Origin of the sequence: Isoptericola sp. NPDC056134, assembly GCF_042264825.1 — a bacterium.
Lineage (GTDB): Bacteria > Actinomycetota > Actinomycetes > Actinomycetales > Cellulomonadaceae > Isoptericola > Isoptericola nanjingensis.
Window position 1 is genome coordinate 1 of the sequence record NZ_JBHJVM010000029.1, and the last position, 40,787, is coordinate 40,787.

32 protein-coding genes and 1 pseudogene are annotated in these 40,787 nt (G+C 73.5%); 13 read left to right on the top strand and 20 right to left on the bottom strand.

The window, feature by feature from the left end; translation table 11 throughout:
- From ACFCZN_RS19120 to ACFCZN_RS19130, 3 genes and pseudogenes are all read right to left on the bottom strand, one after another.
- Positions 1-125 (bottom strand): annotated as a pseudogene (locus ACFCZN_RS19120) (superoxide dismutase); the annotation flags it as partial.
- A gap of 102 nt (positions 126-227) precedes the next feature.
- Positions 228-1,550, bottom strand: a complete 1,323-nt coding sequence (locus ACFCZN_RS19125) for an enolase C-terminal domain-like protein (protein ID WP_430557804.1) — start codon at positions 1,548-1,550, stop codon at positions 228-230.
- Between the two features lie 123 nt (positions 1,551-1,673).
- On the bottom strand, positions 1,674-2,672 hold the full coding sequence (locus ACFCZN_RS19130; RefSeq protein WP_429765649.1) for a LacI family DNA-binding transcriptional regulator: 999 nt from the start codon (positions 2,670-2,672) through the stop codon (positions 1,674-1,676).
- A gap of 120 nt (positions 2,673-2,792) precedes the next feature.
- Here ACFCZN_RS19130 and ACFCZN_RS19135 point away from each other — a divergent pair, with 120 nt between their 5' ends.
- The 5 genes from ACFCZN_RS19135 (at position 2,793) to ACFCZN_RS19155 (ending at position 8,764) form a co-directional block, all read left to right on the top strand.
- Positions 2,793-3,749 (top strand): glycoside hydrolase family 43 protein, encoded by a 957-nt coding sequence (locus ACFCZN_RS19135; protein ID WP_430557805.1) that lies wholly within the window; start codon positions 2,793-2,795, stop codon positions 3,747-3,749.
- Positions 3,750-3,818: 69 nt separating this feature from the next.
- Complete coding sequence (locus ACFCZN_RS19140) at positions 3,819-5,027, top strand: endo-1,4-beta-xylanase (RefSeq protein WP_430557806.1); 1,209 nt, start codon at positions 3,819-3,821, stop codon at positions 5,025-5,027.
- A 132-nt stretch (positions 5,028-5,159) separates the two neighbouring features.
- Positions 5,160-6,827 carry an extracellular solute-binding protein gene (locus ACFCZN_RS19145; RefSeq protein WP_430557807.1) on the top strand — a complete coding sequence of 556 codons (1,668 nt, stop codon included), beginning with the start codon at positions 5,160-5,162 and terminating at the stop codon, positions 6,825-6,827.
- Positions 6,828-6,830: 3 nt separating this feature from the next.
- A complete protein-coding gene (locus ACFCZN_RS19150) occupies positions 6,831-7,835 on the top strand; it encodes an ABC transporter permease (protein WP_429765656.1) in 1,005 nt (334 codons plus the stop codon).
- Entirely contained in the window at positions 7,835-8,764 is a 930-nt protein-coding gene (locus ACFCZN_RS19155; RefSeq protein WP_430557808.1) for a carbohydrate ABC transporter permease, read from the top strand. The genes ACFCZN_RS19150 and ACFCZN_RS19155 overlap by 1 nt, the downstream gene beginning before the upstream one ends.
- Here the strand turns inward: ACFCZN_RS19155 and ACFCZN_RS19160 are convergent.
- The 4 genes from ACFCZN_RS19160 to ACFCZN_RS19175 all read right to left on the bottom strand — a co-directional run bounded on the left by ACFCZN_RS19160 (position 8,704) and on the right by ACFCZN_RS19175 (position 14,950).
- Positions 8,704-9,273 carry a hypothetical protein gene (locus ACFCZN_RS19160; RefSeq protein WP_430557809.1) on the bottom strand — a complete coding sequence of 190 codons (570 nt, stop codon included), beginning with the start codon at positions 9,271-9,273 and terminating at the stop codon, positions 8,704-8,706. The genes ACFCZN_RS19155 and ACFCZN_RS19160 overlap by 61 nt on opposite strands.
- The gene (locus tag ACFCZN_RS19165; protein ID WP_430557810.1) at positions 9,273-9,923 is read right to left on the bottom strand and encodes a TetR/AcrR family transcriptional regulator; all 651 of its coding nucleotides are present in this window, start codon (positions 9,921-9,923) and stop codon (positions 9,273-9,275) included. Before ACFCZN_RS19165 ends, ACFCZN_RS19160 begins: the two co-directional genes overlap by 1 nt.
- Positions 9,924-9,975: 52 nt before the next feature.
- Positions 9,976-11,031, bottom strand: a complete 1,056-nt coding sequence (gene zapE, locus ACFCZN_RS19170; protein WP_430557811.1) for a cell division protein ZapE — start codon at positions 11,029-11,031, stop codon at positions 9,976-9,978.
- A 106-nt stretch (positions 11,032-11,137) separates the two neighbouring features.
- Complete coding sequence (locus ACFCZN_RS19175) at positions 11,138-14,950, bottom strand: Ig-like domain-containing protein (protein ID WP_430557812.1); 3,813 nt, start codon at positions 14,948-14,950, stop codon at positions 11,138-11,140.
- A gap of 172 nt (positions 14,951-15,122) precedes the next feature.
- Here ACFCZN_RS19175 and ACFCZN_RS19180 point away from each other — a divergent pair, with 172 nt between their 5' ends.
- A complete protein-coding gene (locus ACFCZN_RS19180) occupies positions 15,123-15,779 on the top strand; it encodes an SGNH/GDSL hydrolase family protein (RefSeq protein ID WP_429765666.1) in 657 nt (218 codons plus the stop codon).
- Positions 15,776-16,438 (top strand): GntR family transcriptional regulator, encoded by a 663-nt coding sequence (locus tag ACFCZN_RS19185; RefSeq protein WP_429765668.1) that lies wholly within the window; start codon positions 15,776-15,778, stop codon positions 16,436-16,438. The genes ACFCZN_RS19180 and ACFCZN_RS19185 overlap by 4 nt, the downstream gene beginning before the upstream one ends.
- Here ACFCZN_RS19185 and ACFCZN_RS19190 read toward each other — a convergent pair.
- The 9 genes from ACFCZN_RS19190 to ACFCZN_RS19230 all read right to left on the bottom strand — a co-directional run bounded on the left by ACFCZN_RS19190 (position 16,435) and on the right by ACFCZN_RS19230 (position 25,463).
- On the bottom strand, positions 16,435-16,989 hold the full coding sequence (locus ACFCZN_RS19190; protein WP_429765670.1) for a GrpB family protein: 555 nt from the start codon (positions 16,987-16,989) through the stop codon (positions 16,435-16,437). The genes ACFCZN_RS19185 and ACFCZN_RS19190 overlap by 4 nt on opposite strands.
- Complete coding sequence (locus tag ACFCZN_RS19195) at positions 16,986-17,537, bottom strand: GNAT family N-acetyltransferase (protein ID WP_430557813.1); 552 nt, start codon at positions 17,535-17,537, stop codon at positions 16,986-16,988. The genes ACFCZN_RS19190 and ACFCZN_RS19195 overlap by 4 nt, the downstream gene beginning before the upstream one ends.
- A gap of 103 nt (positions 17,538-17,640) precedes the next feature.
- On the bottom strand, positions 17,641-18,540 hold the full coding sequence (locus ACFCZN_RS19200) for an amidohydrolase family protein (RefSeq protein WP_430557814.1): 900 nt from the start codon (positions 18,538-18,540) through the stop codon (positions 17,641-17,643).
- Positions 18,527-19,561: an aldo/keto reductase gene (locus tag ACFCZN_RS19205; RefSeq protein WP_430557815.1), complete on the bottom strand. Its 1,035-nt coding sequence runs from the start codon at positions 19,559-19,561 to the stop codon at positions 18,527-18,529. The genes ACFCZN_RS19200 and ACFCZN_RS19205 overlap by 14 nt, the downstream gene beginning before the upstream one ends.
- The gene (locus ACFCZN_RS19210; protein WP_430557816.1) at positions 19,531-20,373 is read right to left on the bottom strand and encodes a ribonuclease activity regulator RraA; all 843 of its coding nucleotides are present in this window, start codon (positions 20,371-20,373) and stop codon (positions 19,531-19,533) included. Before ACFCZN_RS19210 ends, ACFCZN_RS19205 begins: the two co-directional genes overlap by 31 nt.
- Positions 20,370-22,334 (bottom strand): hypothetical protein, encoded by a 1,965-nt coding sequence (locus tag ACFCZN_RS19215; RefSeq protein WP_430557817.1) that lies wholly within the window; start codon positions 22,332-22,334, stop codon positions 20,370-20,372. The genes ACFCZN_RS19210 and ACFCZN_RS19215 overlap by 4 nt, the downstream gene beginning before the upstream one ends.
- Before the next feature lie 11 nt (positions 22,335-22,345).
- The gene (locus ACFCZN_RS19220) at positions 22,346-23,275 is read right to left on the bottom strand and encodes a carbohydrate ABC transporter permease (protein ID WP_430557818.1); all 930 of its coding nucleotides are present in this window, start codon (positions 23,273-23,275) and stop codon (positions 22,346-22,348) included.
- Positions 23,275-24,198, bottom strand: coding sequence for a carbohydrate ABC transporter permease (locus ACFCZN_RS19225; protein WP_429765680.1), 924 nt, complete (start codon positions 24,196-24,198; stop codon positions 23,275-23,277). The genes ACFCZN_RS19220 and ACFCZN_RS19225 overlap by 1 nt, the downstream gene beginning before the upstream one ends.
- A gap of 2 nt (positions 24,199-24,200) precedes the next feature.
- Entirely contained in the window at positions 24,201-25,463 is a 1,263-nt protein-coding gene (locus ACFCZN_RS19230; RefSeq protein WP_429765682.1) for an ABC transporter substrate-binding protein, read from the bottom strand.
- 205 nt (positions 25,464-25,668) lie between these two features.
- On the opposite strand from ACFCZN_RS19230, the gene ACFCZN_RS19235 reads away from it, so the two are divergent.
- Complete coding sequence (locus ACFCZN_RS19235) at positions 25,669-27,723, top strand: cytochrome c oxidase assembly protein (protein ID WP_429765684.1); 2,055 nt, start codon at positions 25,669-25,671, stop codon at positions 27,721-27,723.
- A 58-nt stretch (positions 27,724-27,781) separates the two neighbouring features.
- Here the strand turns inward: ACFCZN_RS19235 and ACFCZN_RS19240 are convergent, their stop codons facing one another.
- Positions 27,782-28,486 carry a pyridoxamine 5'-phosphate oxidase family protein gene (locus ACFCZN_RS19240; RefSeq protein ID WP_430557819.1) on the bottom strand — a complete coding sequence of 235 codons (705 nt, stop codon included), beginning with the start codon at positions 28,484-28,486 and terminating at the stop codon, positions 27,782-27,784.
- 130 nt (positions 28,487-28,616) lie between these two features.
- On the opposite strand from ACFCZN_RS19240, the gene ACFCZN_RS19245 reads away from it, so the two are divergent.
- Entirely contained in the window at positions 28,617-29,954 is a 1,338-nt protein-coding gene (locus ACFCZN_RS19245; RefSeq protein ID WP_430557820.1) for a PLP-dependent aminotransferase family protein, read from the top strand.
- A gap of 59 nt (positions 29,955-30,013) precedes the next feature.
- On the opposite strand, the gene ACFCZN_RS19250 is transcribed toward ACFCZN_RS19245, so the two are convergent.
- Complete coding sequence (locus ACFCZN_RS19250) at positions 30,014-31,228, bottom strand: FAD-dependent oxidoreductase (protein WP_430557821.1); 1,215 nt, start codon at positions 31,226-31,228, stop codon at positions 30,014-30,016.
- Positions 31,229-31,357: 129 nt separating this feature from the next.
- On the opposite strand from ACFCZN_RS19250, the gene ACFCZN_RS19255 reads away from it, so the two are divergent.
- Entirely contained in the window at positions 31,358-33,463 is a 2,106-nt protein-coding gene (locus tag ACFCZN_RS19255; RefSeq protein ID WP_430557822.1) for a prolyl oligopeptidase family serine peptidase, read from the top strand.
- Between the two features lie 31 nt (positions 33,464-33,494).
- On the opposite strand, the gene ACFCZN_RS19260 is transcribed toward ACFCZN_RS19255, so the two are convergent.
- Positions 33,495-34,043: a TetR/AcrR family transcriptional regulator gene (locus ACFCZN_RS19260; protein ID WP_429765693.1), complete on the bottom strand. Its 549-nt coding sequence runs from the start codon at positions 34,041-34,043 to the stop codon at positions 33,495-33,497.
- A 266-nt stretch (positions 34,044-34,309) separates the two neighbouring features.
- Here ACFCZN_RS19260 and ACFCZN_RS19265 point away from each other — a divergent pair, with 266 nt between their 5' ends.
- Positions 34,310-37,189, top strand: coding sequence for an MMPL family transporter (locus ACFCZN_RS19265; RefSeq protein WP_430557823.1), 2,880 nt, complete (start codon positions 34,310-34,312; stop codon positions 37,187-37,189).
- A complete protein-coding gene (locus tag ACFCZN_RS19270) occupies positions 37,186-39,393 on the top strand; it encodes a YhgE/Pip family protein (RefSeq protein WP_430557824.1) in 2,208 nt (735 codons plus the stop codon). The genes ACFCZN_RS19265 and ACFCZN_RS19270 overlap by 4 nt, the downstream gene beginning before the upstream one ends.
- 27 nt (positions 39,394-39,420) lie before the next feature.
- Here ACFCZN_RS19270 and ACFCZN_RS19275 read toward each other — a convergent pair whose 3' ends face one another.
- Positions 39,421-39,624 carry a hypothetical protein gene (locus tag ACFCZN_RS19275; RefSeq protein WP_430557825.1) on the bottom strand — a complete coding sequence of 68 codons (204 nt, stop codon included), beginning with the start codon at positions 39,622-39,624 and terminating at the stop codon, positions 39,421-39,423.
- Positions 39,625-39,696: 72 nt separating this feature from the next.
- Between ACFCZN_RS19275 and ACFCZN_RS19280 the strand changes: the two genes are divergently transcribed.
- Positions 39,697-40,725, top strand: a complete 1,029-nt coding sequence (locus ACFCZN_RS19280; protein ID WP_430557826.1) for a hypothetical protein — start codon at positions 39,697-39,699, stop codon at positions 40,723-40,725.
- Positions 40,726-40,787 lie beyond the last annotated feature (62 nt).

Consider the following 40,787-nt stretch of genomic DNA (forward strand, 5'->3'; position numbering starts at 1 on the left):
GTGTTGGCGCCGGTGACGTAGGCCGCGTGGTGCTTGTCGTGGTGCAGCTCCATGATCTTGCCGCTGATGTGCGGCTCGAGGGCGCTGTAGTCGTACGGCAGGTCGGGCAGGGTGTAGACGGGCATCTCGTCCCCTTCGTCGTCGCGGATGTCGTTGCTGGTCACGCTACGACCTGAACCCTTGTTGAGGTCAACGTGTTCCGGGCAACGTGTCCCAGGTCACCACGGTCACGACGTCCACGCAGCGCCGCCGGGGAAGCGGAACTCCGCCACGGACTCCGGGCGCATCTGCGTGGAGTAGCCGGGCGCGGTCGGCACGACGTACGACACGCCCTCGCCGAGGTCCTCCACCAGGCACGGGTCGGTGAAGTGCTCGTGCAGGTGGTCGACGAACTCGGTGATGCGCCCGTCCAGCGACCCCGACACGGCGACGTAGTCGAGCACGGACACGTGCTGCACCATCTCGCACAGGCCGACGCCGCCGGCGTGCGGGCAGACGGGCACGCCGAACTTCGCGGCGAGCAGCAGCACCGCGACGATCTCGTTGATGCTGGCGAGGCGTCCCGTGTCGAGCTGGCAGTAGTCGGTGGCCCTCGCCTGGAAGAGCTGCTTGAACATCACGCGGTTGTGGCAGTGCTCGCCCGTCGCGACGCGCACCGGGGCGACGCCCTCGCGCACGGCGGCATGGCCGAGGACGTCGTCGGGCGACGTGGGCTCCTCGATCCACAGCGGGTCGAACCGCTGCAGGGCGCGGACCCACTCGATGGCCTCGGGCACGTCCCACACCTGGTTGGCGTCGATCATCAGCGTGAGGTCCGGGCCGAGCTCCTCGCGCGCGATGCCGAGGCGGCGGACGTCGTCCTCGAGCCGTGCCCCGACCTTGAGCTTCACGTGCCGGTAGCCGGCGTCCACGGCCTCCCGGGTGAGGCGCCGCAGCTTGGCGTCGTCGTACCCGAGCCAGCCGGCCGACGTCGTGTACGCGGGGTAGCCGCGGCGCTCCAGGTGCGCGATGCGCTCGGCCTTGCCGGGCTCGGCGGCGCGCAGGATCTCCAACGCCTCGTCGCGGGTGAGGGCGTCCGAGAGGTAGCGCAGGTCCGCGACGTCGACGAGCTGCTCGGGCGTCATGTCCGCGAGCAGCCGCCACACGGGCTTGCCGGCGCGGCGCCCGGCCAGGTCCCACGCCGCGTTGAGGACGGCGGCCAGCGACAGGTGCACGACGCCCTTCTCCGGCCCGAGCCAGCGCAGCTGGCTGTCGGCGGTGAGGTCGCGGTACGTGCCGCCCAGGTCGCCGACGACGTCGTCGACGTCCCGCCCCACCAGCCGCTCGGCCTGGTGCCGGGCCGCCAGGGCGACGACGTCCGTGCCGCGCCCGATGGTGAACGTCAGGCCGTGGCCGGCCAGCGGCTCGCCCGCGGGGTCGGTGCCGTCGGTGCGCAGGACGACGTAGACGGCCGAGTAGTCGGCGTCGGCGTTCATGGCGTCCGACCCGTCGGCCGTGCGGGAGGTGGGGAAGCGGACGTCGGTGATCTCGACGTCGGTGATGGTGGGCATGCGCACCTCTTCGTGGCGACGGGCATAAAGATCGGATGACTGAGGCCAACCTAGCGGCAACACGTCGGACACGGCAACGAGCATGCGGTACTCGCGGGGCAAGAGATCCGAGGACTGGGGGCGTCAGGCGCGGGTCGAGCCGCGCTCGACCAGGTGGACGGGGACGGTCACGTGCTCGTGCGGACCGTCCCCGCCGGCCATCCGCTGCTCGAGGAGACGGACGGCCGTGGCCGCCACGACGTCGTAGCCGGGGTCGACCGACGTGATCCCCGGCGGGACGAAGCGCGAGACCCCGAGGTTGTCGAAGCCCACCAGCTGGACGTCGTGGGGGACCCGCACGCCTCGCTCGGCGAGCGCGGCCACCGCCCCGAACGCCACGGTGTCGTTGACGGCGAAGAGGCCGTCGAACGGCATGCCGTCGTCGAGCAGCCGGGTGACGGCGTCGTACGCGGCCTCGGACGTGAAGTCCGGCACCGGCGTGACCAGGCGCTCGTCCGCGACGAGCCCGGCCGCGCGGTGCGCCTCGGCCCATCCCGCGTGCCGGTCCGACTCCATGCCGACCGACGCCTCGGCCGAGGCACCGAGGGCGAGCACCCGCCGTGCCCCGCGTTCGAGCAGGTGCGCCGTCGCCAGGCGGGCGCCCTCGACGTTGGCGAGGCGGACGTGGTCGAACTGCGGGGGCACCTCCCGCTCGCCCAGGAGGACGATCGGGGTGGACGTCGGGACCCGGTCGAGCTCGTCGCTGTGCAGGCCGGCCACCGAGAGGAGGACGCCGTCGTACATCCGCAGCCGCGGCATGCTCAGCGACTCCATCTCGCTGCGCGCGTCCGCGCTGGTGCGCTCGACCACGAGGTGGCGGCCGCCGGCCTCGACCAGGGGGGCGATCCGGTCCGCGACCTCGCCGAAGTAGTCGTGGAAGCTGGGCACGATGAGGGCCACGGTGTCCGTGCGGCCGGCGCGCAGGTGCCGGGCGGTGAGGTTAACCTCGTACCCCAGCGACTCGACCGCCGCGAGCACCCGGTCGCGGGTGGGCTCGCCCACGCGCTTGTTGCCCGTGAGCACGTTCGAGACGGTCATCATCGACACGCCCGCCTCCCGCGCGACGTCGCTCATCGTGACCATGCGCCACCTCCCGGGGTGATCCTGCCAGGCCGTGCGCGGCGGCGTCGTGCGGCCTTGACGACGCGATTCCGCCATGTCAGGGTCGGCCCGGATTAACGATAAACCGGGAAGGGCTCGACGATGCGCTCCGACGATCCGTACGGCTATCTCCTCGTGCACTTCGTGGAGGACCCGGCGGGCCACGGGGAGCGCGTCCACCTCAGCCTCAGCGAGGGTGACGACCCGCTGCGATGGCGTCCGCTCCACGGCGGCGCGCCGGTCCTCGAGACCACCGCCGGCACCACCGGCGTCCGCGACCCGCACGTCGCGCGCCGACCCGACGGCAAGGGCTTCCACCTCGTCGCCACCGACCTGCGGGTGTGGCGTCCCGCCGGTCCGGACTGGCACGAGTACGCCCGCCGCGGCAGCCGGGACGTCGTCGTCTGGGACTCGCCGGACCTCCTGACGTGGTCGGAGCCGCGCCACGTGACCGTCGCGCCGCCGCACGCGGGCATGGCCTGGGCGCCGGAGGTGTTCCACGACGCGGACACCGGTGTCCTCGTGCTGCACTTCGCGGCGGCCCTCTACGCCCCCGACGACCCGCGGCACGAGGGGCCCTGCGTACCGCGGATCATGACCGCCACCACCCGCGACCTCCGCACGTTCGCCCCCGCCGAGACGTACCTCGAGCTGCCCGGAGGGGTGATCGACATGACGGCGGTGGCCGTCGGCGACGAGGTGCACCGGTTCGCGAAGCAGGACGACGGCGCGCCGGGGTCGTGGCAGGTCTTCCACCAGGTGGGGTCGTCGTTCTTCAACCCCGCCTTCCGGACGCTCGCGACCGGGCTGGGCCAGGGTTTCGGCCCCGCGGTCGAGGGTCCGCTCGTCTTCCCGACGCACGACGGGAGCCGGTGGTACCTGTGGGTGGACCAGTACGGCCGCCCGCCGCAGGGGTACAGGGCGCTGACCACCACCGACATCTCGTCCGGACGGTGGGATCCCGTGCCGGAGGACGAGCTGCACCTGCCCCCGCACACCAAGCACGGCGCCGTGCTCCCGCTCCGGCGCGGCGAATGGAATGGCCTTGCCCGGCTCTGACCAGGACGACGCACGACGAAGGAGACGCATGAGAAGAACGCTCGTGCCGTTCACGCCGGAGGCTGCGGCGTGACCGGCCTCGACCACCGCCGCACCCGGAGCGTCGTCACGCTCACGGACGAGGAGGGCCGCCCCCTCGCGCACGAGGACGTCACGGTGCGCCAGGTGCGCCACGCGTTCGAGTTCGGCTGCGCGGCCTTCGAGGTGGCGGGCGCGGACGCCGGCTACCAGGACCTCTGGCTGGGGCTGTTCGACACGGCGACCCTGCCCGTGTACTGGGGGCGCTACGAGCCGCGGCGCGGGGAGACGGCCCTCGCCGACCTCACCGAGGTGGCGCGCTGGTTCGCCGACCGGGAGGTGCGCCTCAAGGGGCACCCGCTGGTGTGGCACACGGTCAAGGCCCCGTGGGTCGACCGCCTGCCGCTGGACGACGCGGAGCGGCTGTTGCGCGAGCGCGTGCGCCGGGAGGTGCGCGACCTCGCCGGCCTGATCGACACGTGGGACGCCATCAACGAGGTGGTGATCATGCCCCGGTTCACGAACGAGCCCGACGGCGTCCCCAACGCGATCAGTCGTCTGTGCGCACGACTCGGCCGGGTCGAGATGGTGCGGCTGGCGGTCGACGAGGCGCGCGGCCCGGGCACGTCGCCGCGCCTGCTGATCAACGACTTCGACCTGGGGCCCGAGTACGAGCGGCTGATCGAGGAGCTGCTCGAGGCGGGCGTGCGGGTCGACGCGATCGGGCTGCAGTCGCACATGCACCAGGGCTTCCGCGGCGCCGACCGGCTGCTCGAGGTCTGCGACCGGTTCGCCCGCTTCGGGCTGCCGCTCCACTGGGCCGAGACGACGCTCGTCTCGGGCGACCTCATGCCGGCCGACGTCGAGGACCTCAACGACCACCAGGTCGCCCGGTGGCCGTCCACGCCCGAGGGCGAGGCTCGCCAGGCGGCCGATGTGGTGGCGCACTACTCGGCGCTCGTCTCCCACCCGGCCGTCGAGTCCATCACGTACTGGGGTCTCGGCGACGCCGGGGCGTGGCTCGGCGCCCCGGCGGGGCTCGTGCGGGCGGACGGCACGCCCAAGCCGTCCTACGACGCCCTGCGGTCCCTGGTCCGCGACGTGTGGTGGACAGGCCCGACGCCGGGCCGCACGGACGCGGCAGGTCGGATCGAGGTGGAGGGCTTCGCCGGCAGGTACGAGGCGCGCTGCGGCGCGTCGTCGGCGACGGTCGACCTGGCGGCGGGAGAGTGCGCCGTCGAGCTGCGCCTCGCACCCTGATCCACCGGAGGGACGGGGGTTGACGGGCCCGGAGGCGGGCTCTAGTTTAACGCTAAAATCGCAGACGGACCGGGCAGTCGGACGGTCGGTCGGCTCGGGCGACGTGGCCCGGGGTTCTCGAAGGGGAGACACATGATGGGTGATCTGACACCGCGGGCGCGCCGCCCGTGGCGGGCCGTCCCGGCAGCCATCGCGGCGTCGTCGCTGCTGCTCCTCGCCGCGTGCAGCGGCGAGTCGGAGGAGGGCGGCGCGGGCCTGGACAACACCGAGGCGTCGATGACCGACTTCGCCGCCGACCAGCAGTTCAAGGCGACCGAGCCCGTCGACTTCTCGATCCTGTGGACCGACTGGCCGGAGCTGCCGATCAAGGACTCGTGGCAGCTCTTCGACGAGATCGAGAAGCGGACCAACGTCACGCTCCAGCCGACCAACATCCCGTTCAGCGACGCCACGGAGAAGCGCAGCCTGCTCATCAGTGCCGGCGACGCTCCCCAGATCATCCCGCTCGTCTACACGGGCGAGGACGCGCCCTTCGTCTCGTCGGGCGCGGTGCTCCCGATGAGCGACTACGTCGACCTCATGCCGAACTTCCAGAAGTACGTCGAGGAGTGGGACCTCGGCGACATGATCGACAACCTCCGCCAGGACGACGGGAAGTACTACATGGTTCCCGGGCTGCAGGAGGTGTCCGTCCCGGTGTTCTCGATGATCATCCGCAAGGACGTCTTCGACGAGGTCGGCGCCGAAGTGCCGGAGACCTGGGACGAGCTGCGCGTCGCCCTCGAGAAGATCAAGGCGAAGCACCCCGACTCCAAGCCGCTCGCCGACGGGTTCGAGGGGCAGTCGATGCTCAACTACGCGGCGCACGCCTACGGCACGGTCGCCGGGTGGGGCTCCGGCAACGGCACGTTCTGGGACGAGGGGGCCGGCGAGTTCACCTACGCGGCGACGTCCGACGGGTACAAGGAGATGGTCGAGTACTTCCACGGGCTCGTCGAGGACGGGCTGCTCGACCCGGAGACCCTGACCACGACCAGCGACGGCAGCGTGAACGAGCTCTCCGAGAAGGTGGCGAACAGCGCGGTGTACGCGGCCTCCGGCGCCTCCGGCACCGTGGCGGAGTTCCAGCTCGCCCTCCAGGAGGCCGACCCGGACGCCGAGTTCGAGCTCGTGCAGATCGCCCCGCCCGGCGGCCCCGCGGGCCAGGTCGTGGAGCCCCGCAACTTCTGGCACGGGTTCATGCTCAGCGCCGAGGCCAAGGACGACCCGCACTTCGTCGCCCTGGTCCAGTTCCTCGACTGGCTGTACTACAGCCCCGACGCGCGCGAGATGCTGCGCTGGGGCGTCGAGGGCGAGACGTACACGAAGGACGCCGACGGCACGATCACCATCGACCCGGACTACTCGCTCGACGCGTACAACATCAACCCCGACGCGAAGACCGACCTCGCGAAGGACCTCGGCTTCTCCACCTTCCTCGCGGAGTCCACCGAGTCGCGCGCCCTGAAGGAGTCCTACAACTCCGACCAGTTCGTCGAGTACATGGACCGCGTCCTGGAGAGCAGGACCCCGCGCGACCCGTTCCCGCCGGCGCCGCTGGACGACGCCGAGCTGGAGCAGGCGTCCCTGCTCGCCACCCCGCTCAAGGACACCGTGGACACGAACACGCTGAAGTTCATCCTCGGCGACCGTCCGCTGGCGGAGTGGGACGACTACGTCACCGAGCTCGAGGGGCAGAACCTGCAGGGCTACCTCGACCTGATCAACGGCGCGCAGCAGCGCTTCGCCGAGAAGAACTGATCCATGAGCACGACCTCGGACCGGCAGCTGTCGGCCCCGGCGCCGGTTCTCGACGGGCCCACGCCCCGCCCCCCGCGGGCGGACGTGGGCCGGTCGAGGCCGGCCCGCCGGTCGTGGCGGCTGAGCCTGCGCCGCGACTGGCAGCTGTACGCCCTCGCCGTCCTGCCCGTGGCGTTCCTGCTGGTCTTCCGCTACGTGCCGATGCTGGGGAACGTCATCGCGTTCCGGCAGTTCCGCCCCGGCGGCAGCATCTTCGGCGAGCGGTGGGTGGGCCTGCGGTACGTGGAGATGTTCATCCACGACCCGACGTTCTGGAAGGTCTTCAGCAACACGGTGATCCTCGGCGGGCTCACGCTCCTCGTCTGCTTCCCGCTGCCGATCGTGCTGGCGCTCCTGCTCAACGAGGTGCGCAAGAAGGCCTTCAAGCGCACCATCCAGTCGATCTCCTACCTGCCGCACTTCCTGTCGCTGGTGATCGTGGCGGGCATGGTCATGCAGCTGCTGTCGCTGCAGGGCACCGTCAACCAGATCATCGAGGGACTCGGCGGCGAGGCCGTCCCGTTCCTGCAGCGGGCGGAGTGGTTCCGCACGATCTACGTGGGGTCGGAGGTCTGGCAGACCGTCGGCTGGGGCACGATCCTCTATCTCGCCGCCCTCACCACCGTGGACGCGTCGCTGTACGAGGCGGCGCGCATCGACGGCGCGAACCGGTGGCAGCAGACGTGGCACGTGACGATCCCCGGGATCCGGCCCACGATGATCACGCTGCTGATCCTCAACATCGGCACGTTCCTCAACGTGGGTTTCGAGAAGGTCCTGCTGCTCTACAACCCGCTCACGTACTCCACGGCGGACGTCATCTCGACGTACCTCTACCGGGTCGGCCTGGTGTCCAACAACCTCAGCTACGCGGCCGCCATCGGGCTCTTCCAGGCCTGCATCGGGCTGGTCATGGTGCTGAGCGCCAACTTCATCTCGCGACGAGTGGTGGGAGCAAGCCTGTGGTGATGCAGCGCGCGACGTCGTCCCCGAGCGTGCGGTCCGCCGGCACGCCCGTCGGGGCGCGGGACACCCGGGGGTACCGGGCGTTCACGGTGTTCAACACGGTGGCGCTGGTGGTGGTGTCCCTGTTCATGCTCTACCCGTTCGTCACCGTGCTCGCGCAGTCGTTCAGCAGCCCCGGCGCGATCAAGGCCGGGATGGTGAGCTTCTGGCCGGTCGGGTTCAACCTGGACACCTACCGCGCCATGGCGCAGGACGGGCTGTTCTGGAGCAGCTACCGCAACACCCTCGTCTACACGCTCGTCGGCACCACCATCGCGATGGTCCTGACCACGACGTTCGCGTTCGTCATCTCCAAGCGGCACCTGCGCGGTCGCGGGGTCCTCATCGGCGTCGCCGTGTTCACGATGTTCTTCAACGGCGGGCTGGTGCCCAACTACGTGCTGATCTCGTCGCTCGGGCTGAAGAACACGATGTGGGCGATGGTGCTCCCTGGCGCCGTCTCCGTCTTCAACCTGCTGGTCATGAAGTCGTTCTTCGAGAACCTCCCGCAGGAGCTGGAGGAGGCGGCGCAGATCGACGGGCTGGGGTGGTTCGGGATCTTCGGCCGCATCGTGCTGCCGCTGTCGAAGGCCGTGCTCGCCACGATGGTGCTGTTCTACTCGGTCGCGTACTGGAACGACTGGTTCTCGGCCTTCCTGTACCTCGACAAGAACGAGCTCTTCCCCGTCACGCTGTTCATGCGGAACCTCATCGCGGGGGCGTCGTCGTCGGCGTCCGAGGGCGCCGCCGCCGTCGGCGCGACCACCCAGGCCGTCTCGGCCAACATCCAGGCGGTCACGATGATCCTCACGATCATCCCCATCGTGTGCGTCTACCCGTTCGTGCAGCGGTTCTTCGTGTCCGGCGTCATGCTCGGCTCGGTCAAGGGCTGAGGGCGGCGGGCGCGTGCGCGGCTGATCGCGTGGACGACGACGAGGTTCTGCACCAGCAGCGAGAGCCCCAGCGCCAGCAGGATGCTCCCCTCCGTGACGGCCGGGGACGCGCCGGCCCCCGCGCCCGCGTCGGCGAGCTCGAAGCGCAGCGCCACGGACACCGCCCAGAGCGCGACGGTCACCCCGGTGTAGCGGAACCGGACCGACCCGGTCGGGCCTGTGGTGACCTCGACGGTGGCCCCGCGGGCCACGCCGAGGCCCATCGTGAGGACGACGTCGACGGCCAGGACCGCGATCGTGGCGCTCGCGCCCCCGGGCGACGGCAGCGCGAGCCACGGCACCAGCAGGAACGCGCCGACGAGCATGACGGCGCCCGGGACGATCAACAGGCGCCCGGTCCGCACGGGTCGGGGGCGCAGGCGGAGGAGGACGATCGCCGTCAGGGTCACCAGGCCGACGAGGACCTGGGGCGGCACCGTGTCCAGCACGGAGCCCAGCGTGCTGTCCATCAGGCGGCCTCCTCGCCGACGAGGTACGCCGCCACCGCGGCCGAGAGCGCGGTCCGGAACGCGGTGGCGTGCTCGGGGTCGCCCGGGTCGTGACCGAGCGCCGACTGCCAGGACCGCCCGCCCAGCGCGTAGCCGTACGCGCCGGACATCCCGAGGAGCAGCACCGCCTCGATCCGGTCGCGCGACGGGACCCGGTCCGCGGGCAGCGCCGCGCGCAGGCCCGCCTCCATCACGTCCGCGATGCCGGCGAGCCCGTCGGTCGCGAGCGCGCCGTGCTCGGGGTGCAGGGCCGACCATGCCCACAGCCGCAGGTACCGCTCGTCGTCGAGCGTCGCGAACACGACGTCGAGCATCCGGGTGGCGTACGGGACGCCGGCGTCGTCCGCGACCCGGGCGCGGACGCGCTCGCGGTGGCGTGCGTCCTCTGCGCGCAGCACCTCGCGGACCAGGCCGCGGTGGGTGCCGAAGTAGTGGCTGACCAGGCCTCGGGTCACGCCGACCGCGGCGGCGACCTGGGCGATGGTGACGGCGTCGGGACCGTGCTCGGCCACCAGCGCGGTCGCGGCGTCGAGGATCTCCTGGCGGGAGCGCTCTGGGCTGAGCCGGCGGCGTCTGCCGCGGTGGCCTGCGACGACGTTATTGGCGGTCATGCCAATACTCTAGCGCAGAGGACGTCGCGAGGGGAGAGCGGGCTCGTGGGCGTCACACCCGGGGGAGGGCCGCGAGGCGGCTGGCGATCCGGTCGCGGTCGCGGACCTCGGCGTCCAGGACGTCGTCGGGCGCGCTCTCGGCGAGCATGACCAGCCGCACGTCGCGGTCCCACGCCACGTCCACGAGGTTCGCGAACCGCTGCGCCCCGTCCGGCGTCGTCGCCGAGAGCCGGGGCACCCGCCACACGACGAGGGTGCCGAACCGGTCCACGAGGTCGAGGACGTCGCCGACGGACGTGGGCGCCTCGCACAGCTCGCCGAAGTCCAGGTGCACCACGCCCTCGGGGGTGCCGGGGCCGGCCGCGGCGAGGGCGCGCAGCGTCGTCGCGGGGAGCCGCACCAGGAAGCGGTCGCCCGGGTCCGGGGTGGCCAGGCCGAGGGAGGCGACCTGCGCGGCGCTGCCCGGCACGGCCCACGCCCCGGCGCGCCAGCCCGAGCGGTCGACGAGGTCGCTGCGGCGGCGGTAGTCCTCGCCGTGCGCCACCTCGACCACGTCGCAGCACTCGACGATCGACCGCACCAGCGGGAGCACCAGGTGGTGGTGGTGCGGGCTGGGCAGCAGTCCGTCCGGCGGGTAGTTCGACGTGGCGAGCAGCGGGATGCCGTGCCCGACGGCCTCGCGGACCAGCCGCGCCAGGATCATCGCGTCGCCGGGGTCATGGGCGTGCAGCTCGTCGAGGAACAGCACCCGCGTGCCGTCGAGCAGGCTCGCGAGCGCGCGCGGCAGGGCACCGGGGCTCCCCGACTCGCGGGCGACGGCTGCGTGCAGCCGGCGGGCGGCCTCGAAGGCGTGCACCCGCAGGACGCCGTCGTCCGGCAGGGCGGCCAGGAGGGCGTCGACGAGGAAGGTCTTCCCGCGGCCCACCGGTCCGTACAGGTAGACGCCCCGGCCCCGGCGGCGGCGGGCCGAGACGCGGGCCCCGGCGGCGGCGAGTGCGTCCGCGGCGGCGCGCTGGCCGTCGTCGAGCGCCGAGCCGAGCGCGTGCGCGGCGCCGTCGAGCGCTGCCCGCACGCGCAGGGTCTCCCGGGACGTCGAGCTTGACCACACGGTCAGGACCCTAGAGGACGGGAGGAGACGAGCCCTTCGAGCACGGGATCCGTATCGCCAACCGGGCGGATGGCGACACGGATCCCGTGCTCGAAGGCGACTCCGGTCAGCTCGCGGGGGCGAGGCTCATCTCGCCCGCGGGGCCCTGGCGGTAGGCCGTGAAGTACCCGTCCGTGGCGAGCGGGTTGTCGGCCGCGTCGTCCAGGTAGCTCCAGACCGGCTCGCCGTCCACGCGCAGCACGACGCGGGTGCCGCCCTCGACGTCGACGGCGCCGAACGTGACCTCGTGGGTCGAGTTCGGCTCGATCACCGTGTTGGGGAACGTGTCGACCATGAAGACGGCGGGGCTCCACTTCTGCATCTCGATGACGTCCTCCTTGATCACCACGAGGTAGCCCGAGCTGCTGTTGGTCCACACCGGGTCGCCGGCGGTCTTCGACCGGACGGAGAACCCGAACCAGCCGCCGTTGAAGGCACCGACCGAGGTGTCGAACCGGAGCAGCTCGTCGCCGAACTTCTTCGGCGTGAAGCTCCACGCGCCGCGCGGAGCCAGGTGGGCCGCGCCGTCGGACACCGTCACGCCCTCGCCCGGGGCCCAGGCCGCCGGGTCGAGGATCTCGGCGCCGAGGTCGATCACCGGGTGCTCGGCCGCCTGCACCGTCACGGTGGACGACGCCGCGAGGCCGGGCACCACGGTCGACGTCGCCGTGATGGTGGCCGTGCCCGCCGCGACGCCGCGGACGACGCCCTTCGCGTCCACGGCCGCGACGGACCCGTCGCTCGTCGTCCACTCCAGGCCGGTGCGCGTGGCGTCCGCCGGAGTGAACGACGCCGCGAGCGGGTGGGTCTCGCCCGGCTCGATCGTCGCCTCCGACGGCGCCAGCGTGAGGCCGTCGGGGTCGACGCCCACGAGTGAGAACCGCACGTCGTCGAAGTCCAGGGACGTGAAGCCCTGCACGTAGAAGCCGACCTTGCCGGCCGCCTCGGGCGCCGGGTTGGCGCCCGCCACGACCTCCTCGCCGTCGAGCAGCACGCGGACGCCCGCGGCCGTCACCACGACGCGCACGTCGTACTCGGTGGAGGGCTTCAGCCCCTCGCCCGCGGGGAGCTTGACCTCCTTCACGGTGCCCCACGCGGAGTCGAAGATCGTCCACGTCGAGCCGGCCGCCGCGTGGCGGTAGCGCACGTAGCCGCCGGGCGTGGCGCCCGTGCGGTCGTAGACGAGCATCTGCCCGCCCTCGGGCACCTCCGCCGGCGTCGTCACCGTGAAGTCGAGCGCGTACTCCGTGAAGGAGCGGTCGAGCTGGGAGTTGGCGCCGTTCTTGATCCGGTAGACGTGGTCGCCCGTGCCGTCGTCGACGATCGCGCGGTTCGGGTCGGTGGCCCAGCCGTTGCCGCCCGTCTCGAAGTCCGTGGAGTGCAGCACGCCGTCGCCGGCCGCCACGGTCACGGTCATCTCGTCACGGATGCTCGCGTCGGCCTTCGCCTCCGCGGTCACCGTCACCTCGCCGGGCGCGACGGCGGTGAGGATCCCCGCGGCGCTGACGGTCGCGACCTCCGGGTCGCTCGAGGTGTAGGTGACGGCCTGCTGGGTGGCGTTCCACGGCACCGCCTGCGCGGCCACCGACACCTCGTCGCCGAGCGTCACCGCCAGCTGGTCCGCGGGCAGCTGGAGCGACTCCAGGGCCACGGTGTCCGGCGTCTGCGACTGGCCGACGTGCCCGTCCGTGCCGATCTCGTCGAACGGGATCGCCTCGAAGCCGGGGATCTGGTCGAAGACAGCGGCGTCGTCGCGCAGCGTGTAGTCGCCGTTCGCCGCGTCGACGAAGCCCGGGTCGGCGTCCGCCACCCAGTTGGCGTCGTCGCCGGTCCCGTAGTCGAGGAGGTCCTTCGTGTCGAGCGCGCCCTCGGCGTTGACGTCGGGGTTGCGCGTGCGGTCGGGGTTCCACACGACGTTCCTCGCGAACGTGGAGTTGTTCGGGAAGTAGTGGTTGTCCTCGAAGAAGTGGCCCAGCTCGGGGTACTTCTCCAGGTACGGCGTGCCGACGAAGTCCTTGTTGTCGGCGAACACCTTCTTCCACTTCGGCATGTACACGCGGTCGACGGTGTTGCCCTCCCCGTCGCCCATCCACTGCGTGTAGTTGTCGTAGGGCACGGTCGTGTCGACGAACACGTTGTTCGTGGCGTCGATGTAGTCGGCCGAGCCGGACTTGATCGCGTCGTTGCCCATGTCCACGAAGACGTTCTGGCTGATCTCCAGGTCCCACGTGAAGTTGTCGGCATAGATGCCCTCGACGCCGTGCTTGGTGAGGCCGACGTCGTGGAAGTAGTTCTGCCGGAACACGTGCCCGCGCTGCTGCGGCGTCTCGCCGGAGTTCATGTAGATCGCGCCGAGGTCCTGGAACGTCTTGCAGACGTCGTAGACCTCGTTCTGCTCGAACAGGTGGTCGTTGCCGTGCACGATGACGCCCGGATGCGGCGCGTCGTTGATCTCGTTGCCGCGCGCGACGTTCCCGACGCCGTCGAACATCACGCCCGGGTTGTACGCCTTGTGGTAGTACGCGAAGTCGTGGATGTGCGAGTCCTCGACGCGGTTGCGGCCGGGCTCCAGGGTCGTCTTGTCCCCGCCCTGCAGCACGACTCCGACGCCGCCGACGTGCCGGATGTCGCTGGAGACGACGGCGTGGTCGCGCCCGCCCCGGTTCACCGGGATGCCGTCGTAGGTGTACCGGCCCGGTGAGTTGATGGACACGCCGCCGTCGGAGAAGTTCTGCACGTCGCTGTGCGAGATCGTCACGTGGCTGCCGCCGAGGATGACGGCGCCCAGGGCCCGTCCGTACTCGAGGACCAGGTCGTCGAACGTCACGTACGACGCGCCTTCCGTGCGGATCATCGGCTCGTCCAGCGTCGTGACGACGGGCGCCCCGCGCTCGGCCAGGAACGACGCGTTCGGCACCAGGTAGAGCATCCCGGTGTCGCGGTCGATGTAGTACTCGCCCGGCGCGTCGAGCTCTTCGAGCAGGTTCTGCGCGAAGTGGAAGTCGGGGTACCAGGTCTTCATCAGCCCCGACATCTCGCCGTAGCGCAGCGTGATGGTGCGCGCGTCGGTGTCGATCGTCTCGATCTTGTTGTACGACCACTCCCAGCTCTGGCCGAAGATGCCGTCCATCCAGACGTCCTTCGCCTCGCCCCAGTACTGCGGGCGGTCGTAGGAGTAGCTGAACGTGCCGCCGCGCTCCTGCAGGTCGGCGTCGTCCTTGGTGGGGCCGGGGTCGACGATCTTGTTCATCTGGACGGTGTCCTTCGCGGCGCCGGCGTTGGGCCAGCGCGCGAGGGTCATGTCCTCGCCGTCCACGTACAGCTCCATCGGCGGCGTCGTGCTGACGTCGTTGGCTTTCCAGTAGCCGTGCCGGCTGAGCTGGCCGTAGTCGTCGATGCCGAGCTCGCGCAGGTCGATCTGGAGGACGTCGTCGCGCGCGGACGTCTCGATGATCCGGTCGAGCACGGCCTGGTCGGTGACGGGGGAGAAGCCGTCGTAGGGCAGCTCCTTGCCGCCCGAGATCGTCGCGGTCTCACCCGGGTAGGAGGCGTAGGTGATGGGGGCGTCCGCGGTGCCGGAGTCCTCCGGTCCGAGGAGGAACGACTCCGAGCGCTCGTACGTGCCCTCGCGGAGGTACACGGTGACGCCCTTCTTGCGCTGTCCCTTCGACAGCTCGCGGATCGCGTCGCGCGCGCCTTCGAGGGTCGCCAGGGGACGCTTCTGGGATCCCTTCGCGCCGTCGTTCCCGTCGGGGGAGACGTAGAGGACGACGCCGGCCTTGTGGGCGCCGGCGGGCGGGGGTGGTTCGGCGTGGGCCGCCGTCTGCGTCCCTGCGAGGAGCAGGGACGTCAGCAGCAGTGCTGACAGTGGTCGCTTCATTGCGAGTGCTCCGACCTCTCGTGTGGTCACGGGGTTCTCGGGGCGACGCGGGTGCGGCGCGCCCGGATCGTCAAGCACCCGCAGGTTACATTAATCGATAATCGCTGACAATGCGGCGACGGGCGCCCCGACCCGCTACGGTCGGACCCGTCCGCCACTCGAAGGAGAGCTCATGACCAGCAGTGCAGCCCCCGATCGACTCGTGTTCGTCGGGGACTCCATCACCGACGCGGGCCGCGACCGCGCGGACGAGGCGTCGCTCGGCGACGGCTACGTCTCTCTCGTCGCGGCGGACCTGCCCGACGCCGTCGTGCTCAATCTCGGCATCGGCGGCAACCGCGCCGTCGACCTCGAGGAGCGGTGGGAGCGCGACGTCGCGGCGACCGCGCCGGACGTCCTCACGGTGTACGTGGGCGTCAACGACACGTGGCGCCGCTTCGACTCCGACGACGCGACGAGCGCCGAGGCGTTCGAGGCCACCTACCGGCGCCTGCTGGCGCGCGTGCCGGGCAGCCCGCGGCTCGTGCTGGTCGAGCCGTTCCTGCTGCCCGTGCGCGACGAGCAGCACGGCTGGCTCGAGGACCTCGACGGCAAGCGGGACGTCGTCGCGCGGCTGGCCGCCGAGACCGGGGCCGCGCTGGTGCCGCTGCACGCCCTGCTGACCCGCGCCGCCCAGGACGCCGGCGCCGCGGCGCTCGCCCCCGACGGCGTGCACCCGACGCCGCCGGCGTCCCGGATGATCGCGGACGCCTGGCTGGCGGCGTACGCTGACGACCAACAAACGATTGTCGATAACGACCCGAGGAACGACGTGAGGCTGCACGGATGACGGACGCGCTCAGCTCGATCAGCGGCCTGGAGCGGGGGCTCCTGTCGGACCAGATCTACGACCTCGTGAAGTCGATGATCAAGACGTCGCAGCTCGCCCCGGGGGAGCAGCTCGTCGAGTCGCAGCTCGCCCGCCGCCTCCAGGTCAGCCAGGCGCCCGTGCGCGACGCGCTCAAGCGCCTCGCCCACGAGGGCCTGGTGACGCACGTGCGCCACCAGGGCAACTTCGTGGCGCAGTACTCCGACGAGGAGGCGCAGCAGGCCAAGCAGGCGCGCGTCGCCGTCGAGGCGCTGGCCGGCCGGCTCGCGTGCGGGCAGCTCGCGCCCGAGACGCGCTCCAGCCTCGAGAAGGTCATCGACGAGATGCACGGCGCCGTCGACTCGGCCGACCTGCCCGCCTTCCGCGAGCTCGACTTCGGCTTCCACCGCGCCGTCATCGAGGCAAGCGGCAACACCTACCTGCCGCGCATGTGGGACATCATCGAGCCCAGCCTCCGGTCCATGCACCTGCTCGGCGACCCCGAGTTCACGGGCGACTGGCACCAGGTCGCGGACTGGCACCGCAGCCTGCTCGACGTGCTCGACGACGGCGACCCGGACGCCGCGTCCGCGCTCTTCGAGGCGCACGCGGCGGGCACGCTGCTCGACGACGAGGGCTAGACCCGCCAGCCCGTGGCGGCGGCCCACGCCTCCGCCCGGGCGGTGATCTCGGCGATCAGTCCGCCCTTGGCGTCGGCGTAGTGGTTCATGCTCGGCCAGTCGCGGGAGGCGAGCTCGCGCTTGAGCGCGGCGTAGGCGGCGCGGTCGTCGGCGTCGTGCCGGAGCCGGTCGCGGAACAGCAGGTGCCGCCGCTCCCAGTCGCCGCCCGCCGGGCAGACGTGGACGTGCACGTCGCGCTCCGGCGTGCGGACCAGGCGGTGGCCGGGCTCCCGCACGCGCAGCTCGTACCCCGCGGCGAGCAGCGCGGGCAGGTACGCGTCCTCGTCCTCGACGTCGGGCACGCTGACGTCGATGTCGACGATCGGCTTGGCCGCGAGGCCCGGCACCGACGTCGACCCCACGTGGTCCACCCGCACCGCCACCCGGCCGAGGGCGGCGACGATGCGCCCACGCTCGTGCGCGAACCGCGCCGGCCACGCCGGGTCCGGCTCGACGAGGACGATCTCGCGCTTCTCGATCCCACCCACCAGCTCGACGCCGTCGTCGGTCATACCTCGGCCTCCCACTCCCGCGCGAGCACCGACCAGACCTCGATGTCCTGCCGCACCCCGCGGTGCTCGTGGTGCTCGCGCAGCACGCCGTCGCGGCGCATCCCCAGCCGGCGGGCGACCGCGATGCTCGCCGCGTTGCCCGACGCCGCCCACCACTCGACGCGGTGGATGCCGCGCTCCCGGATCGCCCAGTCGATGATGACGCGCGCCGCGCGGGTCACCAGGCCGCGCCCCGCGGCCGCCGGCTCCAGCCAGCAGCCCGCCTCGGCCGTGCCCTGCGCGACGTCCATCGTGCGGAACAGGACGCCGCCCACCAGCGTGCCGTCCAGCCAGATGCCGTAGAGACGCCCGGTGTCGGTCGCGGCCTTCTGCGCGTACGACTCGAGGAACGACCGGCTCGACGCGAGGTCCGTGATCCGGTCCGCGAGGCCGATGAACCGCCCGACGAACTCCCGGCCGCGGTCGATCGTCGCCAGCAGCTCCTCCGCGTGCCACGGCTCCAGCGGCCGCAGCTCCGCGCCATCGTCGCCCAGCGACCTCGCGAACATCAGTTCCTCCCTCGTCGCGCCGACACGTCGGGATCCTCGCACGACCTCGTCGAAGGTGACGTAGCGAATTCTCGCCGTCCTGCCGGCGCACGGGGAGAGATCGCTACGTCGACCGACGTCGATGTCCCCGAACGCCGTAGAGGCGGGTCGCCGTGCCGGACCAGACGGCCGTCGCCGCGGCGTCGTCGAGCGGGGGCAGCGCCGCGGCCGTGCGCTCGACGATCTGCGCGTACGCGGCGACGCGTGCGGACATCGGCCAGTCGCTCCCGAACAGCAGCCGCCCCGGGCCGAGCAGGTCGACGGCGGCACGGGCGGCGGCGGCGGTGCGCCCGGCGTCGTCGGGAGCCGTGGTGTGGAGGCCCGACAGCTTGGCGTGCGCCCGGGGGCGGGCGGCGACGGCGGCGAGGGCGTCGCGCCATGCCGCGTCGGGGTCGCCCGTGCCGAGGCCGAGGTGGCAGACGACCAGGTCGAGGACCGGGTGCCGCCCGGCGAGGGCGGCGACGGCGGGGAGCTGGTCGGGGCGCACGAGCGTCTCGAGCACGCGGCCCGACGCCGCGAGGCCCTCGCAGAGCGCGTCGAGGCCCGCGACGTCGGACAGGTCCGCGGCGCCGCCCGGGACGGCGAGCCGCAGGCCCGCGACGGGGACGCCGTCGTCGATCAGCGCCTGCGCCATCCCGGCCCAGGCGTGCGGGTCGTCGGGGCGGGCGTCGTACTGCAGCACGACCGGTCCGGGCAGCGGGGCGTGCGACGCGGCCTGCCGTGCGAGCCAGCGCGCCTCGCCCTCCGTGTCCGCGGCCTGCACGGCCACCGCGGCGCGGACGGGTACCGGCGACGTCGCGACGGCGCGGGCCAGGTCGTCGGGCCCGACCCGCGCGGGCAGGCCCAGGCCGTCCCGGAACCACGAGACCCGCACGGCCGCCGTGTCCCACAGGTGCACGTGCGCGTCCACGACCCCGTCAGCCCTCTCGCCGAGCAGGCGGTTGACGCCGTCATGCGGTGCCATGCGACCCGATCACGGTGTCGACCGCCTGCTCGGCAGCGTTCGCGATCGCGTCGAGCTCCGTCCACAGGCGGTCGGGGACGACGGCGTCGGCGGCGTCGGCGAACACGTCCACCTCGGCGGGGGTGCGCGCCCCCACGACGACGGCCTCCACGCCCGGCACGCGCAGCGGCCAGCGGACGGCGGCGGTGGGCAGGTCGATCCCCTCGCGGTGGCACGCGGCCGCCATCCGCAGGGCACGGTCGACCTGGTCCGGCGACGCGGGGTGGTAGTCGAAGAACGGCGCCGCGACCGGGTCGGCGAGCACGCCGGAGTTGTAGACCCCCGCCGCGACGACGCCGACGCCGCGCTCGCGGGCGGCGGGCAGCAGGTCGTCCAGGGCGGTGCGGTCGATCAGCGTCACCCGCCCGGCGGGCATGACGACGTCCAGCGCGCCGGCGGCCTCGCGGACCAGGCGCGCCACGGGGGCGTTGCGCCCTATCCCGACGCCCACGGCCCGCACCACGCCCTGGTCCCGCAGCTCCAGCATCGCGGGCAGGGCGCCCCGCAGCGCCTCGTCCACGTCCCCCGGGTCGTGCAGGTACAGCAGGTCGACGCGGTCGGTGCCGAGCCGCGCGAGGCTGCCCTCCAGCGATCGCAGCACACCGTCGCGGCTGAGGTCGCCGACCGTGGTCCCCCCGGGGCCGCCGGTGCCGCCCGAGGGCACGGGCGCGCCGGCGGCGTCGACGATCACGCGGCCCACCTTGGTGGCGATGACGACGGCGTCCCGGTCGACGTCGGCCAGGGCGTGCCCGAGCCGCAGCTCGCTGACACCCTCGCCGTAGTGCGGCGCCGTGTCGAAGAAGCGGATTCCGCGCTCGAGCGCGCGGCCGACCGTCGCCTCGGCGTCCGCCTCCGCCACGGGGGTGAAGAGGTTGCCGATCGGCGCGCAGCCGAGGCCGAACGACGACGCGGCGATGCCGCTCGGGACGGACGCGCCGCCGTCGCCCGGGGTCAGCGGGCGGAGCCCTGCGCGGAACGCCATGCCTCGAACTCCCCTCGGGTGTCGGGGGTCAGCGGGTAGTAGTCGCTGAGGCGTGCGCCCTCGTCGAGCCGGCGGCGGCTGAAGACCTCCCACTCCTCGTGGTCCTGCGCGGACGCCACCACCTGGTCGGCCATCGCGCGCGGCACGATGACGGGGCCGTCGTCGTCCGCCACGACGAGGTCGCCCGGCATGCACAGCACGCCGCCGACGGCGACGGGCACGTCGTAGGCCCAGGGGAACAGCTCGGACTGCGAGGCGTAGTGCGGGGTGACGCCGGTGGACCACACGGGCAGGCCGAGGTCGGCGATCTTGCCCGAGTCGCGGATGCGGCCGTCGACGACCATGCCCGCGCCGCCCTTGCGCTGGAAGTAGCGCGCGAGGATGTCGCCCACGCAGCCGGAGAACCGGCTCCCGTACGCCTGGACGACGAGCACGTCGCCGGGCTGCACCGCCTCGAGCACGTGCCACAGGGCCGTGTGCCGCTCCACGTACTCCTGCTCGTCGCCCGCGGCGAGGTCCTCGCGCTGCGGCATGAACTGCAGGGTGAGCGCGGAGCCCACGACGCGGTACCCGGGCCTGAGCGGCCGCGGGCCCTCGACGAACGAGTGCCGGATGCCGAGGCCGTGCAGCTTGGCGCAGGCCGTCGCCGCCGATACCTGGCCGAGCCGCTCGAGGGCCTCCGCGTCCGCCCGCTCGTACGCTCCTCCGCGCACGGGCAGGGAGATCTCGGGCCGCACGAGGCCGTCGCCGGTGGTCAGGGTGTCGACGGGCAAGGTGTCGACGGGCGACCCGTCGGTGAGAGCGTCGGTCATGGTCGGGCTCCTTCGTGGTGCTGGTGGTGACGTGGCGCGCTGCCGGCGGGTGCGGTGAGCAGCACGACGTCGGCGCGGTGGTTCGGCGGCAGCTCGACGAGCAGGTCGGGGGCGTCGAGCGGGACGGTCGCGGCGGTCCGCGTGCCGGCACGGCCGGCCGACGCCGTGGACCGGCCGGGCCAGACGCCGCCGTCCTCGCCGCGCACGACGACGCCGGTCAGGCGCTCCTCGCCGAACCGCGAGGGCCGCACGCGCACGCGCCGGGCGCGGGTGGGGGAGAGGTTGACGAGGCTGAGCTCGACGCGGCCGGAGCCGTCGGCGTCGCGGTCGAGGCCGGAGACCAGGGCGGCGACGTCGGGCGGCAGGCCGGGGCGCTGCCGGTCGGCGTCGGTGTACGCGACGGCGGCGAACGGCAGCCCGCCGTTGTACAGCGTCTGCGGCGTGCCGGTGACCAGCTGCCCCAGCACCTCCGTGACGACCGGGTTGGCGCGCTGCCAGAAGTGGAGGTGCACGGTCTCGGGGTCCACGGGCTCGGCGTCCATCACCGCCACGCGGCGGGCGAGCTGGCCGAGCGCCATCGACAGCGCGCGCTCCGGGTAGTCCGGCAGCGAGCCGTCGAGGAACGCGAGCCACGGGCCCTCGTGCCCGGCCTCCACCTTGTCGCGGAACGGCCGCACCTCGTCCGAGCCCGGGATGCCGTCGAGCACCCGGTCCAGCCGCTTGCGGTCGGCGTCGTCGCGCGTCCACCACCACAGCCAGGTGGGCAGGTCGAGCTGGAGCGGTCCGTAGTCGAACCAGCCGTCGGCGCCGAACCGGTACGGCACGAGCGTGGCGGGCTCGGCGGCGTGCGGCCCGAGCCGCTCGATCCAGCTGCCGCGCAGGCTGAACGGCGTCTCGGTGACGGGCGCGGTGATCGCGTGCTCCAGCGCCGTGTCGAGCATGGTGCGCACGAGGTCGAGCGCCCCCTCGTCGCGCGGCCCGGAGGCCCCGGAGACGAACGACGCGTTGAGCGCGCCGATCAGCGTGCTCATGCCCACCGAGTGCAGGCCGTGCGGCCACGTCCAGCCGTAGTGGCCGCCGTACCAGGCGCCGTCGTGCAGGCCGCCGACGACGCCGTCGGGCGCCACGTTGTCGGGCATGAGGCCGCCCGCCGCGGCGGCGCGCTCCCGCCAGCCGTCGACGTACCGCGCCACCCACGCGGCGGACGCGGCGTCGCCGTCGTACAGCCACCGGTTGGTGACCAGGGACGTCGCGGCGAGGTTGACGGCCGTGTCACCCGCCGCCCGGCGCTGGAGCTCGTCGCCCATGAGCCGGGCGTGGGCCGGGTCTTCCAGGTCGGACCACCGCGTGATGCCGGGCAGCCCGTGCAGCGGCAGGCCGTACGCCTCCATGTAGTCCAGGGACGCCGGGTAGGTGAGCCACTCGGTGCCCAGGCCTTCCAGAGGTCCCTGCGCGCCGTTGTGCGGCGCCGTGATCAGGTTCCGCCGAGGGTCGTAGTTGCCGTGCGCCGGGTCCGTGTACAGGGCGGCGAACCGGCGGGCGCGCTCGGCGAACCGCTCGTCGCCTGGGTCCGCCGCGCACAGGCCGTAGAAGAACAGCAGCGACTCGCCCTGGTGGAACCAGTCGTACCCGTTCTCGTACTCGCCCGTGAGCATGCCGCCCTCGGTGAGCTGCGCCGTCACGCCCTCGAAGTGGCGCTTCGCCGCGGCGAGGATCTCGTCGCTGCCGCCCAGGGCGTAGAACGCGGGCCAGTTGAAGAACGGCTCGTACAGGTCGTCCACGCCGTCGCGGTGCTCGAAGCCGCCCGCGTGCAGGATGCGGCCGTCGGGCCCGGTGTAGCGGTCGGAGAACAGCCGCCAGGCCTCCTCCGTCGCGTCGAACAGGCGGCGCTCCAGCACGGCCCAGGCCGGGACCTCGTGCAGGGGGGTGGTGGGGATGCGGGGATCGCTTGTCTCGCTCATGGTCGGCGTGCTCAGCCCTTCGTGGCGCCGGCGACGAGGCCGCCGATGATGTGCCGCTGCATGAGCACGAAGAACAGGATCGCCGGGCTCACCGCGAGCAGCAGCGTCGGGAAGACGGTCGTGTAGTCGGTGGAGAACTCGCCGACGGCCGCGTACACGCCCGTCGTGACGGTGTAGATGCCGGAGCTCGGGCCCAGGATGATCTGCGGGCTCACGAAGTCGTTCCAGACGCTGATCGAGTTCAGCACGACGATCGTCGCGACCACCGGCTTCATGATCGGGAAGATGCACGACCAGAAGGCCCGGATCTTGCCCGCGCCGTCCAGCGCGGCCGCCTCGTCGATGTCGCGCGGCACGGTGCGCAGGTAGGCGGCGAACAGGAAGATCGTCACCGGCAGCGTCGCCGCCGTCTCGAACAGGATGAAGCCCGGGATCGTGTTGATGAGCCCCAGCACCCGCAGCACGAAGACGACGGGGATCAGCGTCACCTGGCCCGGGATGAACAGGCCGGACACGAAGAGCAGCAGCAGGCCCAGGTGCCACTTCGACCGGCCGCGCGCGATGACGTACGCGACCGGCGCGGCGAGCGCGATGCCGCACACGTTGACCAGCGCGACGAACAGCAGCGTGACGCCGTACGCGCGCACCACGTTGAACTTCTCGCTGGTGAGCGCCGCCTGCAGGTACTCCAGGCTGAACGTGTCCGGGCCGATCGCCAGCGGCGAGGAGATGATCGCGTCCTGCGGCTTGAAGGCGTTGATCACCATGATGTACAGCGGCACCACCATGACCAGCGCCACCAGGCCCAGCACCACCCACTTGAGGACGGTGCCCACGCCCGGCACGCGGCGGCGCCGGGCGCGCGACGTCGGTCCCGCCGCGGGCGCCGGGGGAGCGGCCGGCGGGGTCACGGGGGTCGTCGGGTGCGTCGTCGTCGCCATCAGTCGGCCACCTTCTTCTCCGCGCCGCGTCGCGCGAACGTCACCGCGAGGCCGAGCACGGCCGTGACGATCAGCAGGATCACGGACTGCGCCGCGCCGAACCCGAGCTCGGACTGGCCGAACGAGTCCCGCAGGATCTGGTACACGATCGTCTGGGTCGAGCCGGCGGGGCCGCCGTCGGTCAGGGCCAGCACGACGTCGTAGACCTTGAGCAGGCCCACCAGCGTGAGCACGAGGTTCACCGTGAACACCGGGGCGATGAGGGGCAGCGTCACGTTGCGGAACTGCTGCCACTTCGAGGCGCCGTCGACGGTGGCGGCCTCGTAGAACTCGGTGGGCACCGACTTGATGCCCGCGAGGAACAGGATCATGTTGAAGCCGAAGTGCGCCCACACGATCGTGAGGATCACGCTGGCCTTGGCGAACGTCACCTCGGTGAGGAAGGGCAGCGGCGCGACGCCGAGGTGACCCAGCAGGCCGTTGACCGCGCCCTCGGGGGACAGCATCGCGGACCAGAGGAACCCGATGATCAGCGAGCTGATGATGTACGGGTAGAAGAAGATCGTGCGGAGCAGGGTGTTCGCGCGGCTGTTGCCGGCGATGAGCGCGGCGATGAACAGCCCGACCGCGTTGCACAGCACCGTGCCGCAGAAGGCGACGACGGCGGTGAAGATGGCCGCGTCCACGGTGCGCGGGTTGCGGAACGCCTCCGTGTAGTTGTCGAAGCCGATGAACGTGAAGTTCAGGCTGTAGCCGTTCCAGTCGGTCAGGCTCAGCACGAACGCCAGGAACATCGGCACGATGAACATCGCCAGGAAGACCAGGACGGCGGGGCCGCCCATGACGATGCCGGGCAGGCGGTCGCGCCACACGCGCGCCGCCGGGCGGCGACGCGCGCGGGCGAGGGGGACGGTGGTCGCCATCGTCAGCCGATCGTGGCGGCGAACCAGTCGTCCATCGCGGAGTCGACCTTGTCGGCCGAGGTGCCGCCGATGAGCGCCTGCGTCTGCGCGTTGATCTCGTCCGAGTAGCCGGTGGGCAGCGTGCGCTCGCCGTAGCCCTGGCCGGTCGGCGTGTACGACTCGGCGGGGGTGTCCGCGACGATCTGCAGCAGCTCCTTGCCCAGGTCGTCCATCTCGTACTCGTAGCCGTCGCGGAAGTTGCCGTCGACCTCGAGCTGGCTGGCCACCGCGTCCTGGTCCGTCACGAGGAACTCGACGAGCTTGGCGGCCGCGTCCTGGTCCTCGCTGGTCTTGAGGATCGAGTACGGGCTGGCGATGTTCGCGCCCATGGCGGGGCTGGCCACGCCGTCGACGGCGGGGGCGCGGAAGACGCCGATCTCGGCCTTCTCCTCCGCCTTCGCCTCGGTGCCGGCGAACCAGCTGCCCATCGGGTAGATCGCGCTCTTGCCGGAGAGGAACGCCTGCTCGGCGTCCGGGTACTTGATGCCCAGCGCGTCCTTGGGGACGTAGCCCTTCGCGACCCAGTCGGCGTAGGTGGCGACCGAGTCGCCGTACGTGTCGGAGAAGGTGGCCTCGCCCGAGCTCATGTGGGCGTACCACTCCGGGTCCTGGCCGACGATCGACGGGAGGCCGAGGGCCTGGAGCGAGTGGCTGGTCATCCAGTCGCCGCCGGTCTGCAGCGGCGTCCAGCCCGCGTCCTTGAGCTTGCCGAGGGCCGTGGTGAGCTCCTCGACCGTGGTCGGGGTCTCCGTGATCCCGGCCTCCTCGAACGCCGTCTTGTTGTAGAAGAAGAGGCTCTGCAGCTGGAACCCGATGCCGGCCATGTAGTACTTGCCGTCGATCGAGTACTGGTCGGCGAGCGGGCCGGACGTCGCCCAGTCGTACTGGGACAGGTCGACGAGCTCGGGGGCGAGGTCCGTGGTCGGCGGCAGCGACTGGACGACGTCGGGCGCGTCGCCCGCGGTGAGCAGGCGGGGGAGGGCGGCGGCCACGCCCTCGGCACCCGGGTTCTGGACGACGACGTCGATGCCGGGGTTCGCGTCCTCGAACGGCTTGACCAGCTCGTTCCAGTACTCCTCGGTGAGGTTCGGCGTGACGTTGACGAGCATGCTCACCTCGGTGGTGCCGCCGGAGCCGCCGTCGTCGTCGGAGCCGGCGCAGCCGGTGAGCGCGAGGGCGGCGACCGTGAGCGTGCCCACGCTCGCCAGGGTGCGGTGCTTGATCATCGTTGATCCTCTCGGGTTGCCGCCCCGCCGGGACGCTGCTTCGCGTGCCCGGAGTTCGGCCTTGCGGCTGTGGATGACGTCCGGTGTGGAGGGACGACTGGGACACTAATCGATAATCGTTGGATTGGGAAGAAGGTGCCCCACGGCAGGTGATCTCACACCCGGGTCGTCCCGGGGCGCCGCCCACCGCCCATAGGCTGGACGGGTGACCTCCGCAGCCCCCGCCGTGCAGCGGCCGGGCGGTACCCCGAGCGTGCCGCCGCGCCCCTGGTGGCTCGTCGCCGCCGGGCCCGCAGCCGTCCTCGTCGCCGTCCTCGCCGTGCTGTGCGGCGGAGCCTACTCGGGGGCGTTCCAGGCCCTCAGCGGCTTCACCGACCCGGGCGCGATCGTGCGCTACGGCCTGCCCGTCACGACCGTGCTCACCGAGCTCAGCGTCTCGGTGACGGTCGGCGCGCTGCTCGTCGCGGCCTGCCTGGTGCCGCCGGGCCGCACCCAGGCGCGGGTGCTCACGACGGCCGGCGCCGCCAGCGCCGTGTGGGCGGTGGCCGCCGTCCTCCAGCTCGTGCTGCGGTACGCGAACATCTCCGGGACCTCGCCGGCCTCGCCCGCGTTCGGGCAGGGCCTCGCGCAGTTCGTCACCGACCTCGACCTCGGCCGGCTCTACCTCGCGATCATCGTCGTCGCCGCGCTCACGTCCGCGCTCGCGATGGCGGTGCGCGGACCTGTCGGCGCCCTGTGGACGACGCTGCTGCCGCTCGCCGCCCTCGCCATGCAGTCGACCACCGGCCACGCGTCGGGCGCCGCGAACCACGAGCTCGCCGTCGGCGCGATGCTGCTGCACCTGGTCGGCGCCGCCGTGTGGGTGGGCGGCCTGGGCGCGCTGCTCGTCACCGTGCTCACGCGGGACGAGGCACGCGACGACGGGCGCACCGCGGCGGCCGCCGTCGCGCGCTTCTCCCCGGTCGCCGGGTGGTGCTTCGCCGCGGTCGGGGTCTCCGGCATCCTCAACGCGTGGCTCCGCATGGAGTCCTGGGGCGACCTGCTCACCCCGTACGGCGTGCTCCTGCTCGTCAAGGCGCTGCTCATGGTGGCGCTCGGCGGGTTCGGGTTCGCGCACCGGATGTGGGTCGTGGACCGGCTCGGCCGCGCCGGCTCCGCGGGCGCCGTCCGACGCCTGTTCTGGCGGCTGCTCGCCGTCGAGCTGCTCGTGATCGGCGCCGTCTCCGGCGTCGCCGTGGCGCTCGGCTCCACCGCCCCGCCCGTCCCGGACGAGGTGCCGGTCGACGTCACGCCCGCCTTCCAGCTCACCGGCCAGGCGCTGCCGCCCGAGCCGACCATGGCCCGCTGGTTCACCGAGTGGAGCCTCGACCCGCTGCTCGCGTTCGCGTGCGTGGCCGGGCTCGTGGTCTACCTGCGCTGGGTGCGGCGGCTCGCGCGGCGCGGCGATGCGTGGCCCGTGGGGCGCACGGTGTCGTGGTGCCTGGGCATGGTCGTGATGTTCTGGGTGACCAGCGGCGGCCCGGCCGTGTACGGGCACGTGATCTTCAGCGGCCACATGGTGCAGCACATGATCCTGGCGATGCTGGTGCCGCTGTTCCTCGTGCTGGCCGCCCCCGTCACGCTGCTGCTGCGCGCCATCCCGGCCCGCAAGGACGGCAGCCGCGGGCCGCGCGAGTGGGTGCTCGGCCTGGTGCACTCCCGGTTCGGCCAGTTCATCGCCCGCCCCGTGGTGGCCGCGGTGCTCTTCGCCGGCGGCATGATCGCGTTCTACTACACGCCCGCGTTCGAGTTCGCGCTGCGCAACCACGCCGGGCACGTGTGGATGATCGTGCACTTCACGCTCGTGGGGTACCTGTTCGCCAACGCGCTCGTGGGCATCGACCCGGGCCCCAGGCGCCCCCCGTACCCGCAGCGCCTGCTGCTGCTCTTCGCGACGATGGCGTTCCACGCGTTCTTCGGCGTCGTGCTCACGTCGGGCACCTCGCTGCTCGTCGCCGACTGGTTCGGCAACATGGGCCGGCCCTGGGGCCTGCCCGCCATCGAGGACCAGCAGCGCGGCGGCGGGGTCGCGTGGGGGATCGGCGAGCTGCCGACGCTCGCGCTCGCCATCGCCGTCGCGATCCAGTGGACGACGTCCGACGAGCGCGAGGCGCGCCGCCGCGACCGCAAGGCCGACCGCGACGGCGACGCCGAGCTCGAGGAGTACAACGCCATGCTCGCCAAGATGGCCGAGCGCGACGACGAGACCCCGCCGAGGTAGTACGAGACCCCGCGAGGTAGTACGGATCCCGCCGAGGGAGTACGGGTAGCGCGCCAGGTCAGGCGGGCTGCGGCACCGGGAGCCGGGACGGGCCCGCCAGCGCGGCGACGTGCGCCGGGACCGGCTCGCGCGTGTCGGCGTCGGGGACCGCGGCGCCCACGACGCGACGCACCGGGACGTGCCCGCCCCAGCCGCCCGCGGCGACGTCGGCCGGGTCGTCGACGGGCGCGCCGGCGCGGGCCTTCATCGACGCCTCGCGCAGCGGCACGGCCAGCACCGCCGTCGCGGCGAGCTCCTTGCGGGTGGCGGGGCGCAGGGTCGCGGACCGGCCGGGCGCCATGTGGTCGACGACGGCGTCCAGCGCGCGGACGCGCTCGGCGTCGTCCGTGACGAGGCGGGCCGTGCCGATCACGACCGCCGACCGGTAGTTCATCGAGTGGTGGAAGCCGGACCGCGCCAGCACCAGGCCGTCGAGCTCGGTGACCGTGACGCAGACGGTCGCGTCCGTGGCCCCGACCAGCCAGCGCGCCGCCACCGAGCCGTGCACGTACAGCGTGCCGCCGTCGTCGGGACCGTCGAGGTCGACGGCGTAGGCACAGGGCAGCACGACCGGGTGCCGGTCCGCGCCCTCGCCGACGTCGACGCCGAGGTGGGCGACGAGCCCGTCGGCGAGCAGGGCGTGCAGCGCGTCCCGGTCGGCGACGGCGCGGTTCCGGCCGCGCCGCACGGTGGACCGAGGTGTGGGGGAGAGGGCGTCGTCCATGGCACTACCGTGGACCTCGGGTGGCCTGTCGTCACGAGCCATTTCCTGACGGAATTGGCAGGCCACTTCACCCGCCGGTCCGGTAGGCCGCCTCGGTCGTGCCGCCCGGTCCCGTCATCCAGGAGTCCCGATGCCCGCGCTCCCCGTCCGCCTCGACCGCGGCGCCCGCGACCCGCTCGGCGCGCAGCTGTCCGGCCAGGTCCGCGACCTGGTGTCCCGCGGCACGCTGCGCCGCGGCGACCGGCTCCCCAGCACGCGTGCGCTCGCCGCGGACCTCGGCGTCGCGCGCTCCGTGGCCGAGCACGCGTACGACCAGCTGATGGCCGAGGGATGGCTGACCGCGCGCCGCGGGGCGGGCACGTACGTCGCGGCCGACGCCGTACCCCGTCCCGCGCCCGGGCCGCGCCGGGCCGCGGGCCCGGGCAGCGGCCTCGTACGGCTGAGCGCCGGCGAGCCGTGGATCGATCCGCGCCACCGCGCGGGGTGGCGGCGGGCGTGGCGGGAGGTGTCGGCGACGACGCCTCCGCGGGGCTACGACGACCCGTGCGGCCTGCCCGCGCTGCGGGCGGCGCTCGCGGAGCGGCTCGCTCGCACCCGTGGCCTCGTCGTCGACGCCGACGAGGTGGTGGTCACCGCCGGGACGACCGCCGGGTTCCGCGACCTGCTCGGCGTGCTGCCCACGGGGCCCGTGGGCATCGAGGACCCGGGCTACCGCGCCGCCGTCGCGACCGCGCACGCCACGGGCCGCGCCGTCGTCGACCTGCCGGCGGAGGCCCGCCACGACGAGGTCGCCCTGCGCGGGCTGGCCGCCGCGTATGTGACGCCCGCGCACCAGCACCCGCTCGGGCGGGTGATGCCGGCGGACGACCGGCGCGCGCTGCTCGCCGCGTCGCGCGCCACGGGAGCCGTCGTCGCCGAGGACGACTACGACTCCGAGCTGCGCTACGACGTGGCCCCCGTGCCGGCCCTGGCGGCGCTCGGCCGGGACCGGGTGGCCTACCTCGGCTCGGCGTCGAAGTCCGCGCCGCCCGGGCTGCGGGTCGGGTGGCTGGTGCCGCCTCCGGCGCTGCTCGACGACGTGGTCCGGCAGCGCGCCGTCGTGCATGACGTCGCGGCGTGGCCCACGCAGCGGGCCCTGCTGACCCTGCTGCGGGACGGCTGGCTCGACGCCGTCCTGCGCACGGCGCGGCGCGTGTACGCCGAGCGGGCGGCCCGCGTCGCCGCGGTCCTGGAGCCGCACGCGGAGCCGGCCGCGACGTCCGCCGGCATGTACTCGACCTGGCTGCTGCCGCAGGAGGCCGCGCTGTCCGCGCGCGACGCTGCGCGGCGGGCGGGCTTCGACCTGCCGCTGCTGTCCGACGTCTGCCGCGCCTCCCCGCTCACCGGTGTCGTCGTCGGGTTCGGCGGCGTGGACGACGCCGAGCTCGACCGCGCGCTCGCCGCGATCCGGGGCGGGCTGGGCGGGTGACGTAGCGATCGGTCGCCGTCGGGCGCGCGGACGACGACCGGTCGCTACGTCACCAAGGGCTACAGCAGGCCGTCGACGACCTTCGCCGCGAGGCCGAACGCCGTCGTCGTGCCCAGCCCGTCCGCGATGGTCACGGTGGTGACGCCGGGCGCCGGGTCAGCGACGACGAACGGCGTACCGGCGAACGGACCGCGGCGCGGGCGCGGCACCGCGAGATCGGGCACCGACCAGCGCCGCCGCACCTCGACCGGCCGGCCGAGCAGGGCCTCGGCCTCGCGCAGCAGCAGGGTGTCGGCGGCCTCGGAGCGCTCGGGGTCCCGGTCGAGGCCCCCGTCGTCGCGCCGGTCGGCGTCCGTGCGGCGGGCCTCGCCGAGGAGCAGCGTGTCGCCGTGCGGGGTGAATGCGAGACGGACGCCCGCGTCGAGCAGCTCGGGGGCGTGCGTGCGCAGCCGCTCGCGCACGTCCGCGAGTGCGGGGGAGTGCGCCGTGGCGGCGTCGCGCAGCAGGCTCGTGCCGCCCAGCACGGCCGGGCCGGCGGCGTCGTGCCGGCGGCCCGGTGTCGCGACCCGCAGCACCTGCCGCACGTCGGGGCGCAGCCCGGCGTGCGCCGCCTCGTCGGGGAAGAACCGGTCCAGGTCGGGCCCGACGGCGAGCAGCACGCGGCGTGCCACGACCTCGCCGCGCGACGTCCGCACCAGCGTGCGGCCCGTGCCGGCCTCGAAGGTGAGCGCCGTCGTCGACCAGGCGACGTCGGCCCGCGGCCGGGAGTCGAGCGCGGCGGCGAGCGCCCGGAGGGCGTCGCGCGGCTCGACGCGCAGGTCGAGCGGGAGGAACGCGCCGCCGACGACGTCACCCGCGCTCGTCAGCCCGGCGCGCTCGGCGGCCTGCGCGGCGTCGAGGAGCAGCGCGTCGCCGTCGCGGGCGGCCACGAGGTCGTCCAGCACGGCGAGCTCGTCGGCGGAGCGCGCGACGACGACGGCGCCCGTGTCCTTGACCCAGAAGCCCGCCTCCCGGCCGAGCTTCAGCCAGCGCTCGCGCGACGCCAGCGCGCAGGACAGGGTCGCGGCGTCCTGCGTGGTGACGGCGACGTGCCCGCTGCGCCGGGCGGACGCGCCGTCGGGCCGAGGGTCGCGTTCCACCACCAGCACCGAGTGCCCGCGGGCGTGCGCCTCCAGGGCGTGCGCGAGCCCGACGATGCCCGCCCCGACCACGACCAGGTCGGCGGTGGAGGGCAGCGGCGGCAGGTGGGCGGCGCGGGGCGACGGCGGTCTCACGACCAGACCGTGCCCGATCGCGCGACGTGCGCTCAACCGCAGGGGACGCCGTCGCGAACAAGTTCAGCGAACGTTCATCCCGTGTTCCCCGTGCGCCCGTCTGCGCACGGGCTGTGGTAGACCGGGCGCGTGAGCAGCGACGCCCCCACGCCCTTCGACGACCTCGACCGCTACCTGGAGCTCCCGCGCGTCGGCGAGCTCGCGCTGAGCCCGGACGGCACGCGCCTCGTCACCACCGTCCAGACGCTCGACGCGAAGCGCACCGGCTGGACGACCGCCGTCTGGGAGGTGGACCCCGCCGGCGTCGCCCCGGCGCGGCGGCTGACGCGCAGCCGCAAGGGCGAGTCGTCGGCGGTGTTCGCGGCGTCGGGCGACGTGCTGTTCACGTCGGCCCGCCCGGACCCGGACGCGGACCAGGGCGACGAGGAGCCGAAGGCGGCGCTGTGGCTGCTGCCCGCGGGCGGCGGGGAGGCGCGCGTCGTCGCGACGGCGCCCGGCGGGGTCGGCGGGGTGCTCGCGGCCCGGGACGCCGACGTGGTGTCCGTCTCCGCGCCGGTGCTGCCGGGCGCGGCGGGGCTCGCCGAGGACGAGGCGCTGCGCAAGGAGCGCACCGACCGCAAGCTCTCGGCGATCCTGCACACCGGCTACCCGGTGCGGTACTGGGACCACGACCTGGGTCCCGACCAGGAGCGCCGGTTCGTCGGCTCCCTCGGCACGACCGACCCGGACGCGCGGCTCGCGCTGCGCCAGCTGACGGGGCCGGGGCGCCAGCTCGACGAGCACGAGGCGGGCCTGGCTCCTGACGGCGCCACGCTCGTCACCACCTGGGCGGTGCCCGACCCGGGCGCGGCACGCCGGGTCGTGCTGGTGGCGGTGGACACCGCGACCGGGGAGCGCCGCACGCTGGTCGACGACCCGGACGCGGACGTCTTCGCCCCGGCGGTGTCGCCGGACGGGCGGTGGGTCGCGTTCGGCTCCGAGACGATCACGACGCCGGAGCAGGCGCCGGTCGTGCGGCTGGGACTGGTCCCGCTCGGCGTGGGCGACGCCGAACCGGAGATCCTCGCGGACGACTGGGACCGCTGGCCGTCGTCGGTCGCGTGGCTGCCCGACGGCTCGGGGCTGGTCGTCACGGCCGACGAGGACGGCCGCGGCCCGGTGTTCCTGCTGACGTTCGGCACCGGCGGACCGGGTGCGGGCGAGCCGGTCACGGTGGAGCGCGTGACGAGCGACGACGCGACGTTCAGCGACGTCCGCGTCGCGCCCGACGGGTCCGCGCTGTACGCCCTGCGCAGCAGCTACGCCGCGCCGGCCGAGCCGGTGCGGATCGACCTCGCCGCCTTCGCCGCGACGGGCGCGGCGGGCGAGCGCGCGCCCGTCGCCGCGGACGCGCTCCGCGGGCCCGTGCCCGCCCCGGCGCTGCCCGGCACGCTCACCGAGGTCGAGACGACGGCGGCGGACGGCGCGCGCGTGCGCGCCTGGCTCGCGCTGCCCGAGGGGGCGTCGTCGGGCGGCCCGGCGCCGCTGCTGCTGTGGATCCACGGCGGCCCGCTGAGCACCTGGAGCGCGTGGAGCTGGCGCTGGAACCCGTGGCTGATGGTGGCGCGCGGCTACGCCGTCCTGCTGCCCGACCCGGCGCTGTCCACCGGGTACGGACAGGACTTCGTGCAGCGCGGCTGGGGCGCGTGGGGCGGAGCGCCGTTCACCGACCTCATGGCGATCACCGACGCCGTCGAGGCCCTGCCGGAGATCGACGCGACCCGCACCGCCGCGATGGGCGGGTCGTTCGGCGGGTACATGGCGAACTGGGTGGCCGGGCACACGGACCGGTTCCGAGCGATCGTCACGCACGCCAGCCTGTGGGCGCTCGACCAGTTCGGCCCCACCACCGACGCGGCCTACTACTGGCTGCGCGAGATGACGCCGGAGATGGCGGAGGCGAACAGCCCGCACCGCGCCGTCGCCGACATCCGCACCCCGATGCTCGTCGTGCACGGTGACAAGGACTACCGCGTGCCCGTCGGGGAGGGCCTGAGGCTGTGGCGCGACCTGCTCACGGAGTCCGGCCTGCCCGCGGACGACGACGGCAGCACCGTGCACCGCTTCCTGTACTTCCCCGACGAGAACCACTGGGTGCTCGCTCCCCAGCACGCGAAGGTCTGGTACCAGACGGTGCTGGCGTTCCTCGGCGAGCACGTGCGGGGCGACGAGCCGGAGCTGCCCGCGTACCTCTGAGCGTCGACCGCCTGTGCGGCAGGGGCGGAGGTCAGGCGGGCGTGACGATGAGGTCCACGAGGATCTCGAGCATGGCGCTGGCGTCCTTGCGGGCGGTCTCGGCGGGGAGCATCGCCGCGCGCTGACCGGCCTCGTGCGCGCCCAGCAGCAGGTCGATGGCGACGTGCTCGTCGACGGCGAAGCGGAGGCCGAGGGCGGACATGACGCGGTTCAGCGCGGCGATCATCTCCCCGCGGAGCACCTGCTGCTGGTCCACGTAGCGCTGGGCGATCTGCGGGTCGCGCAGCGCGAGCAGCTCGAACTCGAGCTCCATGACGCACCAGGAGGCCTTCGCGGCCTGGTCGGGCAGCACCGACGCGATGACCTCGCGCACGGTGGCGCGGAACCCCTCCGGCGTCTGCAGGGCGGCGGGGTCGACCGTGGTGACCGCCTGCTCGAGGGCGCCGAGGTGGCCGCGCGCCTCGCGCTCCGTGAGGGCCAGGAACAGCTCCTCCTTGCTCGCGAAGTTCGAGTAGAACGCGCCCCGGGTGAAACCGGCGGCCTCGCACACGGCCTCGATCGACGCGGCCTGGACGCCCACCTGCGCGAACACCTCGAACGCGGCGTCGAGCAGACGCTCGCGGGTGCGCTCGCGCCGGGGCGAGCGCTCGGGGGCGACCGTAGCCTCGTCGGGGGTCGCGCTCTCGGTGGTCAGGGGGTCCTCCTCGGGATGCTGCCGGTACCGGCCCGGTGCGGGCGCCGCGCCCGGCCGGGCCCACTCTAGCCAATACAGCGGCGTATCGGATACGTTCGTGCATCGGATACAGTGCCGTATCGAACCCCTGCTCCGTCGTCCTGGGAGAGCCTGTGTCCTCCGTCCTGTACTCCCTCGGCCGTTGGGCTGCCCGGGCCCGGCGGCTCGTCGTCATCGGCTGGGTGCTGGTGCTCGCCGTCGTCGGCGGCGCGGCCGGCCTGCTCTACCAGGGCTTCGACAACTCCGTGACCATCCCGGGCACCGAGTCGCAGGACGCGCTCGACAGCCTGTCCGCCACGTTCCCGCAGGTCAGCGGGTCGTCCGCGCAGATCATCGTCGTCGCGCCCGAGGGCTCCACGATCGACGACGACGCGATGCGCGGGCCCATCGAGGACACGGTCGACGACCTCGGCGAGCTCGACCAGGTGGCCGCCGTCACCTCCCCGTACGACGACCAGATGGCAGCGTCGGTCAACGACGACGACACGGCCACGTTGCTGACGATCCAGCTCGACGGCGACCAGTCCGTCATCACCGAGGACACCAAGGACGCGCTGCGCACCGCGAGCGACGACCTCGCCGCCGCACTCCCGGCCGGGTCCCAGGCCAGCCTGGGCGGCGAGCTGTTCAGCGTCGAGTTCCCGGCCCTGAGCATCATCGAGGCGATCGGCGTCGTCGTCGCGCTCGTGGTCCTCATCATCACGCTCGGCTCGTTCGTCGCGGCGGGCCTGCCGCTGGTCAACGCGCTCATGGGCGTGGGCGTGTCGATGCTCCTGCTCCTCACGGCCACCGTGTTCGGGCCGATCAACTCCACGACGCCGATGCTGGGCCTCATGCTCGGCCTCGCGGTCGGCATCGACTACGCGCTGTTCATCGTGTCCCGGCACCGCGAGCAGCTCGCGGCCGGGCTCGAGGTGGACGAGTCGATCGCGCGCGCCACCGCGACGGCGGGCTCGGCCGTGATCTTCGCGGGCCTCACGGTGATGATCGCCCTCGTGGGCCTCGGGGTCGCGGGCATCCCGTTCCTCACCGTGATGGGCATCGCCGCCGCCGTGGCGGTCGGCATCGCCGTCCTCGTCTCGCTCACGCTGCTGCCCGCGCTGCTGTCGTTCTCGGGGGAGCGGCTGCGGCCGCGCGCCCCGCGCGCCGCCCGCAAGGCGAAGGGGAGGGCCAAGCGGGCCGCCGCGCCGGCCGACGGCGTCCACCGCAACCGGTTCTTCGACGGCTGGGTGCGGGGCGCCACCCGCTTCCCGGTCCTCACGATCGTGCTCGTCGTGGGTGCCATCGCCGCCCTCGCCTGGCCGGCCACGAACCTCCGCCTCGCGCTGCCGGACGCCGGCACCCTGCCGGAGGACAACAGCGCCCGCGTCACCTACGACCTGGTGGGTGAGGAGTTCGGCGAGGGCTTCAACGGCCCGCTGATCGTCACGGGCTCGATCGTCACCAGCAACGACCCCGTGGCCCTCATGGACGACCTCGGCGACGAGATCGCCGACCTGCCCGGCGTCGCCGACGTCCCGCTGTCCACGCCGAACCCGTCCGCCGACACCGGCATCATCCAGGTGATCCCCGAGGGGGGCCCGACGTCGCAGGAGACCAAGGACCTCGTCAACGAGATCCGCGACCAGCACGACCACTACCTGGAGAAGTACGGCGTCGACCTGTCCGTCACCGGCTTCGCCGCGGTCGGCATCGACGTCTCCGACAAGCTCGGTGCCGCGCTGCTGCCGTTCGGCCTCGTCGTCGTGGGCCTGTCGCTCGTGCTGCTGACGATGGTGTTCCGCTCGATCTGGGTGCCGATCAAGGCCTCGCTCGGCTACCTGCTGTCCGTCGGCGCGGCCTTCGGCGTGGTGACCCTCGTGTTCGAGAACGGCGTCCTGGCGGACGCCCTCAACGTCACCAAGCTGGGCCCCGTCATCAGCTTCATGCCGATCATCCTCATGGGCGTGCTGTTCGGCCTGGCGATGGACTACGAGGTCTTCCTCGTGTCCCGCATCCGGGAGGACTACGTGCACGGCGGCGACGCGCGCCGCGCGGTGCGCTCGGGCTTCCTCGGCTCGGCCAAGGTGGTCACGGCCGCGGCGGTGATCATGTTCGCCGTCTTCGTCGCGTTCGTGCCCGAGGGCGACATGACCCTCAAACCCATCGCTCTCGGCCTCGCCGTCGGTGTGCTCGTGGACGCGTTCGTCGTGCGCATGACGCTCGTGCCCGCCGTGCTCCATCTCCTGGGCGACCGGGCCTGGCACATGCCGCGCTGGCTCGACCGCATCCTGCCCACGTTCGACGTCGAGGGCGAGGGCCTCACGAAGGAGCTGCGGCTCGCGTCGTGGCCCGAGCCGGACGCGACGGACGCCGTCGCCGCGCGCGACCTCGAGGTCGCGGGGCCCGACGGCTCGCCGGCCCCGGTGGTCGGCCCTGTCAGCGTGCGCGTCCCCGAGGGCGGCGCCCTGTGCGTGCACGGCGACGCGGCGGCCCCCGTGTCCGCGCTGCTGCTCGCCCTCGCCGGGCGGATGGCGCCCGACGCGGGCGCCGTGAAGGTCACCGGCCTGGTGCTGCCCGAGCGCGCGATGACGGTGCGCGGCCGCGTCGCCGTCGTCGACGCCCTCGCGGAGCACGGCCGCCCCGCCGCGACGGTCGACGCCGCGGTGCGCGACGGCGCCCGGGTCGTGGTCGTGGACCGCACCGACGCCGTCGCCGACCGCTCGGCCCGCGAGGCGCTCGCCGCCGCGCTCGCCCGGGCGCAGCGCGGCGGGACGGCGGTGCTGCTGGGTGCCAGCGGCGTCGCCGCGACCGACCTGCTCGACGACGGCACCGGCCGCGAGGTCGCCGTGCTCGACGTCGGCGCCGGCTGGGGCGCGCCGAGCGCGCTCACCGGGGCGGACGTGCCGCCTCCCGCGCCCGACGACGAGCACACCCCCGTGCCCGCGGGACCCCACCCCGCGGCCACCGACGAGATCGACGAGGACACCCACGTGCAGGAGGTGCGGGCATGACCGCCCCGACCATCGCCACCCGGGCGCGCCGCGACCCTTGGCGGATCGCCGCCGTCGCGCTGCTGCCGATCATGGTGCTCGGGCTGCTGCTCGCCGCGCTGTGGAACCCGCAGGACCGGCTCGACCAGGTGCCGGCCGCCATCGTCAACCTCGACGAGCCGGTCGAGGTCCAGGGGCAGACCGTGCCGCTGGGCCGCCAGCTCGCGTCCGGCCTGGTCAGCGGCGGCGAGACCGCCGAGGGCGCGAAGGCCGCGCAGCCTGCCGAGGACGCGACGAACTTCGACTGGACGATCACCGACGAGGAGTCGGCGGCCGACGGCCTCGCGAACGGCACCTATGCCGCCGTCGTGACCATCCCGGAGGACTTCTCCGCGGCCGCCACGTCGTACGGCAACGACGACCCGTCCGAGGCGCGCCAGGCCACCATCGACGTCAGCACCCCGCCCGGCGGCCGCGTGGCCGACGACGCGCTCGCCCGCGTGGTCGCCGCCACCGCGACGTCCGTCATGTCGAGCACGCTCACCGAGACGTACGTCGACAACGTGCTCGTCGGCTTCAACGACCTCTCCGACGGCATCGGCCAGGCGCAGGACGGCGCCGTGCAGCTCGCCGACGGCGCGGGCCAGACGCAGGACGGTGCCGACCAGCTGGCGGACGGCGCGGGCCAGCTCGCCGACGGCGCGGACGAGGCCGCCGACGGCGCGGGCCAGCTCGCCGACGGCGCGGGCCAGCTCGCTGACGGCGCGTCCAGCGCGGCCTCCGGGGCGTCGGACCTTGCCGGCGGTGCAGGACAGGTCGCCGAGGGCTCCCGAGGCATCGCCCGGGGAATCGGTGAGAGCGCGGGCGGCGCCGACGACCTTGCGAAGGGCGGCGACGACCTCGCGGCCGGAGCGACCCAGGTCGCGGAGGGGAACCGCCAGCTCGCCGACGGCGTCGCCGAGATCAACGAGGACGTGCCCGACGTGGCCGCGATCAAGAAGTCGCTGGCCGACGCCCAGGCTCGTTCGGAGGAGTTCGCCGCGGCCGCGGGCGCCGCTCTCGGCTGCGACGTCAATCCGTCCTCGGAGGCCTGCAAGGCGCTGAACGACGTGCTGACCGAGCTGCAGACGAACTCGTCGGCGGTGCAGGACACGGTCGACGGCGTCGTCTCCGCGCGCGAGCAGCTCGACGCGCTCGCGACCCAGACCGACAAGCTCGCCACCGGCGCGGAGGGTGTCGCCACCGGCGTGGCGGGCATCGCGGACGGCAACCGTGATCTCGCCGAGGGTCTGCGCCAGCTCCAGGGCGGGGCGTCGCAGGTCGCGGATGGCGCGGACGGTGTGGCGTCCGGAGCCGGTGAGCTCTCCTCGGGTGTGGGCCAGCTCGCGACCGGAGCGTCCGGCGTGGCGTCGGGGGCGTCGGACCTGTCCTCGGGGGTGGGCCGGCTCGCGACCGGCACCGAGGGCATCGCCTCCGGCGCCGGCGACCTGGCGGGCGGCGTGGGCCAGCTCGCGTCGGGCGCGGACGACCTGGCCTCCGGCCTCGACGACGCGAAGAACCAGATCCCGACGTACACGGACGACGAGCGCAAGACGCTCTCGTCGGTGGTCGCGGAGCCGGTGGCGGCGCCGTCGGCGTCGGGCATCAGCACCGGGGCGTCGGGCCCGCTGTTCGCTGTCGTGGCGCTGTGGCTGGGTGCGCTCGCCCTCATGACGGTGTTCCCGCCGGTCATGGCGCGGGCCCTGGGCTCCACGCGCGACTCGGTGCGTCTCGCGCTGTCGGCGTTCTGGCTGCCGGCCGCGGTCGGCGCCGGGACGGGCGCGCTGATCGGCGTGATCCTCGCGGCGGTCGAGAAGCTCGACGCCGGGGGCTGGGTCGGGTCGATCCTCGTGGGGGCGGTCGCGTCGGTGGCGTTCGTCGCCGTGCACCAGGGCTTCCTCGGCTGGCTCGGCAACCTGGGGCGCGGCATCAGCCTGCTGATCGCCGTCCTGCTCATCGCGACGGGCATCGTCGCGACCGTGCCTGCCGCGCTGCAGGGACTCGTCGACGCGCTGCCGATCGGGGCCGCGCGCGACGCCCTGACGGCGGTGGTGGTGCCCGCGGCCGGCGGCCTCGGGATGAGCGTGACCCTGCTGGTGCTGTGGGGGCTGGGCGGTCTGGCGCTGGCGGCGCTCGTCACCGCCCGGGGTCGACGGCTCGGCGTCGGGCGCCTGCTGCGCGCCTGACCGGCCGCGCAGGACCGCCCGGCGGCGTCAGCCCGGCAGCCCCGGGCAGCGGGCTGCGGCGCGCTGCCAGCGCAGCACGAGGAGGGCGTCGGCGCGCCGCCGGGCGGCCTTGCCGAGGTGGGCGACCTGGCGGTGCTCGAGGAGCGCGTGGAGGTCGTGGTCCAGCGCCCAGGCGAGGGCGCGTCGGACGTCGTCGAAGTCGGGCGCGAGCAGGGTTGGTGCGGGTCTCACGTCGGGGAGAGATGTCCGACTCGCCGGTTTGTGACATCGAGGTGTGTCACAGGTCTGCACCAGACTCGCCGCATGGACCTCACCCAGGCGCGCGAGACCAAGGCACAGCTCAGCGACTTCGCCCGTGACCTGGCCGAACGGCACGGCGTGCCCGCCAGCCCGTACGCGGTCGGCGACGACGCGACCCCCGCGGACGTGGTGCGCGCGCCCACCCTGTCGCTGGGCCTCGCGCCCCACGGCGACGGGGGCTTCGGCATCGCGGTGCGCTACCGGCTCGGGGTCCCGACGGCACGGTCGTTCGTGCGCAGGCTGGCCGCCGAGGCGGGCGACGCCGTCGACGTCCGGCGTACCGGACGCATCCGGACGCTCGCCGCGCAGGTCCGCCCGCCCGTCGCCACGGCGCGCGCCCTCGGGGAGACGGACAGGGTGCGGCCCCTGCGGCCCGGGGTCTCGATCGCGCACGTGGACGTCACCGCGGGCACGCTCGGCGCGTTCGTGGTCAAGGCCGGCGAGGAGGGCGCGCGCTACGTGCTGTCCAACTTCCACGTGCTCGCGGGGTCGCCGTCCGCGCAGGTCGGCGACGTGGTCGTGCAGCCGGGCCCGGCCGACGGCGGTCGCGCGCCCGGGGACCGTGTCGGCACCCTCGCGCAGGTGGTGCCGCTGACGCCCGGCGAGCCGGCCACGGTGGACGCGGCCCTCGCCCTCCTGGACGAGGGGATCGAGATCGACCCGACCTACCCGGTGGGAGCGGTGACCACCACGGCCGTGGCGGCGGGCGGCGAGGTGGTCGCGAAGATCGGGCGCACCACGGCGCACACGCAGGGCCGGGTCACGGCCATCGAGATGGACGACGTCGTCGTCGGGTACGGGGACGAGCTCGGTGCGCTCTCCTTCGACAACCAGATCGAGGTGGAGGGCACCGGCGGCGCGTTCTCGCGCGGCGGCGACTCCGGGTCGCTGGTCTACCGCGAGGACGGCGTCGCGCTCGGCCTGCTGTTCGCCGGCTCCGAGACGGGCGGCGCCGACGGCACGGGGCTGACGTACTGCAACCCCGTCGACGCCGTCCTCGAGGCCCTGGGCGTCACCCTCTCGCCGAGATAGAGAAGGCTGATTCGCGAGATAGAGAGGCTCGGACGAGGCCGCAACCCGTTGCGGCCTCGTCC

What these genes read in the sequence shown, in the direction of transcription:
- ACFCZN_RS19125 (WP_430557804.1), bottom strand. Translation starts at nt 1,550, where the DNA reads ATGCCCACCATCACCGACGTCGAGATCACCGACGTCCGCTTCCCCACC.
- ACFCZN_RS19130 (WP_429765649.1), bottom strand. Translation starts at nt 2,672, where the DNA reads ATGGTCACGATGAGCGACGTCGCGCGGGAGGCGGGCGTGTCGATGATG.
- ACFCZN_RS19135 (WP_430557805.1), top strand. Translation starts at nt 2,793, where the DNA reads ATGCGCTCCGACGATCCGTACGGCTATCTCCTCGTGCACTTCGTGGAG.
- ACFCZN_RS19145 (WP_430557807.1), top strand. Translation starts at nt 5,160, where the DNA reads ATGATGGGTGATCTGACACCGCGGGCGCGCCGCCCGTGGCGGGCCGTC.
- ACFCZN_RS19150 (WP_429765656.1), top strand. Translation starts at nt 6,831, where the DNA reads ATGAGCACGACCTCGGACCGGCAGCTGTCGGCCCCGGCGCCGGTTCTC.
- ACFCZN_RS19155 (WP_430557808.1), top strand. Translation starts at nt 7,835, where the DNA reads ATGCAGCGCGCGACGTCGTCCCCGAGCGTGCGGTCCGCCGGCACGCCC.
- ACFCZN_RS19160 (WP_430557809.1), bottom strand. Translation starts at nt 9,273, where the DNA reads ATGGACAGCACGCTGGGCTCCGTGCTGGACACGGTGCCGCCCCAGGTC.
- ACFCZN_RS19165 (WP_430557810.1), bottom strand. Translation starts at nt 9,923, where the DNA reads ATGACCGCCAATAACGTCGTCGCAGGCCACCGCGGCAGACGCCGCCGG.
- ACFCZN_RS19175 (WP_430557812.1), bottom strand. Translation starts at nt 14,950, where the DNA reads ATGAAGCGACCACTGTCAGCACTGCTGCTGACGTCCCTGCTCCTCGCA.
- ACFCZN_RS19180 (WP_429765666.1), top strand. Translation starts at nt 15,123, where the DNA reads ATGACCAGCAGTGCAGCCCCCGATCGACTCGTGTTCGTCGGGGACTCC.
- ACFCZN_RS19185 (WP_429765668.1), top strand. Translation starts at nt 15,776, where the DNA reads ATGACGGACGCGCTCAGCTCGATCAGCGGCCTGGAGCGGGGGCTCCTG.
- ACFCZN_RS19190 (WP_429765670.1), bottom strand. Translation starts at nt 16,989, where the DNA reads ATGACCGACGACGGCGTCGAGCTGGTGGGTGGGATCGAGAAGCGCGAG.
- ACFCZN_RS19195 (WP_430557813.1), bottom strand. Translation starts at nt 17,537, where the DNA reads ATGTTCGCGAGGTCGCTGGGCGACGATGGCGCGGAGCTGCGGCCGCTG.
- ACFCZN_RS19200 (WP_430557814.1), bottom strand. Translation starts at nt 18,540, where the DNA reads ATGGCACCGCATGACGGCGTCAACCGCCTGCTCGGCGAGAGGGCTGAC.
- ACFCZN_RS19205 (WP_430557815.1), bottom strand. Translation starts at nt 19,561, where the DNA reads ATGGCGTTCCGCGCAGGGCTCCGCCCGCTGACCCCGGGCGACGGCGGC.
- ACFCZN_RS19210 (WP_430557816.1), bottom strand. Translation starts at nt 20,373, where the DNA reads ATGACCGACGCTCTCACCGACGGGTCGCCCGTCGACACCTTGCCCGTC.
- ACFCZN_RS19215 (WP_430557817.1), bottom strand. Translation starts at nt 22,334, where the DNA reads ATGAGCGAGACAAGCGATCCCCGCATCCCCACCACCCCCCTGCACGAG.
- ACFCZN_RS19220 (WP_430557818.1), bottom strand. Translation starts at nt 23,275, where the DNA reads ATGGCGACGACGACGCACCCGACGACCCCCGTGACCCCGCCGGCCGCT.
- ACFCZN_RS19225 (WP_429765680.1), bottom strand. Translation starts at nt 24,198, where the DNA reads ATGGCGACCACCGTCCCCCTCGCCCGCGCGCGTCGCCGCCCGGCGGCG.
- ACFCZN_RS19230 (WP_429765682.1), bottom strand. Translation starts at nt 25,463, where the DNA reads ATGATCAAGCACCGCACCCTGGCGAGCGTGGGCACGCTCACGGTCGCC.
- ACFCZN_RS19240 (WP_430557819.1), bottom strand. Translation starts at nt 28,486, where the DNA reads ATGGACGACGCCCTCTCCCCCACACCTCGGTCCACCGTGCGGCGCGGC.
- ACFCZN_RS19245 (WP_430557820.1), top strand. Translation starts at nt 28,617, where the DNA reads ATGCCCGCGCTCCCCGTCCGCCTCGACCGCGGCGCCCGCGACCCGCTC.
- ACFCZN_RS19270 (WP_430557824.1), top strand. Translation starts at nt 37,186, where the DNA reads ATGACCGCCCCGACCATCGCCACCCGGGCGCGCCGCGACCCTTGGCGG.
- ACFCZN_RS19280 (WP_430557826.1), top strand. Translation starts at nt 39,697, where the DNA reads ATGGACCTCACCCAGGCGCGCGAGACCAAGGCACAGCTCAGCGACTTC.